Annotated in this window: 57 protein-coding genes and 4 tRNA genes (2 of these 61 cut by a window edge); 39 read left to right on the top strand and 22 right to left on the bottom strand. The window is 62.8% G+C overall.

The features are described from left to right. Positions 1–41, top strand: the end of a protein-coding gene (locus M2432_RS24185) for a hypothetical protein (protein WP_280829377.1). It extends 247 nt beyond the left edge of the window; the window shows 41 of its 288 coding nt (coding positions 248–288); the start codon falls outside the window, past its left edge; the stop codon is at positions 39–41. 10 nt (positions 42–51) lie between these two features. Continuing rightward, complete coding sequence (locus M2432_RS24180) at positions 52–690, top strand: hypothetical protein (protein ID WP_280829376.1); 639 nt, start codon at positions 52–54, stop codon at positions 688–690. Between the two features lie 998 nt (positions 691–1688). Here M2432_RS24180 and M2432_RS24175 read toward each other — a convergent pair. Next, a complete protein-coding gene (locus M2432_RS24175) occupies positions 1689–2105 on the bottom strand; it encodes a hypothetical protein (protein WP_280829375.1) in 417 nt (138 codons plus the stop codon). 507 nt (positions 2106–2612) lie between these two features. Between M2432_RS24175 and M2432_RS24170 the strand changes: the two genes are divergently transcribed. Together M2432_RS24170 and M2432_RS24165 are read left to right on the top strand one after the other, a co-directional pair. Further along, a complete protein-coding gene (locus M2432_RS24170) occupies positions 2613–2936 on the top strand; it encodes a hypothetical protein (RefSeq protein WP_280829374.1) in 324 nt (107 codons plus the stop codon). A 279-nt stretch (positions 2937–3215) separates the two neighbouring features. Next, entirely contained in the window at positions 3216–5417 is a 2202-nt protein-coding gene (locus tag M2432_RS24165; RefSeq protein WP_280829373.1) for a hypothetical protein, read from the top strand. A gap of 99 nt (positions 5418–5516) precedes the next feature. On the opposite strand, the gene M2432_RS24160 is transcribed toward M2432_RS24165, so the two are convergent. Then, positions 5517–5783, bottom strand: coding sequence for a hypothetical protein (locus tag M2432_RS24160; protein ID WP_280829372.1), 267 nt, complete (start codon positions 5781–5783; stop codon positions 5517–5519). Further along, the gene (locus M2432_RS24155) at positions 5780–6124 is read right to left on the bottom strand and encodes a hypothetical protein (protein WP_280829371.1); all 345 of its coding nucleotides are present in this window, start codon (positions 6122–6124) and stop codon (positions 5780–5782) included. The genes M2432_RS24160 and M2432_RS24155 overlap by 4 nt, the downstream gene beginning before the upstream one ends. A 271-nt stretch (positions 6125–6395) precedes the next feature. Between M2432_RS24155 and M2432_RS24150 the strand changes: the two genes are divergently transcribed. The 13 genes from M2432_RS24150 to M2432_RS24090 all read left to right on the top strand — a co-directional run bounded on the left by M2432_RS24150 (position 6396) and on the right by M2432_RS24090 (position 14357). Beyond that, complete coding sequence (locus M2432_RS24150; protein ID WP_280829370.1) at positions 6396–7565, top strand: site-specific integrase; 1170 nt, start codon at positions 6396–6398, stop codon at positions 7563–7565. A gap of 248 nt (positions 7566–7813) precedes the next feature. Then, positions 7814–8017, top strand: a complete 204-nt coding sequence (locus tag M2432_RS24145; protein WP_280829369.1) for an excisionase family DNA-binding protein — start codon at positions 7814–7816, stop codon at positions 8015–8017. Beyond that, positions 8014–8283: a DUF6011 domain-containing protein gene (locus tag M2432_RS24140; RefSeq protein WP_280829368.1), complete on the top strand. Its 270-nt coding sequence runs from the start codon at positions 8014–8016 to the stop codon at positions 8281–8283. Before M2432_RS24145 ends, M2432_RS24140 begins: the two co-directional genes overlap by 4 nt. Further along, positions 8283–8765: a hypothetical protein gene (locus M2432_RS24135; protein WP_280829367.1), complete on the top strand. Its 483-nt coding sequence runs from the start codon at positions 8283–8285 to the stop codon at positions 8763–8765. Before M2432_RS24140 ends, M2432_RS24135 begins: the two co-directional genes overlap by 1 nt. Further along, entirely contained in the window at positions 8762–10153 is a 1392-nt protein-coding gene (locus tag M2432_RS24130; RefSeq protein ID WP_280829366.1) for a phage/plasmid primase, P4 family, read from the top strand. The genes M2432_RS24135 and M2432_RS24130 overlap by 4 nt, the downstream gene beginning before the upstream one ends. Before the next feature lie 363 nt (positions 10154–10516). Continuing rightward, the gene (locus M2432_RS24125) at positions 10517–10825 is read left to right on the top strand and encodes a helix-turn-helix domain-containing protein (protein WP_280829365.1); all 309 of its coding nucleotides are present in this window, start codon (positions 10517–10519) and stop codon (positions 10823–10825) included. Beyond that, positions 10807–11046, top strand: a complete 240-nt coding sequence (locus tag M2432_RS24120) for a hypothetical protein (protein ID WP_280829364.1) — start codon at positions 10807–10809, stop codon at positions 11044–11046. The genes M2432_RS24125 and M2432_RS24120 overlap by 19 nt, the downstream gene beginning before the upstream one ends. A gap of 28 nt (positions 11047–11074) precedes the next feature. Further along, on the top strand, positions 11075–11251 hold the full coding sequence (locus M2432_RS24115; RefSeq protein WP_280829363.1) for a hypothetical protein: 177 nt from the start codon (positions 11075–11077) through the stop codon (positions 11249–11251). Positions 11252–11877: 626 nt separating this feature from the next. Next, positions 11878–12270: a hypothetical protein gene (locus tag M2432_RS24110; RefSeq protein WP_280829362.1), complete on the top strand. Its 393-nt coding sequence runs from the start codon at positions 11878–11880 to the stop codon at positions 12268–12270. A 29-nt stretch (positions 12271–12299) separates the two neighbouring features. Continuing rightward, entirely contained in the window at positions 12300–12560 is a 261-nt protein-coding gene (locus tag M2432_RS24105; RefSeq protein ID WP_280829361.1) for a hypothetical protein, read from the top strand. Between the two features lie 379 nt (positions 12561–12939). Next, positions 12940–13371: a hypothetical protein gene (locus tag M2432_RS24100; RefSeq protein ID WP_280829360.1), complete on the top strand. Its 432-nt coding sequence runs from the start codon at positions 12940–12942 to the stop codon at positions 13369–13371. A 155-nt stretch (positions 13372–13526) separates the two neighbouring features. After that, positions 13527–13943 (top strand): hypothetical protein, encoded by a 417-nt coding sequence (locus tag M2432_RS24095; protein ID WP_280829359.1) that lies wholly within the window; start codon positions 13527–13529, stop codon positions 13941–13943. 51 nt (positions 13944–13994) lie between these two features. Then, a complete protein-coding gene (locus M2432_RS24090) occupies positions 13995–14357 on the top strand; it encodes a hypothetical protein (protein ID WP_280829358.1) in 363 nt (120 codons plus the stop codon). A 230-nt stretch (positions 14358–14587) separates the two neighbouring features. Here M2432_RS24090 and M2432_RS24085 read toward each other — a convergent pair whose 3' ends face one another. The 6 genes from M2432_RS24085 to M2432_RS24060 all read right to left on the bottom strand — a co-directional run bounded on the left by M2432_RS24085 (position 14588) and on the right by M2432_RS24060 (position 17612). Beyond that, positions 14588–15112 carry a hypothetical protein gene (locus M2432_RS24085; RefSeq protein ID WP_280829357.1) on the bottom strand — a complete coding sequence of 175 codons (525 nt, stop codon included), beginning with the start codon at positions 15110–15112 and terminating at the stop codon, positions 14588–14590. 1222 nt (positions 15113–16334) lie between these two features. Then, positions 16335–16652, bottom strand: a complete 318-nt coding sequence (locus M2432_RS24080; RefSeq protein WP_280829356.1) for a hypothetical protein — start codon at positions 16650–16652, stop codon at positions 16335–16337. Positions 16653–16968: 316 nt separating this feature from the next. Next, the gene (locus M2432_RS24075) at positions 16969–17199 is read right to left on the bottom strand and encodes a hypothetical protein (protein ID WP_280829355.1); all 231 of its coding nucleotides are present in this window, start codon (positions 17197–17199) and stop codon (positions 16969–16971) included. Positions 17200–17348: 149 nt separating this feature from the next. After that, positions 17349–17423 (bottom strand) — tRNA-Val (locus M2432_RS24070). Between the two features lie 15 nt (positions 17424–17438). Next, a tRNA-Cys gene (locus M2432_RS24065) sits at positions 17439–17512 on the bottom strand. 27 nt (positions 17513–17539) lie between these two features. After that, positions 17540–17612, bottom strand: a tRNA-Gly gene (locus tag M2432_RS24060). A gap of 290 nt (positions 17613–17902) precedes the next feature. Here M2432_RS24060 and M2432_RS24055 point away from each other — a divergent pair. Both M2432_RS24055 and M2432_RS24050 read left to right on the top strand, forming a co-directional pair. After that, a tRNA-Val gene (locus tag M2432_RS24055) sits at positions 17903–17974 on the top strand. A gap of 295 nt (positions 17975–18269) precedes the next feature. Beyond that, on the top strand, positions 18270–19664 hold the full coding sequence (locus M2432_RS24050; protein WP_280829354.1) for a neutral zinc metallopeptidase: 1395 nt from the start codon (positions 18270–18272) through the stop codon (positions 19662–19664). An 89-nt stretch (positions 19665–19753) separates the two neighbouring features. On the opposite strand, the gene M2432_RS24045 is transcribed toward M2432_RS24050, so the two are convergent. The 3 genes from M2432_RS24045 to M2432_RS24035 all read right to left on the bottom strand — a co-directional run bounded on the left by M2432_RS24045 (position 19754) and on the right by M2432_RS24035 (position 24648). Further along, the gene (locus M2432_RS24045) at positions 19754–21097 is read right to left on the bottom strand and encodes an acyltransferase (RefSeq protein WP_280829353.1); all 1344 of its coding nucleotides are present in this window, start codon (positions 21095–21097) and stop codon (positions 19754–19756) included. A 121-nt stretch (positions 21098–21218) separates the two neighbouring features. Further along, complete coding sequence (locus M2432_RS24040; protein WP_280829352.1) at positions 21219–23945, bottom strand: HAD-IC family P-type ATPase; 2727 nt, start codon at positions 23943–23945, stop codon at positions 21219–21221. A gap of 115 nt (positions 23946–24060) precedes the next feature. Continuing rightward, a complete protein-coding gene (locus M2432_RS24035; RefSeq protein WP_280829351.1) occupies positions 24061–24648 on the bottom strand; it encodes a TetR/AcrR family transcriptional regulator in 588 nt (195 codons plus the stop codon). 162 nt (positions 24649–24810) lie between these two features. Here M2432_RS24035 and M2432_RS24030 point away from each other — a divergent pair, with 162 nt between their 5' ends. Both M2432_RS24030 and M2432_RS24025 read left to right on the top strand, forming a co-directional pair. Continuing rightward, positions 24811–25083 (top strand): hypothetical protein, encoded by a 273-nt coding sequence (locus tag M2432_RS24030; protein ID WP_280829350.1) that lies wholly within the window; start codon positions 24811–24813, stop codon positions 25081–25083. Positions 25084–25258: 175 nt separating this feature from the next. Beyond that, on the top strand, positions 25259–25942 hold the full coding sequence (locus tag M2432_RS24025) for a GAP family protein (RefSeq protein ID WP_280829349.1): 684 nt from the start codon (positions 25259–25261) through the stop codon (positions 25940–25942). A gap of 39 nt (positions 25943–25981) precedes the next feature. Here the strand turns inward: M2432_RS24025 and M2432_RS24020 are convergent, their stop codons facing one another. From M2432_RS24020 to M2432_RS24010, 3 genes are read right to left on the bottom strand one after another with little or no spacing between them, the layout of a single operon-like run. After that, the gene (locus M2432_RS24020) at positions 25982–26455 is read right to left on the bottom strand and encodes a DUF1772 domain-containing protein (RefSeq protein WP_280829348.1); all 474 of its coding nucleotides are present in this window, start codon (positions 26453–26455) and stop codon (positions 25982–25984) included. Between the two features lie 14 nt (positions 26456–26469). After that, positions 26470–26850 carry a DUF4267 domain-containing protein gene (locus M2432_RS24015; RefSeq protein WP_280829347.1) on the bottom strand — a complete coding sequence of 127 codons (381 nt, stop codon included), beginning with the start codon at positions 26848–26850 and terminating at the stop codon, positions 26470–26472. A gap of 21 nt (positions 26851–26871) precedes the next feature. Further along, positions 26872–27189, bottom strand: coding sequence for an NIPSNAP family protein (locus M2432_RS24010; protein ID WP_280829346.1), 318 nt, complete (start codon positions 27187–27189; stop codon positions 26872–26874). 176 nt (positions 27190–27365) lie between these two features. Here M2432_RS24010 and M2432_RS24005 point away from each other — a divergent pair, with 176 nt between their 5' ends. Together M2432_RS24005 and M2432_RS24000 are read left to right on the top strand one after the other, a co-directional pair. Next, positions 27366–27956 carry a TetR/AcrR family transcriptional regulator gene (locus M2432_RS24005; RefSeq protein WP_280829345.1) on the top strand — a complete coding sequence of 197 codons (591 nt, stop codon included), beginning with the start codon at positions 27366–27368 and terminating at the stop codon, positions 27954–27956. Between the two features lie 163 nt (positions 27957–28119). Further along, positions 28120–30297 carry a CocE/NonD family hydrolase gene (locus M2432_RS24000; RefSeq protein WP_280829344.1) on the top strand — a complete coding sequence of 726 codons (2178 nt, stop codon included), beginning with the start codon at positions 28120–28122 and terminating at the stop codon, positions 30295–30297. Between the two features lie 21 nt (positions 30298–30318). Here the strand turns inward: M2432_RS24000 and M2432_RS23995 are convergent, their stop codons facing one another. Continuing rightward, a complete protein-coding gene (locus tag M2432_RS23995) occupies positions 30319–30768 on the bottom strand; it encodes a hypothetical protein (protein ID WP_280829343.1) in 450 nt (149 codons plus the stop codon). Positions 30769–30835: 67 nt separating this feature from the next. On the opposite strand from M2432_RS23995, the gene M2432_RS23990 reads away from it, so the two are divergent. Continuing rightward, positions 30836–31642, top strand: coding sequence for a transporter substrate-binding domain-containing protein (locus M2432_RS23990; RefSeq protein ID WP_280829342.1), 807 nt, complete (start codon positions 30836–30838; stop codon positions 31640–31642). Between the two features lie 2 nt (positions 31643–31644). On the opposite strand, the gene M2432_RS23985 is transcribed toward M2432_RS23990, so the two are convergent. The 3 genes from M2432_RS23985 to M2432_RS23975 form a co-directional block, all read right to left on the bottom strand. Then, complete coding sequence (locus M2432_RS23985) at positions 31645–33396, bottom strand: bifunctional serine/threonine-protein kinase/transporter substrate-binding domain-containing protein (RefSeq protein WP_280829341.1); 1752 nt, start codon at positions 33394–33396, stop codon at positions 31645–31647. Between the two features lie 98 nt (positions 33397–33494). Next, positions 33495–33992, bottom strand: coding sequence for a DUF1990 domain-containing protein (locus M2432_RS23980; protein ID WP_280829340.1), 498 nt, complete (start codon positions 33990–33992; stop codon positions 33495–33497). Next, positions 33989–34903 (bottom strand): hypothetical protein, encoded by a 915-nt coding sequence (locus M2432_RS23975; protein WP_280829339.1) that lies wholly within the window; start codon positions 34901–34903, stop codon positions 33989–33991. The genes M2432_RS23980 and M2432_RS23975 overlap by 4 nt, the downstream gene beginning before the upstream one ends. Positions 34904–34960: 57 nt before the next feature. Between M2432_RS23975 and M2432_RS23970 the strand changes: the two genes are divergently transcribed. From M2432_RS23970 to M2432_RS23920, 11 genes are all read left to right on the top strand, one after another. Further along, on the top strand, positions 34961–35578 hold the full coding sequence (locus M2432_RS23970) for a PaaI family thioesterase (protein ID WP_280829338.1): 618 nt from the start codon (positions 34961–34963) through the stop codon (positions 35576–35578). 86 nt (positions 35579–35664) lie between these two features. Next, the gene (thrS, locus tag M2432_RS23965) at positions 35665–37719 is read left to right on the top strand and encodes a threonine--tRNA ligase (RefSeq protein ID WP_280829337.1); all 2055 of its coding nucleotides are present in this window, start codon (positions 35665–35667) and stop codon (positions 37717–37719) included. After that, positions 37716–38297 (top strand): HIT domain-containing protein, encoded by a 582-nt coding sequence (locus tag M2432_RS23960; RefSeq protein WP_280829384.1) that lies wholly within the window; start codon positions 37716–37718, stop codon positions 38295–38297. Before thrS ends, M2432_RS23960 begins: the two co-directional genes overlap by 4 nt. Continuing rightward, positions 38294–38956 carry a phosphatidylinositol phosphate synthase gene (gene pgsA / locus M2432_RS23955; RefSeq protein ID WP_280829336.1) on the top strand — a complete coding sequence of 221 codons (663 nt, stop codon included), beginning with the start codon at positions 38294–38296 and terminating at the stop codon, positions 38954–38956. Before M2432_RS23960 ends, pgsA begins: the two co-directional genes overlap by 4 nt. Beyond that, the gene (locus tag M2432_RS23950; protein ID WP_280829335.1) at positions 38953–39921 is read left to right on the top strand and encodes a phosphatidylinositol mannoside acyltransferase; all 969 of its coding nucleotides are present in this window, start codon (positions 38953–38955) and stop codon (positions 39919–39921) included. Before pgsA ends, M2432_RS23950 begins: the two co-directional genes overlap by 4 nt. Then, positions 39921–41051: a glycosyltransferase family 4 protein gene (locus tag M2432_RS23945; RefSeq protein WP_280829334.1), complete on the top strand. Its 1131-nt coding sequence runs from the start codon at positions 39921–39923 to the stop codon at positions 41049–41051. Before M2432_RS23950 ends, M2432_RS23945 begins: the two co-directional genes overlap by 1 nt. A gap of 63 nt (positions 41052–41114) precedes the next feature. Then, positions 41115–42143, top strand: coding sequence for an NUDIX domain-containing protein (locus M2432_RS23940; protein WP_280829333.1), 1029 nt, complete (start codon positions 41115–41117; stop codon positions 42141–42143). A 76-nt stretch (positions 42144–42219) separates the two neighbouring features. Continuing rightward, complete coding sequence (gene pdxS / locus M2432_RS23935; protein ID WP_280829332.1) at positions 42220–43125, top strand: pyridoxal 5'-phosphate synthase lyase subunit PdxS; 906 nt, start codon at positions 42220–42222, stop codon at positions 43123–43125. A 38-nt stretch (positions 43126–43163) separates the two neighbouring features. Then, positions 43164–44009, top strand: a complete 846-nt coding sequence (gene tesB / locus M2432_RS23930; RefSeq protein WP_280829331.1) for an acyl-CoA thioesterase II — start codon at positions 43164–43166, stop codon at positions 44007–44009. Further along, a complete protein-coding gene (gene pdxT, locus M2432_RS23925) occupies positions 44006–44587 on the top strand; it encodes a pyridoxal 5'-phosphate synthase glutaminase subunit PdxT (RefSeq protein ID WP_280829330.1) in 582 nt (193 codons plus the stop codon). The genes tesB and pdxT overlap by 4 nt, the downstream gene beginning before the upstream one ends. A 122-nt stretch (positions 44588–44709) precedes the next feature. Continuing rightward, a complete protein-coding gene (locus M2432_RS23920; RefSeq protein ID WP_280829329.1) occupies positions 44710–46659 on the top strand; it encodes a glycosyltransferase family 39 protein in 1950 nt (649 codons plus the stop codon). Between the two features lie 97 nt (positions 46660–46756). Here the strand turns inward: M2432_RS23920 and M2432_RS23915 are convergent, their stop codons facing one another. The 3 genes from M2432_RS23915 to M2432_RS23905 form a co-directional block, all read right to left on the bottom strand. Continuing rightward, a complete protein-coding gene (locus M2432_RS23915; RefSeq protein ID WP_280829328.1) occupies positions 46757–47044 on the bottom strand; it encodes a hypothetical protein in 288 nt (95 codons plus the stop codon). Positions 47045–47425: 381 nt separating this feature from the next. Further along, positions 47426–49591 carry a glycogen debranching protein GlgX gene (gene glgX, locus M2432_RS23910; protein ID WP_280829327.1) on the bottom strand — a complete coding sequence of 722 codons (2166 nt, stop codon included), beginning with the start codon at positions 49589–49591 and terminating at the stop codon, positions 47426–47428. Positions 49592–49617: 26 nt separating this feature from the next. Beyond that, on the bottom strand, positions 49618–52098 hold the full coding sequence (locus tag M2432_RS23905) for a glycogen/starch/alpha-glucan phosphorylase (protein WP_280829326.1): 2481 nt from the start codon (positions 52096–52098) through the stop codon (positions 49618–49620). A gap of 541 nt (positions 52099–52639) precedes the next feature. On the opposite strand from M2432_RS23905, the gene M2432_RS23900 reads away from it, so the two are divergent. The 4 genes in view from M2432_RS23900 to M2432_RS23885 are tightly spaced (at most 15 nt apart) and all read left to right on the top strand, a layout consistent with a single transcriptional unit that may run on beyond the window. Then, the gene (locus M2432_RS23900; protein ID WP_280829325.1) at positions 52640–54424 is read left to right on the top strand and encodes an NAD(P)H-dependent oxidoreductase subunit E; all 1785 of its coding nucleotides are present in this window, start codon (positions 52640–52642) and stop codon (positions 54422–54424) included. Then, a complete protein-coding gene (locus M2432_RS23895) occupies positions 54421–55125 on the top strand; it encodes a 2Fe-2S iron-sulfur cluster-binding protein (protein WP_280829324.1) in 705 nt (234 codons plus the stop codon). The genes M2432_RS23900 and M2432_RS23895 overlap by 4 nt, the downstream gene beginning before the upstream one ends. Continuing rightward, the gene (locus M2432_RS23890) at positions 55122–55751 is read left to right on the top strand and encodes an NADP oxidoreductase (RefSeq protein ID WP_280829323.1); all 630 of its coding nucleotides are present in this window, start codon (positions 55122–55124) and stop codon (positions 55749–55751) included. The genes M2432_RS23895 and M2432_RS23890 overlap by 4 nt, the downstream gene beginning before the upstream one ends. A gap of 15 nt (positions 55752–55766) precedes the next feature. Next, positions 55767–57170: the 5' portion of a Ni/Fe hydrogenase subunit alpha gene (locus M2432_RS23885; RefSeq protein ID WP_280829322.1), read on the top strand. Its footprint extends 63 nt past the window's final position; 1404 of the gene's 1467 nt are visible here — the first part of the coding sequence; it begins with the start codon at positions 55767–55769; its stop codon lies beyond the right edge, outside the window.

The raw sequence follows: 57170 nt of genomic DNA, 5'->3' as shown, positions 1-57170 counted from the left end.
GCTGGCAATGCCACACCGTCGAGACCATCAGCCATCCATAGAAGGGACACCATGGCCACCACCATCCGAAATCCGCTCGGTCTCGGCGTAGCGTGCACTGGCGCGGCGATCATGGCGTTGTCGACGTTCCTGCCGCTGTGCGAGCCAACCGGCCGATTCCGGTTCGTCGAACAAAACACCCTTGTTCAGCACGGTGGTTGGTGGCTGCTCGTCTGCGCCCTGGCGATCGGCATTGCCGGATATGTCACCAGCACGAGTACCGGGTCGGGAAAACGGTGGTCTAACCCGATCGGGGCATGTCTCCTCGGCGCGGCATACCTGGTCAGCGTTGTCTTCGACACGGAGTCGCGCACCCTCTACCCAGTTGGGCTCGACGGAACCGTGGACTCATCTAAAGGGGGCATCGAGGCTGCTCTCGGTATCGCGGTATACGTCGGTTTCGTCGGTGTGGTTGTCGCTTTCGTCGGCGCGATCTTACTGACCAAACCGACGGCGAGTCCGGCCGCTGACACGCCGCCACCAGCCGCTGACACGCCGCCACCAGCCGCCGACGGGACGCCACGTCGGTCCGCCAAATGCGGCCAGTGCGGATCGAAGCTCTACGTGAAGACCACGGCGTCCAAGTTCCGTTGCCCGGTGTGCCAACGGCTTAATACGGCGCGTGGAGCGGACCAAAATACCAGCCTGTAGATGGCCAATTCGGCTGCAGCGCGTAGCCGTAGGGCAGGCCGCGCACAATGCGCCCCATTTTCAGAACCGGGGTATCTGATCAGCGCGTCGCCTTTTTAGGGTTGCCCCGAAAAGGCCCGGCTGACACCAAGAGCCGACTGATCTCGCCAACGTGTCCGTATCGTACTAATTAATTAAGCTAATTGGACTGGCTAGGTGGGGGCTGAAATCCCGTAGGCCATGTTGTTGACTTGTCGTAGACGATGTTGCTGAGGTTTACCCCTGTGTCCAAATGTGCCTTGGAGAGGTCGGCGTGTTCGAGGTGCGCCCCGGTGAGATTGGAGCCTCTAGGCGTTCCGTCCCAAAGGGGCCAGTTTGTAGCCACCCAATCATGAAGCGGTGCGCGGCGACGCGTCGAAAAGCTCGAAAGTGACCTGGGTGTCGAACGCCCCACCGCCAGCGTCAGTGGAACTGATGCCACACCCAGAGAATGAACCCACCAATGCCCGATACTGCCGCTACGATTGCGCTGATCCGAAGCAAGTGCGCTTCAGCCCAGCGGGCTGTCCTTCCTGCACGTGATTTCGGAGTCTGAAGGGTATTAGGGAATAAGTTGGATACCACGACGGTCAAGTCCTCCGGATTGCGCTTGTCGATTACGTGCGCTAATTTAAATTCGCGTAGCCGACTTTCGACCAATTCGTGCTTTACGAATGCACTGTAAATCAAGACTGCCGTATGCGCGAATCCAGGCCTGCTTCGAAGAGTGCGCACGCACCGAAGTCCGTCAGCTAGCGCGTCATCTGCTAACTGCTCAGAACTCGACCACGGAAGCCGCAGGTCCAATACGACAAGATCGGGGAAATCCTTGCTACGTACAGACTCCTCGACCTTGCGGATGAATGCATCCTCTGCATGGAGGGCGACTACTTCAAAGCCAAGTTCATCCAGGGTGTTACTAGTTCGTTTGGAATCGACCAAGTTGTCATCAACTACCCACGCGTGCCAGACCCTGCTATTCATCGACGGTCCAGTACAGCTCGCTTGAACTTAGGCAGACCCAGATAGAATCCCTCGGGGTACCGATAAACATTCGAAGGCAAGTCAACGTTGCTCGGCAGCCAGCGATTGTGCGGATCGTCAAAAAAGATAGGAACGTTTTTGAAATCTTCACGGGCTAATAGGGCGGCAAAGTCACCCTCTGAGAGGTGTTCAACCACCAGTGCGACTGGCGGACCCTCACGATCTAGCGCCGCGAACATAACCCCAATATCGTAAAACAGGACAACTGGTCGCTCGAGTTCCTGTTCGGTCCAACCTTCCCGTGTTCCAATTGAGAGGTGACTAATAAGGTTCCATGGAAGTCCCCAAACAGGTCTCCAACCTACATACTTCCTACCGGGTGTGTAGCGGGGCTCATAATCGTCATCCGCCATGCGAGAAGTGTATAAGGCCTTCGCTCGCCCTGTTCCCTTTTGTGTACTAGGCCACGTGGCGTTTACCTTGCAGCCACGTCTGACGGCCGGGCAATGAAGTCCTCGACATCTTGCTGGGTCATCCGCCACGAGCGGCCAGCCTTGTACGCCGGTGCTCTACCCGAGCGAATCTGTTTACCGAGCCAACGAACGGCGTTGCCAATATCGGGCGGCAGGATCATTACCGCGACCTCTTCAAGGCTGTAGGTCTTGATCGGCGCGGGCTCCGCCTCGCCTATGCCCCTGACCCTAGGTGCACACGTCGGGTTCCGCCCTCCCGCCGGCAAGCGTTCAGGCGTTCATCGATCAGTCGGTCGGCCGTGGTGGTAGTCCCGACGGCGCCGAGTTGTCGCAGGGTGGCACGGGCTACCGACAACAGTCGTAGTTCGCGGTCGATGGTGTCGATGTCACGCAAAACTTCTTTGGGCGCCAGCGCCCGTTCGGTTCCATCGAACGTATGATCGAACAGTGGGTGACTTGCCGTCGATCGTCGACACCGGTCGGCAGTCGACTCAGGACTGCTTCCGTCGCGTCGACCCACCGCGCACCGTGCAAATCGACCTAGCTGCGCTGTTTCCCCGCCAGCCGTACCACCGCGACAATTATCAACCCGGCGGCCTACAGATGCACACGGTCGTCCAGGGTCAGCTCACCTGTTGGGGCCGCTGCGTCAAGGGCCAGTGGTGGGGACTCGTGACATATCCGATTGCCTTCGGCTTGCAACGCAGGACCGTGGCGCATTGGGTGCCGGCGTGGGTGCTGAAAATGGTCGACTGTCAGTTCTCAAACTAGGTGTCACATTCTCATTCTGAATTTCACGCAATGTCACAAATGAGATGATTTTGAGAATTTATGGGCGGGAGTAGTCGTAGCAAGCGCGACACGACGAGAGATGCTTCGGGCCGCCCATCGATGTGAGACAAAGAAATGAGTAGCGCGCTACTCGTGACGGTTGAGCCCATCTGCTGTGATCGTGGCGGGCATGAACCGCGCGGATACCGACGCTCGCTGGGGCGCCCGTGTGTTCAACCAGGCCACGCAGCGGCCGGGCCGGTGGAAGGCTGAAAGCTTGTGATCGGCGTTGAGCTGCTTCACAAGCTCGCAGCAGGTCTCGCCAAGCGGCTCTGGCGCGAGGCGCGGCCCGACATCTCAGAAACGGCGCTGAACGCCAATGCCGACAAGCTTGCGCTCGCGGTATGGGACCAGGAAACGGTCCTTAGTGAGCAGCTCGGCGGCGGCCGGAACATGGTTATCGACGATCTTGAATTTCGGGCCGAGGCCCGATCGTGGTTGGCAGCAAGCGACGAAGCCGGCACACTCGCCGACATCGGCCCGTATTACCGGCGACAAGATTCACGGCGGCTGGTCGTACAAGGGGAGCCGGGTGCCGGGAAGACCGTTACGCTTGTTCACTTCGTGCTCGACCAGTTGGATCACCGCAAAACGCTGACAGAATCTGTGCGCGCCAACGAACCGGTGCCGGTCCGCGTCAATGCGGCCGGCTGGGACGGCAGCGCCGATTTGACGAGGTGGCTGGCCAACCAATTGGCCATCAATTATGGGCTGAACCCGCGGGTAGCCCGCGCAATGGTCGACACCGACCGCATCCTTCCTGTCCTCGACGGCCTTGACGAAATGGACGCACCCGACACCAAACCAGTGCTGGCCGGCGCGGCATTAGAGCGCCTCAATAGATCGCCGTGGCGAAGCAGGGCGGTCGTGGTCGCCTGCCGCAGCAGGGTCTACGCAGCGATCTGCGAACTTCGCCCCGCTGCCGGTCTGCACTATGCGATAACTGTGACGCTGCAGCCTTTTTCGGCAGAGGACATCTACTTCCATCTTGAGCGATATCGCGAGGGGCTCGGCATCGCCGAGGCGGTCTGGGCTCCGGTCACTGATCAGCTTGATCAAGCACCCAGCGGGGTCCTGGCCACTGCCTTGCGTACACCGTGGCTGCTCAGCCTGGCCGCCACGGCCCTAGGGCGCGGCGGGTCCAAGACGGCCGTCGAGTTGGGGGCGTGCCGCGATACCGCCGACATCCGCGAACTACTCTTCGCGTCCCTGATCCCGGCTGCTGTTGACGCCACATCGGACACAGGGCGCACCCGCGATTACACCGAGGAACATGTCGAACGGTGGTTGCGCGCACTGGCCCAACAACTCGAACAGCGGCGCACTGAGCACTCCGGTGGCAGTCAGATCGCGCTCGACCAAATCTGGCAGCTAGCCGGAACGCGCACGTGCCGCGCCCTGCACGCCGTCCTCGGCGGGCTCACATGGTTGGCGACCGGAGTCGCGGTAGTGGTTTCGATGGTGGTCGCGCGACATACCGGGCATGTGATGCTCGCGATCTGGTTCGGCCTCGGGATTGGTGCTGTGGCCGGTGTCGTGACCGGCCTGTGGTACGGGCTCGCGGCCGTCCGAGCCGACATTGGGCTACAGCGTTCCAGAACTGCCAGACGCTTTGCTTGGCGCGGTAACGGAGTTCCAAGACGCTTTGCATGGCGCGTTCCCGGCCGATCGAGATGGCGCAGAGGCCTCAAGCGTGGGCTCACGGTCGGACTCCTGGCCGCCGTCGTGGCGTTGGCGTTGTGCTTTCGGGGGGACGGCAGCATCGACACAGCGGTGTTGGCGTGGTTTCTTGCGTTGTCGTTCGCGGTGGCGCTTGTATTCGGACTTGTACGCGGGCTCGAAACGACCTCGGAAGAGCGTCTTGCGCTCGGACAAGACGCAGACCGAGTAATCCACGACGACCTTGTGTCCGCGCTCATAGGCGGGCTCGTCTGGCTCGCGGTCTTTGCAACGTTCATGACGGCCTTCATGCTTTACAGGTATTTGAAGGACGACTACCTGTACCGCAGAGCAGTCCTTGAATATGGGCCTGACGGAAAGATTGTGGGCTTCCACTCCATAGACTTCCACCCGTCTGTAATCGCCCTGCTGAAGGACTGGCATCCCTGGCTTTCGGCGGCAATAGCTGGGCTCGCAATCGGGCTACTGCTGGCGCTCCTGTTCGCCTCGTTGTCGGCTGTCGCCAGCGGGCGGTACGCGATCGCCTCGCTCCTATTCGGCTTCACCGGCAAGTTCCCGCGCCGACCCGCCCGACTTCTGGAATGGGCCCGAGAGACCGGACTCCTGCGCGTGACTGGTATCGCATACCAATTCCGCCACGACACCTACCAGCAGTGGCTCTGCGGTCCACCGCCAGATCAGCGACCGCAAACAGATTCAATCGCAACACAGTCGCGCACCACGGCCGGATCGGCGAAATAACCTCGTTGGCCCACCCGCGCGGCCCGGCCGTGGTGCGCGATTCCCGTTTACGCCCGGTTCCCGGTTCCCAACCCACTGCCCGGGAACCGGGAACCGCGCTCAGCGGGCGAGGTGGAGACGTGCGGCTTCGACTGCCCGATCGACGTCGGTCAGGTCGTAATTGCCGACGATGTACTCGTCGCTGTCGGCCGTGTGCAGCACCCAACCGTCTGGGATTGGCCTCCCGTGCTGGTCTCGGGCTTTCGTCGTGCACCCGCTTCGGTAAGCCAAAATGGGAGTGCCGTTGTCATCGAACTGTATCCCTGAATGCTCGGGATTGAAGTCCACGTGAATCTGCGGGAGGTCTCCCGCGCCCTCGTTGGTCATGAGCCTGATTCTGCTTCCTCGCCATCGATCGCGCCCTGGCTCCAGGCATCCAGCAGCGGCGCCAACACCAGAAGGTGGGCGGCCAACTCTCGGCACTGCGCCGCGTTCAGCGAGTGGTCACCCAAGTTGATGCACATAGCCGCGTCGATCATGGCGCCGTCTTCTCGCTGAATGGCACTGACCAAGACGGTTACTGGGCTGTCGGTGATGCGCAGCTCTGGTGACGTGATATGGCGGATTTGGACGTCCGAGATACCGGGATCGTCGTGTTCCCAATCGCCGGCGAACTCAGCGCCGAGGGGTAGTGCGACTGCGGGTGTGGTGGGGGAGTCGGTGACCATGGCAGTTCCTCTCGTCACGCGAATCGCGATCGGAGGCGCCTACATCGTTTGGCACGTATCTGGCATGTGACCAGGTGTTCTAGCGAGAAACCGCAGGTCAAACGTGGTGCGCGATACTGGGATTGAACTATCTATCCCCACGGTCCGGCAGTTCAGGCGTTCACCTGGAAAAACTCTCATCTACCAGGCAACACAGCCGAAAGTACCACACGCGTTAAGCGGAGCCAAGCGGAACACAGGGTAGATTCATTCTGCAAATATTCCGCAAACGATGGGTACTGCAATGGCCGGCAAGGGTAAGCGCAGCTTCGGCAGCATTCGCCAATTGCCCACCAAGGTGCCCGGCCGCACAGGCCGATGGCAGGCCAACTACACCGGCCCCGACGGCGCCATCCACAAGGCCCCACGCACCTTCGCCTACAAGATCGACGCCGAAGCATGGCTGACCGACCGACGCCGCGAGATTGACCGCGGCCTATGGAGTCCGTACGCCGACAATGACAGCGAGCCGGTGCCGACATTCCGTGACTACTCAGCCGACTTTCTCGATACGCGCATGGTGCGCGGCAAGCCCATCCGCCCCCGCACCCGTGCCCATTACGCGATGATTCTGGATACCTACCTCGTGCCGCAGTTCGGCGATTCGCGCCTCGATGTCATCAGCGCGGAAGCTGTACGCATTTGGTACGCAAAGCTATTGCCCGGCAAGGATGCGATGCGAGCGCACTGCTATTCGCTGCTGCGGACCATCCTGAATGAAGCTGTGCGGCAAGACATCATCGCGGCCAACCCCTGCAAAATCACCGGCGCGAGCGTTGCACGCCGAGCGTCCAGAACGAAGCCCGCGAGCCTCGACGAGCTGCGGGTTCTGATCAGCGCGATGGAGCCGCCGCGGCTGCGGCCGATGATCGCTCTGGCGGCCTGGTGCGCGCTTCGGTTCGGTGAGCTGGTCGAGCTGCGCCGCCGCGACATCGAGTTCGCCGACGACGGTGGCGCGATTGTGCACATCACGCGGCAGGCTGTCCGTGTCGGCGGGACGTACCACGTCGGGTCGCCGAAATCCGATGCCGGCATCCGCGATGTTCACGTGCCGCCGCATTTAGTGCCGATGCTCGAGGAGCACCTGGGCCGGCATGTCGGCAAGGGCCGCGATGAGCTGTTGTTCCCGGCATTCACTGACGAGAACGCACACCTTCAACCGTCTGCATTCAACCGCCACTTCTACCAGGCGCGAGAAGTGGCTAAGCGCAAGGATTTACGGTTCCACGACCTTCGCCATTCGGGTGCTGTCCTGGCTGCGCAATCGGGTGCGACGCTGGCCGAGTTGATGGCGAGACTGGGGCACAGCTCCCCGGCCGCCGCGATGCGCTATCAGTGGGCCGCGCAAGGCCGAGACCGCGAAATTGCAAGGCAGTTAAGCAAGATGGCAGAGGACGGCTGACCCCGGCGACACGCCCAAAGTGAGCGAACCGACGTTTGACGGAAGCTTTGTCTATTCTGTGGTGGCTAGCCAAAGTAGGAGACCTGAGCCCAGGCGGTAAAGGCTCCCAAACGGCGAAAACGGCGGAGGCTCAGGTGGCCTCAGTCTTCCAGGCGGAGAGACGTCGAGCAGCATCGCGAAGCCCTGATTGCGGAGGGGCCAGCGAATTGCGCTCACGCTCTCCGCATCTTGCTTTCTGGGAGACTGTCTTGCCTGCTGTTCACGAATCACAAACCCGACGGCGCTACGTGAAGCTCGCCGAAGCGGCCAAGTATTTGGGCGTCACCGAACGAACCGTGCGCCAGATGATCGCCGACGGGCGCCTTACGGGATATCGCAACGGTCGCCGCCTCGTCCGGCTTGACCTCAACGAGATTGACGCCGCTATGCAGCCCTTCGGCGGTGCCGCATGACCCAACGAAAAAGCCCGGCACCGCCACAGCACCGGGCCTTCCGCAACAGCATCACCAGTGAGACTGATTCTACCGCTTACCGGCCCGAAGACGGCTACGCTGCACCGGCCGCCGACGAGCGTCACGAACAGCGGCTACTCAATGAGCTGTGGGCGCTCGGATACCGAATTACGGTGCCCTGCAACGTCTGCGGGCATGCGCTGTCTACTGAGAGGTCGGTCGGAGCCCACATCGGGCCGAAATGTGCGGCGAAGGCGGTGCGCTAATGACGCGTCCCGTTGGAGTTCAACCCGACACAGCTACCGCGTTTATCGGTGCCCTGTTATACGCTCCGGTGCCCGTTGTGACGGCGCTGGTCGAGCTGGTGACAGCGGACGATTTCGACGATGCGGGCGGCCCCGAGGCTGTTGTGTTCTCGGCGTGCTGCGACCTCGCTCGGCGCGACGTGGTAGCCGACCCGGTGCTGGTGGCCGGCGAGCTGCGGTACCTCGGCCGGTACGACCGTCGGCTGGCTACCTGGCTCAACAGTGCGGTCACGGCAGGATCGGCACCGGAGTCAGCCCGCTCGTATGCCACGGTGCTGGTCGCGGAATCGCTTCGGCGGCAATGCGAATCGTTCGGCGCCGCGCTCACGGCATCGGCAGCGACGAGCGCAGAGGCTGACCTGACCCACCTGGCGGCCACCGCCGCCGAGCGGGTGCGCGCAACCGCCGACCGGCTCGGCGTCCTGCGAGGTGGTGACGAATGAGCCTCGTTGATGAGCTGCACTATTCCGCCGACTCACCCGATTACCCCGAAACGGTGTGCGCCACTGTGGACACCCCGCAGCATTCCGGGCAACTGCGGATGGCCTACCGGCTCGCCGCGCAACATCGCGACCGCCTGTTGCACGTCCACGCGATTGGCTGGCACTACTGGGACGGCACTCGGTGGGTTTACGACGACATGGGCGCAGCTAAACGCGCGGTAGTCGATGTATTACGTGGTGCGCTCGCGGAATCGTTGGGCGACAAAGAATTACGCGCAGATGTCCGGCGATGTGAATCAGCGGCCGGGGTGGCCGGGGTTCTGGACCTGGCGTCCGCGCTAGAACCGTTCGCCGCGACCGCTCGTGACCTCGATGCCGACCCACACCTGTTGAACGTCGCCAACGGCACACTCGACCTGCGAACTATGGAGTTGTCGCGGCACGATCCGGCCGACCGGCTCACCAAGATATGCCGGGCTGCCTACGAGACGAACGTTAACCCTGGTCCGTGGCAGGAGTTCCTCGCCACGGTGCTGCCTGTCGATGAGGTGCGCGGCTACGTGCAACGGCACGCCGGGGTTGCGCTGCTGGGCAAGGTCGTCGAGCACGTGCTGTCAATCTGGACGGGCACGGGCGCAAATGGCAAGGGCACCGCCTACGGCGCATTCTGTTGGGCACTAGGCGATTACGCGTGCACCGCCGAACCGGAACTGTTCTTGCACCGGCAGGGCGGTCATCCGACTGGCGAGATGGACCTGATGGGTAGGCGCCTGGTCGTCGTGTCCGAGACAGATGAGGGGCGGCGGTTCGCCGAAGCCACGATGAAGCGGCTTACCGGTGGCGATACCATTCGCGCCCGCCGGATGCGGCAGGATTTCATCGAGTTCACGCCGTCCCACACGGCCGTTCTGGTGACCAACCATCTGCCGGCCGTATCGGGTGACGACCCGGCGGTGTGGCGCCGTATTCGCGTCGTGCCGTGGGACGTCGTGGTGCCCGAGGACCAGCGCGACGGCGAATTACCGGCACGGCTTGAACGGGCCGCCGAAGAAGTGTTGGCGTGGTGCATCGCAGGGTGGTCTGAGTATCGACGTATCGGTCTGGCCGAACCAGACGCGGTGCTGACCAGCACTGACGCTTACCGCGCTGATTCGGATGCGGTGGCCCGGTTCATCGCTGACGAATGTGTGACCAGCTCTCCGGCGCTGAAGGCCACCACGGGGCAATTGTTCGACGCCTGGCAAGCCTGGCGCGTCTCGGATGGCGCGCCCGAGATATCGCAGAAGAAGTTCGGGCAGCGGCTCGATATCAAGGGCTACCCGGTCACCGACAAGGCCCGTGATGGCCGATGGCGAGAAGGAATCGGCCTGAAGGTGGTCGAACCGTGACGCATGTGACGCATTTATTAGTTCCCCCTACGCGCGCGCACATTATCCGTCATACATTTCTTGCGTCACATGCGTCACCGGGCTGTGTCTCATGAGCCGCTCAAAGCACGCGAAAGTGCTTGCGACCAGGCAGCTCGCTGACGGCCGGCGCCTGGCGCAGGTCGTGTGCCCGGTCTGCGATGGACGCCACTGGCTGACGCACTCGGATACCGGTACCTGCCCGCGCAAGCCGGGACAGTTCGCGATCGGCACGACGCGATGAACGACAGGCCCACCGAGCCAACTAGAACACCTCCTCCCGTTCAGACGTTCGGCGGGTGCGTCATCATCACCGGGACGGCACTGCGAGCAGCCGCACAAGCGATGCTCATCGCCGTCCGCCACCGCCGGCTATCAGGACTGCCAGACTCCAGCACCTACCACGACCTCGCGCAAGTCTTCATCAACATGTCCGACACCGGACACACGGACGTCCCCGAACCCGTTGCCGCGCAATACTTACCAACAGTGCCGATCGACCAGGCAGCCCGCCAACTGGGGGTGTCGACGCGACAGGTACGACGCCTCGCATCACAACTTGGCGGCCGCAAGATCGGCAACCAATGGCTGCTCGACCAGACATCCATAGATGAGCACCTGGAAGGAAAACAACAATGGACAGAACAGAATTGACGCGAATCCTCGCGTCCCTCAGCGACTCCGAATTCGCCGAACTCACGTCGACAGCCCGCGGCGACGGCGAGCAACCAACCTTCACCACCACAGCCACAGACCCGGCTGACCGCAAACGCGACGTCATGGCATCGATCCATGACAAACAGCTACGTTTCAGCGCCAAGGTCGTAGGAGTCGACGCCAACGGCTACCGGAAACGCAAGCAAGACAACAACTAAACACCAAACCAGAACAAAGGACACAACAATGACACCCGAGGAACACCGCGCCGCCGCCGAGAAAATACTCGCCGAACGCGCCCAGTTCTCGCACATGCCGACCCTCGCCGAGCAACATCTCACGGCCGCCGTGGCTCACGCCATCCTCGCCGTCGCCGGGCAGACCCCAACGAAAGACACCGCACGCCGGCAACAGACGTCGTAGCGCGCCTCTCCTGGGCATCCGCTACGACCAACGCGGGGCCGGTGTGCGCCAGAGGTATTGGCTTGCCTCGCGAGCGCACCCGGCCCCGCAACCCACCACGAGAGGACGCGGACATGCCACACAACTGGGGAAACAGGCCGCGCTCAAGCATCCCTAAGCGCGTCAGGGATCAAGTCATGCGACGCGACAAGACATGTCGCTTGCGCTACGAAGGATGCACCGAGCGGATCGAGGAGATGGATCACGTAATCGGCCTTGCAGCCCAAGGCATCCCACGCACACCAGTGCTCAACGCTGACACCGTTCAAGGAGTTTGCAAGAGCTGCCACGCCATCAAATCCGAACAGCAGAGAATCGCCGGCATCAAACGCGCCCAAGACACACGCGGCGGACTCTCACGACGACTACGCGACGTCGAACCACACCCCCTGGCAGCGGCCACCAACCCACAGCAAACCTCAACACATACTCTGAACTGCAACGATACCCCTACCGCTAACCCCTCCCCGCCCCGGTCGTAGCGCGAGAGGCTATAGGGCTTCGGGTACAGCGAGCGAGGTGCTGAAAGGTCGAAATTTGGGGCCTGAATCGGATATCTGAGCTGAATGTGACGAGAGGAGGATTTTATGGCTGAACTGGGGAAACCTCGGCCGCCGGGTGGTTTCGGTGTGGCGGGTCGACGGCTCTGGAAAGCCGTTGTTTCGGACGCAGAAAGCCAAGGAATTGAGCTGGAATCGCTCGAAATCGCGTTTCTAGAGGATGCTTGTCGGCTGTCTGATCGGGTGGAGGCGTTGGAGGCTGCCCTTGCGGACGCTGGCACGTTCCTGGCTAGAGGTGTGGCCGGCCAGGTGGTGGCGCATCCACTGCTCGGGGAAATCAGGCAAACCCGTGCCCTGCGCGCGCAGACGTTGGCTCGTATCAAGGTCACTGCGCCCGAGGAGAAGCCGGCGGCCGGTGTGTTCACGGTTGGCGCGGCTCAGCAGCGCGCGGCTGCGAATAAGCGTTGGCGGAAGGGCTGATTCTGGTGGGTAGGCGTCGGACTCAGCGCGTGGATGACACGTTGCGCCAGGTGCTGCTGGCCGAGTGGCGCAGCAAGTTCGGGCCGAGCGGCCGCTGGCACATTCCTGGCAGGGTGTCGGCGTATGAGACGGCGTTGGCTGCTGGTGAGCCGGTCGTGGTGTCGTCGTCGGCTGTTATGTGCGCATTGATGCATGCGAACCTGCCGGCGGATGACTTCGTGTTCGGCGGCCGCCACTGGGGGAAGCAACTGCTGCTCGACGAGGACGGTGCGCTTTCCGAATGGCGGTGATGCTCCAGTCGCTGGATTCGATGATCGGTTTGTCGCGCATCGACACCATGGCCTTGGAGCACAGTGTCAGTCGAACGGATGATTCCACTTGTTCGTCTGTCAAAAGTGGCACATGCTCGTCCGGCGACCAGTGCCCAAAGTGCTACGTTCGCTCGGGCGTGAGGTCGTCCAATTCCCTTAGCGAGACGAGAAGTCGTTGAATCGTTCAGTTGGCAAAGCTACGTCGAGCCGCGTCGCCTGCGCAGCTGTCGCGTGCGCGGTTGGCCTCGCATTGGTTGCTTGCGGTAACAGCGCGGGCTCAAATTCAGGCTCAAGCGGTGGCGGCGGTAACAGCGATTGCGCAACTTTTAGCGGCCCTAACCCAACCGCGGATGAATTTATGGACATGATGAAAGACATCGGGGTGAGGCAGGACGCCATCTTTGGCCGTCCGCCGACGAAAATCGGTGAGACGGTTCTTCAAATGAATCTGGACCAACTAAATATGGTTCTTCCTCAGGCCCCCGCAGGCGCTGTCGCGCAATATAGCAGGCTTTGGTGCGAATCTGCGCATAGTTTAGGGCTGCTAGAAGATGATGCTGGCCTTAAAGACTCAACACAGGATACCCAAATCCGCGAGAAGTATAACGCACTGGCAAACGTGTACCCCGCATGGCACGCATTCGTGCCCCTCCTAAGTTGTGCGTCCTTTACCTTGAGTAATGGCGTCACTCCTGCGCAGCTCGAACAGCGTCTCCAAGGTCGCTCAGACAAGTACAAAGATTTTGCCGTGCAAGGCGTCCGCATTTTGTGTCCGCAGCTGCTCAAATGAGATTGGTTCTTGCAATGCCCACGTATCGGTTTGCTTCTTTCTTTCGGTGGTCAATGCGCTCACCTCGACCGGTTAGTGAGCAGTCGGTCTGAACCTGTCCCCGCCTCGGCACGGCTGGGGTCTGCTTGTGTCGTCCAATCTGAAGGAGCCTATTTATGACAACGATTCCGGGACGTACTGCTGCGATTTTCTTCGCGGTGACAGCAGCGGCCGGTGCGATCCTGGCGTGTGCGCCCATCGCAAGTGCAGACGATCCCAGCGCCGCCCCTTGCGTGCCACAACAACAGCCGAGCAGCGACGACCCGCAGCAGTGCCAACAGCAACCGCAGGGGCCGGGTATGCCTAAGCCACCGCAAAACTCGAACTCCAATAATCAAAATCCGCAACAGGCGCCTCAACCAAACCCGCAACCGAAGCTCCAACAGAAGCCCGAACAGGGTGTTGACCTCTCGAACAAAGACTGTTGGGTCATCAACGGTGTGCCGACCATCTATGTGCCTGGAACCATATCGACGCATCCCGGCGATGTGGTCCAGTGGTGCCCGACGGTGTATGGCCTGAAGCCGCACTAGCTCCGCCTCGGAGCTTGATCACGTACAGAACCCCGAAGGCAAGGAGTGGTTATGGGCACAGCACGAGGCCCGCACGGCGAGGACCACGGTAGCCCGCCAGCAGGCGCGAAGGACTTGGTCTGGAACCGCCCCGATGGACTGAGCCGCGGCGAGACCAAGACGAAACTCGGCCACTGGCTGGTGCCGATGTGGGCCGACGCACCCGACGGTGGTCGGTACTGGATTTTGCCGGAAGGCGAGTACGACAAGAAGAGCCCGCGGGGCGCGACGTGGACGGCCTGGGTGCTCTACGTCGATGGCCGGTGGCCGATGCAGTTGGTGCGAAACGCGAACGGACAGCGAGTCTACGACGCGGTGATCGAGCACAAGAACCACACCCTTTGGGAGCAACGCGGCTCGTCTGGAGGCGGCTAAGTCAGCCGACCGCTGAGCTGTTTCCGCTGGCGGCGTTAGTCGGCATGACCGTACTTTGAAATCCGCCTTTCGGCTCGTCTGGCCGGCTGGTGTTGATGGAGATCATGGCCAAACGCTGGACCCCCGAATAGCGAACCGCCCCAAGGCAGTAGTTACCTCGGCGTATCCGCAGGTCCTATTAACGAGAGCGAGTGGACTCGTTCACTTTGGGCTAACGGATTCCTGGGAATCTACGGGTGGTTTGTTGTCGGACGCCCTAGGACGGGGCCTTCTGGCGGCCGTATGCCTGGGATGTGTGCTGGCTGAAGCTTCCACCAGTCCGCCACCGGAATCTTTTGGTCGACCTCGTAACCCTCAGGTGTCAGCGGCACCGGCGGCGCCGGCGGCACCTCGTAAGTGTTTAGCGTGACGCCATCGAGGTCCGCCAAGATTACCTGAAAATGGACGTAGTTATAGTTTTCGCCAGGGATGGGCAAGAACGGTATACCTGCAAAGTACGCCGTTCTGTATGTTTCTCCGGTATTCAGCGTGACGTTAGCGGGCACGGTAACAGGTACTTGCGCCGTGGTGAACTGATAGTCGATGCCGGAGGGGAGCTCTCCGATGTATTCGCTGACAAAAGTAGCGCCGAGAGTGACATTGATCGGCCACCCGGTGAGCGGTAGTCCGGCATTGTAAATCAGGGCGGCGAAATCAAAAGCTTGCTTGTTTGGATGCCAATAAATTGTGAGACCCGTCGTTCTGATGTCCGGCATGATGGTCCTCCTTCTTCTAGTTCGGCCGGTGGAATGAAGTCTCCCGCGCTCGAACCAGGGGGGCACGCGTAGTTGACTACTCAAATCTTCCGCCGTCAGGACCATGTGGCCATGCACGCGCCGCGTCCGAGCATTACAGCAGCGGCAGTTAGGCGGCATGTGGACGATCATCTGGGCCGCGTTCGCCGTCAACCACATCCTCAAGTCGCGGCACTTCACCCGGTCCGCTCGATCCGTTCGTCGAGTAGCCGGTCCATCGCGGTCGTCGTGCCGACGGCACCCAACTGCCGGAGCGTCACGTGGATGAACGCCAGCAGCTATAACTCTCGGTCAATGGTGTCAAGATCGCGCATGCCCGTTTAGACGCATCTCGCCGCCGTTTGGTTCCACCCGATGCGATAATCGAATGCATGTTCGAGTCGTGGGAGAACATTGCCGGGTATCGAACCTTGATCCCCTGCGATCGCAGTGTCATGGTCAACACGAGTTGGTTGCCAACCTCCGGGACTCGCCGCGACGAACTACCACTCTGGGTCAAGGCCGGCGGCCTACAGATCGATTACGAGATGCCAGCCCGCCAATTGGCTTGGGTCCGACGGGCTGACGGCTCTTGGCTCGCAGTTGTTGAACTCACGGCCCGCAGTGGCAATCAGCAGTCGTCACTGACTGCGACGCTTTGGCTGCCGCCTAGTGCGATCAGGGCTTAGGGGCAGCGGCTCCCTAAAACCAGTAGTCAACTACTCGTGTGGAGCACTGTTGGCGCGGCTGATGATGGTGAGCATGATGCTAAATCGGCTCATTGCGGTGTTTGCCGCCGCGGCAGCGGTGATAGCCAGCCTCGCGTGCATTGCTGCATCCAGTCAGATGCACTCGTCACCTACCGTCTTGCTCGCCGACCCCGACCCCGGCCACAACCATTGCACGGAGAACCTATATGAATCGTATGAATGCGGGGAGGGATACAAGAAACCGTTGGAGGCTTATGAGCTCTGGAAAGAGCAGCACGGTCAAACAGGTCCCACGAACACCGGACCACGACTAGACGAGTGGTTCCGAGGTTTGCTCGATGTTGTTGAATGACGGCGGCGCTGGGGCATCCTGCGTTCGCGCGTGTATGAGCAGCTGATGAACGGCGCCGGCCTGCGCTCTAGTATGTACCGAATAGTGAACCGCCCCAAGGCATGCAGCCTTGGGGCGGTTGTCGTTGCTTACCGCTAGGCGCTCACTCCTCAGACACCTCGGCGCTCCAGGTGTCCAGCAGCGGCGCCAGCTCCAGCAGGTGGGCTGCGAGCTCTCGGCACTGGGCTGCGTTCACCGGGTGCTCAGCCAAGTCGATGTTCATGTCGGCGCACAAGAGGGTGCCGTCTTCTCGCTGCCAGGCGTCAACAGAGACGGTTGCAGGACTGCCGATGATGTGTCGCCTTGGTGACCGGACGACTCGGATTTTGGCTGTCGAGATTTCGGGCAGCTCGTCGTATTCCCAATCGCCAACGGAATCGGCGCCGGGTGGCAGTGCAACTGCGGGTGTAGTGGTGGTCATGTAACGGCTTGCTTCTTTCTCTCAGTGTTTGGTTCCGTCTACTGCGCGGACACCCTACGGGTGGCCCTGATCTTGATCCCCTCCCCAAAGCGGCCCCGAAACCATCGCCCGATATTCGTTCTCGGGCACGCCGAGTAGACCCTCCCGAAACCGAGTAGGGTCTGGCGTGCCGTGCCGCTGGGTTAGCTAGGCCGTGGCGGCACGGCCCACGGCGCAGGCGTGGGACTGAGCTACTGCGCGCAGGCTGGTTTACGTCGGGCTCTGCAAGAACGACGATCACCCCCGTAGACGTGTGTCTGCGGGGGTGTTGTCGTTGTTAGGCGGTGTCGAGCTGGTCGGCGGCCTTGTCGATGGCGACGGCGGCCAGGCGCAGGTGGTCGAGCGCGGTCACGAGGTCAATACACGCGAACAGCGCCGCGCTATCGGGCAGTACGGCGAGCACTCCCTGAAGCTCGTGGCGAGACTGGTCGACCAGCGTCACTATCCGGTCGAGCGCCGATGTCGACTCGTGTCGGTCGGTCAGAGTAGCGTCTGCGAGAAGGTTCACGGGTGCCTCCGTGGGCTAAGGCCCCGCAGGTGGTGCAAACACCGAGCGGGGCCGACTTATATCGGCCGCCCGTCGTGCCATTCCGCAATCATTCTGCAAACAACAGAAAAGGCCCGGTTCGAAAACCGGGCCTGAGCTGCTGTGTTACGTGGTGCGCGATACTGGGATTGAACCAGTGACCTCTTCCGTGTCAGGGAAGCGCTCTCCCGCTGAGCTAATCGCGCCGGGTTGAACATTTTTGGAGGTGGAGACGGGAATCGAACCCGTGTGCACGGCTTTGCAGGCCGTTGCCTCACCACTCGGCCACTCCACCACTGGGGTTGATGCCACTGCACCCTCGAGCGGATGACGGGATTCGAACCCGCGACCCTCACCTTGGCAAGGTGATGCGCTACCAACTGCGCTACATCCGCGCGCTACGGCCGAGATCGTCGTCCGTTGCGATGCAAGACATTAGTCCACGAATGGGACTACACACAAATCACGTGAAAACGCCTGGTAAATGGCGCGTCGCAGGAAAGGCGTTGTCCCCGTGCGCAGTCGGAGCGCCCGGACTGGCCCCGATACGGCGTGTGAATTCCGCCGGATCGGCCGGCCGACGTCTGGCTGGTGTGAGGGCCGGCTCCCGGGGGTGCGATTCTCGCTTGGCGTTCGGTTCGTGTTAATGTCTGACGTCCCACCGATCAAATCGGTGAGATTCCCCGGTCTCGTAGCTCAGGGGGAGAGCGTCCGCCTCACACGCGGAAGGTCACTGGTTCGATCCCAGTCGGGACCACAACAAACCACCGCCGAAGCCGCCCATGAGGGTTGACCTTGGCAAACGAAGCCGTTCGCCCGATTACCCTTTCTTGCAGTTGAGGCGAAGTGGGTTAAATGCTTGGCGGGCCATGCGCGTCGCGGCGATAATGGACACCATCGTGCGTCACGCCGTATTCATAGCCGCGAATCGCGCCGAGGACCGCAATCGAGACGGTCTTCGTTCAGTTTTGGCGGGGCTCGATCAGCACTCGGGCTGCAAACACAAAGGCGCCGTTGCCCGAAGACAGCCGCGGCGACTTGTCGGCGCATCGATGGCCGCAGTGGCGGTGGTGCTGGCCACGGCGTGCGGCGCGGTGACCTCCAAGCCCGACGACCCGTTCAAGGTGGCGGGCATGCGAGTGACGGATGGACCCTCCGGGTTGAGAGCGGGTGCGCCCAAGCCGTCTCGGACGGTGACCAACACCGACGGCGGCCCGATCGACACACTCGCGGTTCAGGCCGTCAGCGATGTCGAGGACTACTGGAAGGGCGCCTTCAACGACACTTTCGGGAAAGGATTCACCCCTGTCCGCCAGCTCGTATCCTGGGACGCCAAACGCCCGGGCGCCGCGCCATCATTCTGCCGCGAAACCACCTCGGGACTGGTCAACGCCGCATTCTGTCCGTTGGACGGTTCGATCGGCTGGGACCGCGGCACCCTGCTGCCATCCCTGAAGCAGTCCTACGGTGAGATGGCGGTCGCCGGGGTGTTGGCCCACGAATACGGGCATGCGGTGCAACACCAGGCCGAGCCGAACCGTGCGGACATCCCGACACTGGTGGCCGAGCAGCAGGCCGACTGCTTCGCAGGGGCATATATGCGTTGGGTCGCTTCAGGAGATTCACGCCGATTCATGCTTTCCACCGGCAACGGTCTCAACGCCCTCCTCGCCAGCGTGATTTCCTTTCGGGACCCGCCGATGAGAGCCAACAGGCCAGCCTCGGGCGGCGGCGAACACGGGTCGGCTTTCGAACGAGTCTCGGCGTTCCAGTTCGGATTCACCGACGGGCCGCGGACATGTAAGGGAATAGACGCGAAGGAGGTTACGCAGCGGCGCGGAGACCTGCCCGTGCAACTACAGCGCCACGAGACCGGAGACTGGCCGGTTTCGCAAGAATCCGTTAAGGCCGTGATCGCGGCGATGAAAATCCTGTTCCGACCTGCAAGACAACCAACGTTCACCATCGATGCGGCCGTGGCGGCCAAGTGCCCCAATGCCCGCCCCACAGCGCCTGCCTCGTTCTGCCCGGCAACCAACACCATCGCGGTGGACCTTCCCGCGTTGAAGAAGCTCGGTTCCCCCAGCACCAGTCCGACAGGTCTGACCGGTGACAACACGGCCTACTCGGTGCTGATATCGCGCTACATGCTGGCGGTGCAGTATGGGCTTGGAATGTCCGTGGACACCGCCCAGGCGGGTTTGCGAACGGCCTGTCTCACAGGCGTGGCGACCAGAAAGCTCGCACAGCAGGTGCGCACACCCGACGGAAACACCGTCGCGTTGACAGCAGGCGACCTTGACGAAGCCGTAGTCGGACTGCTCACAAATGGCCTGGCCGCCAGCGACATCAACGGGCAGTCGGCGCCCGCAAGCTTCGCTCGCATCGATGCGTTCCGCACCGGGGTACTGAGCGATCAGGAGCGCTGCTTCAAACGCTTCCCCTGATTTACGCTCGGCGAAGGCGGACGAGATACCTGAGCGCAGTCAGTGACCATGCTTCCGTAGCTCAGTTCAACGTTTAACCGGCCGCGAATTCATGCGGGCTGCGCGGTCGCGCGCGATTCAACGCGGGGTGTGAGGGCGACCAGGACCGCGCCGGCGACGAACAACAGCGTGGCGATCAGCGGGAAACGCCCATCGGGGGCAAAGCCCTCGATCGTGAAATTCAAGACGGCAACCGCCGACACCAACGCCCCTACAAGCAACGTCGCTAGGCCCCAACTGTCCGGAAGTGGCACCGTGAGCGTGGGCAGAGGCGCGGCCAGCCGAGCTCTCTGCCACCGCAACAATGCCATCAACACCACTGCCACAACGGAAATCGCCGCGACCCAGACGAGGCGAACAAGCCACCAGTCGCTCGAGCCCATCGGCGGCTGGGGCAACAATCCGGTCGGATAGCCGATCAGCGCCACGATGACGACTGGGACCATATGCCACAAATACAGACCCATCACCGCGCTGTTGGCCACCGCCAGCGGGCGGTGCAAGCGGGCGGCATTGAGTAGACGATTGACGACGGGTGCCGCCGCCATCAGCAGCCCGGCTTGGGCGGCCGCGAAGGCGACCAACGCAAGCGACGGCGGACCCGTGTTCTGAATTTCCGCACCCGGCACTCCGATCATGCTGATCGGGTATGGGCCCCACGTGACGAGCACCGCCAGAATGACGGCTGACACCAACGCCAGCACCATCGGCCGGTAGCCGGGCAATCTGCCGCTGCGCCAAGCGATTCCGAGCTGGTAAACCGCCCCCCAAGCCAGCACGTAGTTGACGTAGCCGATGTAGGGCACGTCGGCGCCGATATAGGCCGCATCGATGACTCCCACGGCAATCACCATGGCGGCCGGCGCGGCAAGCCCCCACCGCCTGTCCGCGGCCACCGCCACCGGCGTCGCCAGGACTAACAGCACGAAAGTGACCAGGAACCACAGGTGGTAGGCGACCGCCCACCCGCCGAACGCCAACTTCGAACCGTCCACCCCAACCAAGAGCAGAACCAAAACCACGGCCAGCACTATCGCTATGTACGCCCCGGTCGGACCCAGCGTCCTGGACAGCCGATAGCGCAGCCAGCTCTGCGCCGGCTCAGCGTCGGTTTCTCGCCGCCGAGTCCAGGACACTGCGCTGGCGTATCCGGCCATCAAGAAAAAAGCCGGAATCACCTGGAATGCCAACGTCAGCCACTGCGTCCACGGCATCTCGACGAGTACGTTCTGCAAGCCGAATTCGCCGTCGCGATAGGTAGCAGACGCCACCAGCCAATGTCCCACCACGACAAGGCCAATCGCTGAAACCCGGTAGAAGTCCACCGACAGGTCGCGGTTTGGCACTGCCGCTTGTGTGCCGTTCGTCCGCCGCCCATCCACCGAATCGGGCATGTCTACCCCCGGTCTGACCGGCTCGTTACGTCGCGTTGGTGGTTCAAGCATGTGGAAAAGCGAAGTATCGCAACGATACGCCGCACTTCTCCTCCGAGGTGAGTAGGCACGCGCGCCGCGCCTACCCAGAGATGCGTGGCCTGCTGATCCTGCGTTCCACCCATTTGGCCGCCTCGACGATCAGGAAGATCAGAACGGACAGCGCGACGGCGACCGACCACCCGCGGGCGGTGATCGGTGCGGTGTGGAACCACACTTGCATGAAGGGTGCATACGTGAAGACGAGTTGCAGCACGATCAGCGCACCGGCCATCCTCCACACCCACGGGTTACCTCGAAACGCCTCAGGTCGCAGACTCGACGAGGTAATGAATCGGCAGTTCAGTAGATAGGCGACCTGGCCAAGCGCCAGCAAGTTCACTGCGGCGGTCTGCGCCACGGCCAATGGATACCCGCCGGCGCGCGCGACGAAGAACTCCGTAATGGCTGCGCCCGCAACCAGTATCGAGACCAACGCGATCATGCCGAGGTCGGCTCGGTTCACCAACGCCTGGTTCGACGCGCGCGGCGGGCGCGTCATGAGGCCGTCTTCGGCTTTCTCGAACACCAGGGCGAGCGACAGGGTGACGCTCGTGACCATGTTCACCCACAGGATTTGCACCGGCTGCAATGGCAGCGCGAACCCAATCAGGATCGCAACGAGGATGATCAACGACTGAGCGCCGTTGGTGGGAAGCATGAACAGCACGGATTTGCGGATGTTGTCGTAGATGCGCCGGCCTTCTTCGACCGCCTTTTCAATGGTCGCGAAGTTGTCGTCGGCCAGGATGATGCCCGCGGCCTCCTTGGTTGCCTCGGTGCCCTTGATGCCCATTGCCACGCCTATGTCAGCCCGGGTCAGCGCCGGTGCGTCGTTGACGCCGTCCCCGGTCATCGCCACCACCTTGCCCTGGGCTTGTAGGGCGCTGACGATGCGCAGTTTGTGTTCCGGGCTCGTGCGTGCATACACATCGACTTCGTCGGCCACCTCCCGCAGCCGAGGCTGGCTCATCGCCTCCAAATCCGCCCCGGTGAGGACCCGCGGTTCTTCACCGGCCTTGATGATGCCCATCTCGCGCGCGATGGCACGCGCCGTACCGGCATGGTCACCGGTGATCATCGCGACCCGGATACCCGCGTCATGACAGGTCGCGATGGACGTGATGGCCTCGGGTCGGGGCGGGTCGACGATGCCGACTAGGCCCAGGAATTCCAGTCCGTCGTCGACGTCGCCGATGTCAACGGTGTCGGAACCGACTGCGGGTCGCTGTGCTGCCGCCAGCACCCGTAGTCCTTGGGCACTGAGTTCGTCGATGCGCGTTTCCCAGAACCGACGATCGAGAAGCTCTGTGGACGGCCCGCAGGCCTGGGTGATGGAGCGGTCGAGTAAACGATCCGGTGCACCCTTGATGTAGAGGCGGCGTTCGCCGCTGGGAGTGGTGTTGAGGGTCACCATGAACTTGTTCGCTGACTCGAATGGCACAACGCCTAGGCGGGCCCAGTCGGTGTCGTCGATACCAGCCTTGAGGGTCAACGTCCGCAGCGCACCCTCGGTCGGCTCGCCCACCACCCGCCATTGCCCGTCGGTCTCGAATAGCCGTGCGTTGTTGCAGACCGCCATCGTCGTCAACAACGCCGCCAAGTCGGGATGGTCGGCAAGTGCGATCGGTGTCTCGTCGAGTTTGATGTCTCCGTCGGGTCGGTACCCGGTGCCGGTGACGTCGAACTCGTGGCGTGTGGTGACTACGGTGCGAGCGGTCATCTCGTTCTGGGTGAGCGTGCCTGTCTTGTCCGAGCAGATAACGTTTACCGCGCCGAGCGCCTCAACGGCGGGCAGTTTCCGGGTGATCGCGTTTCGGCGTGCCATCTGTTGCACACCAAGTGCCAGCGTGACCGTCACGACTGCGGGCAGCCCCTCCGGTATCGCGGCCACGGCGAAACCTATTGCCGCCGTGATCAAATCACTCACCGAAAACTGGTGGATCAGTTTGCCGATCACCAGCATCAGTGCGGCCATGCCCAAGATGGCCAGCGACAGTTGGCGGCCGAAGCGGTCCAGTTTGCGAGTCAGCGGCGTGTCGATGGTTTCGACGTCGGCGATAAGCGATTGGATGCGGCCGATCTCAGTGCCGGCGCCGGTGGCGGTTACCACCCCGGTGCCGGCCCCCGCAGAGACGATCGTGCCCGAATAGACCATGGACATGCGGTCACCCAGAGCCGCGTCCGCGCCGACCTGCGCGACGTTCTTTTTGGTGGGCATGGACTCGCCGGTGAGCGCCGACTCCTCTACACGCAGATTCGAGACCTCCAGCAGACGCATATCGGCCGGGATGCGGTCCCCTGACGCGATGCGCACCACATCGCCAGGTACCAACGTCTGAGCGTCCAGCTTCTGCCAGTCGCCATCGCGGCGTACCTGCGCGGTGACTGACAACATTGACCGGATGCTGTCGAGGGCGCGCTGGGCCTTGCCTTCCTGCAGGAAGCCAACCGCGGCGTTTATCACCGCGACAGAAATGATCACGGCGAAATCCACCCACTCGCCAAGGATGGCTTTGAGCACCCCGGCGGCGATCAGGATGTAGATCAAGACGTCGTTGAAGTGTGCGAGAAACCTGAGGACAGCAGGACGGGATCTCTTCTCGGGTAGTTTGTTGGCGCCGCAGGTGGCCAACCGCTCGCGCGCGGTGTCGCTGTCGAGCCCGTCGGCCGAACTGCCCAATACCGCAAGAACTTCGGCGACGCTGCGGGAATGCGCCAGCGTGCTAGCTAATGCATCGTCTTTCATCGGGACCTGAATGTCCGACATACTCGGATAGTGCAGCCTTGCGCGACGCGGCGCAATTGTTATCCCTCTTCTGCTTTTCCGCCAGCTCGTCCGTCGCACGCTGTCCAGCAGCGCCCAGACCTGATGGAGATCCGATCTACCTTGGATTCGGAGTCAGGCGATTTTCGATCGCGACGCGGGCTCGTTGCAGTGCATCGGGTCGGTGCAGGAGCTGATTGTTGTGGTTGGCCTGCAGGATCATTGCATGCAGTTCGAAGGTGAGTTGTTCGGCATCGGTGTCCGGCGGTAATTCGCCGAGGCGGATGGCGAGGCTGATGTCCCGGGTGATCAGCGCGTCGCCGGCGTTGACCGCATCGACGAGCGCGTCACGTACCGGCCCGGGGTGGCCGTCGAGTTCGCAGGCGCCGGACGCGAGGATGCAGCCACCCTCGTACTCCTGCAGATAGTCAACCCACGCCGACATGAGTGCGCGCAGTCGTGGCAGACCCTCCGGGTGCTGTTCTGCGGGGACGAAGACTCTGCGGATAAAGACCTCGACTGCGGTCTTGATGATGGCGAGCTGAAGCTCTTCCTTGGTGCCGAAGAGCGTCTGCAGGGCGCTTTTGGGGACCAGCGTCTGTTCTGCGAGGCGTCCAAAACTGAGGCCTGCGAGCCCGTCGACGGACGCAACGTGTGTGGCCTGGTCCAACACTGCGGTGCGCCGGGCGTCGCCCAACTTCGTCATACGACCGATTGTATCTCCTCATACGTACGTATGTTGACGAACGTACGATCATATGTAAATCTGGTGGTGGTTATCGACGACGGGCGGCACATCCGCCGTCGATGGGCCGTAACGGCCCCAGCGCATAGACCGGCTTATCCGCACTATTCCCTTGGGGGAAAGATGGATTCAGCTTCAGCGGTACCGCCCACCGGACGTTCGTTCAGCGGTGCGATCAAGGGAGTGTGGTGGCACCTCAATGCATTGGTCATCGGGGTTGCTGCGCCACCGGTCAGCCTCAGACCTGTCAAGCCTTCGTCGGCTGGCTTTATCGACCCCGTCGATACAGCGAAGGGCGGCAGGAGTGCGCGAAAATCCCGGCGCGACAACCCGCCGCCGCGGCGCGCGGACTTCCTTGAGGACGCCGCCATGGCTCGCGAAATGTTCCGGCTCTAGGCCGCAGACGCCTGCCGCGAATCAGGCCTTCGCGAGGCGCTTGGCCCTGGTACGGGGGACACAGTCTCACCGCGTGGTTGTTTTTTGGTTCCGCGCCGTAGGGTCGACGGGGTATTCGTCTGCTGGCGTCGAGCCAACCTCGTCGACGCTCCGATGCGCCGGGGGTGCCACCTGGATGACTGCGCTTCTGCTGACCTTGGCGGGCCTGGCGTTCCTGGACTCCCTAAGTGTGCTGAATATCGGCGTTGTCTCAGTGGTGGTTTATGGCAGTCGGTTGAACCGTCAGTCCGCCTTGCCGGGTGGCGTCAGCTTCATCGCCGGCGTCTTTGCGGTGACCACCACCTTCGGTATGTGCGCGGTGCTGGGCCTGCACTTGCTCACCGATCTGACCAACTTCAATCTCACACCGGCAGTGCGGTATTGGGGCGAACTGTTACTGGGATTGGTGCTGATCGCGTTGGCATTCTTTCCGCTGGTCGCCCAGTCCACCGCTCCTGGATGGGCCATGGGGGCGATGCGCGAGCGCCCGTGGCTGCTGGGGTTCGTCGGCGCCGCGGTAGGACTCGGCCAAGCTTCCACCGCGGTGCCGTATTTGGCTGGGCTAGCTATGATCGCTGCGCTCCAGCCACGGCCGCCAGAGTGGCCGCTAATCGTGATTGCGTACTGCTTCATTGCGCTGCTGCCGTGCATGCTCGTTCTCGCGCTGTCCACCAGCCGAAGCAAGCGGGCCGACCGTGCCCAGCGGTGGTTGGTGCGAACCTTGACCCGATACGGGCCCATCGGGGTACGCGTCCTGTTCCTGATCGCCGGTGTTGCGTTGTGCGCGGATGCGATTGTTCACCGCAGTCGGTGGTGGTGACGTCGAATCGGCTGCGCGACAGCTGTTTCGCGCCGTGGTTCACACCGCGGCGAGGGCGACGCAGAGCGCGATGAGGGCGACGGTCTGCAGCGCGACGCGCCCGTTGATGACTGAGTCCCAGCGAGCCTGCAGTTGGCGGGCATCGCTCGGAACCCGGTCGGCGAGTGCTGCTGCGGTCAGCGTCTTGTTGACCGGCTTGCTGATTCGGGTGTAGATCGCCAGAAAGACGATCAGGGCGAGGGTGGCGAGCGCCCCGGCTGTGGCGCTGACCCAGTGCCCGCTCGTAGCAGCGACTGCGGTCATTGCCACGGCGGCCACCAGCCCGGCGGCGCCGATCACCGCGAATCGCCGATCTGCGATGCGGTGGATCTGGCCGAGAAGTTGAGTGAGGGTGCGATCGTCAACCGCGGCGATGGCGGGGCGCAGGATGATCGCGCCGAAGACGTCTGTGCCATAGATGACGGCGTTGGCGAGAATCGCTAGGACAGCGAAGATTTCGGTGAATGTGGACATCGGTACGAGGTCTCCTAGGAAATGAGCAAAAGCCCAGAGGTGATAAGCATGACGACGGCGGTGACGCCATGGACGCCCAGCGCGATTGACTTGGGGCCACCGCTGCCGAGCACGATGATTGCGTCGGCGATCGGGATGATCGTGGCGGCCAGTATCGCCCAGCCCAGCAGGTGCGCCGGGCCCGCAGCCATGATGATGAGTACGACTACTCCGGAAGCGATGTCCCGGACGCCTTTAACGCTCAGATAAGCGCGGGTGGATTGCTGGCTGAGATCTGGTTGTACGCCGTAGCCGGCGGCCGCGACGCGCGGCGCGACGATAAACCGTGCGCCGATGAATACGATGCCGACGGCGATGAGTCCGGAGAGTATGTAACCGATGGTCGTGGTGGTCATGTCAGGTGCTCCTGGGTCTTGTTACTGAATCGGTGAGAACGACGTCGGGTCGAGCAGCATCGACTGAACGCCGACGATGTCGTCGCCATCGAAACCGGCCATGTCGGCTGCGAATTCGGGGCTGGTCATGCACTGTCGCGTGATTTCGTCCGGGTCGGCGCCAAGTGGATAGCGGATGAGCGCGACGAGTCGATTGACGTCGCCTTTTCGCTCTGTCCACACACCGTGGGTGGTGACCCCGAATGTCTTGAAGGTGTCTATGTGGCGGGCCCAGTGCACCGTCGCATACTGCTGCAGGGCTGCTGGCGATCGCAGGGTGTAGATCCTGAGCTGCAACATCGAATACTCCTGTGCTGCTGATGATTTTGACTTGTCCGGGTTTGTTGTCACGGGCGCGGTGATGAAATTTGAGGCCGTATCGAGCTCTCTTCGCTCGCAACTGCTAGCAACGCTAACCCGCACTTCGGGCCGAGTCAATAGCGATGCTAGTTTTTCTAGCCGTGCTATCATCGGGTATGGCTATCGAGGATCGACGTGAGCGCGACCGTGCCGCCCGGCGGCAGCTGATCGTCACGACTGCCCGCAAGCTGGCCGAGGCCGAAGGCTGGGACGCCGTCACCACCCGTCGGCTGTCGACTGAGATCGAGTACAGCCAGCCAGTGTTGTACAAGCACTTCGCCGGCATGGAACAGATCGCTGATGCCGTGGCCGTTGAAGGCTTCGGAGAGCTCGCCGAGGCGACTCGGGCTGCCCAATCGGGCTCAGCGGGTCCTGGCGATGCCCTGACCCGGACGGCACACGCCTATCTCGACTTCGCCCGCGACAATCCGGCGGTTTACGACGCGATGTTCACCCGTTCGACCGCCTTGCACTTCGCCGCCACGGACACGCCCGCCCAGCTCGTCGAGGCTTTCGCCGAACTCCGTCAAGCGGTCGGTGCGATCGCTGACAGGCAGGATGTCGACACACTGACCGAGCTCTTCTGGGCCGCGCTGCACGGGCTGGTCACCCTTGCCCGTGCCGGCCGATTACGCCCTGGCTATGACTCGGACCGTCTCGAATTGCTGGTCAATGAGTTTGCCGGTAGACGAGAAACGACGCGCTAGGCAACCGCATCATAATGGTTTACTACCAACCTCTTTCGCGGTCAGTACGCCGGCCCCTGACGCTAAGGTCTGCGGCTTGCCACGTCGGGCTACGCGACGCAGATCTACCGGATAGTCCCCGAAAATTACAGGTAGGTTGTGTAATCTGCCGCTGGGTTCGGCGATGAAGCCGTACGCAGCAGGGGGACTCTTGCGAGTGTCGTTGGCCTACAAGCTCGTCGCCATGACGGCGGCGGTAACCGTCGTCATGGGTACTGGCGGTGTGCCTGTGCCTGTGGCGCATGCGACTGGCAGCGACGGTTACTACCAGCCGTACACCAACGATTTCACCGGCATGGAAGGTGCCTGGACCGCCGAGAAGGACGGCCCGCAGCCGCACCAGCAGGTCCACATTGACTGGGACGTGCCGATCACCATGAGTGACGGAACAGTGTTGAAAGCCAACATCTACCGGCCCATGGATGACGGGGTGGTCGTCACCGACCCATTGCCGACTGTGCTCAATGCAACGCCCTACACAAAGTGGATAATGGCGGTGGGAGCCAAGCTCATCAACGCCCCGGGCATCCAGGACGGCATTCTGCGCGCCATCGGCAGCCTGGAAAGTTCCGACCCGGCATTGAAGAACCTCATGCAGATGATGCAGACCCTCGATGGCGGCGGGACGCTGGTCGCGACGGCCGACAAACAACTGATCAAGAGCGGATACGTTTGGATCGATCTCGACGTCAGGGGCACCGGCTTCTCCGAGGGCACATGGCAGCTGGCGGGACCACGCGAACAACAGGACACCGTCGAGGTGATCGACTGGATCAGCAAGCAGGACTTCAGCGATGGAAAGGTGGGTGAGACAGGCGTGTCCTATGACGCGATCACTGCGCTGCAGGCCGCCTCACACCGGCCACCCGCGCTCAAAGCGGTGTTCGCCGTCGAACCGGGTACCGACCTCGCTCAGGACCTGGCCTTGCACGGCGGCGCCATCGACATCGGTTTCTTGCCGATTTGGCTGTGGTTGGTCAACGGGCTCAAGCGAATTCCCGACGCTCAGTCCATGGCGTTGGGCACTTGGCAGCAGGCGTACCAGAAGTGGATCGACGACCGCGCCGACGATCCAACGACCATGTCCGATGCCATGTACACGGCTCTCAACGCCCACACCGTGAATGAGCTGCTCGACTCGCCCCAGGCGATGATGCTCTACGACGCGCACGGCCCGTGGCGCACCGCGACTCACACCAACATGGCCAACATCGACGTGCCGACGATGATCACTGGCGGCTGGAGCGATCTGTTCCGCAACGCCGAGTTCCGGTCCTTCGCAGACTTGACAGGGCTCAAACCCGGTGAGAAACAACTGATCTTGGGACCGGGCTACCACCTCAACGCCACCGGCGGGTTCGGCAAGCGCGATGCCCCGCCACGGGTCGACGTCCTGCAGAAGGCGTGGTTCGACCACTGGATAAAGGGCATCGACAACGGCGTGCAGAACCTTGGTCCGATTCTGGAGCAGATGCCCGGCGCGCAAGGATGGCAGAGGATCAACGAGCTGCCGCGCCCCGGAATGAAAAACCAGCGGGTGTATCTGCGAAGCGAGGACAGTCACACCGCGGTCCGCACCCGGCACGACGGGTCGCTGTCGGCCCAACCACCAACGGCACCAGATCAATTGACCGTAAATGTCGGGTTGGCCGGCCTCTGCTCGGATATCACCAACACCCAGTACGTGGGCGGCACGGCGATTCTGATGGAATGCGCTCAAGATGAACGCACACACGAGATCGACGGCCTCACGTTCACCAGCGCACCGGTATCGGTACCGACGCTGATCTCGGGACCCGTTGCGGTACACCTGAATACGCAGCATGAAGGCACCGACGGTTTTTGGATGGCCACTGTCAGCGACGTCGATGACGCCTCGAACAATTCGCTGCCGCTGAGTACCGGTTGGGTGGTGTCCTCAATGCGTCAAGTGGACGAGGACCGAAGTAAGTGTGGCCCCAACGGCGATTACGTCGACCCGATCCAAACCCTGGATCTCAAACGTGGTTACGACCCCGTCGTCCCAGGCAAGCCGACGACCATCGACTTCGGCACCTACCCATTGGATGCGGTATTACAGCCGGGGCACCGGTTGCGGGTGAGCGTGTACAGCAGCAACTATCCGTCGGCGGTGCCGCCGATGCCGATGATGATCGCTGCGGGTCTGACCCCGCCGCCGTACGACGTTCGTGATGTCGTATTGCTTTTCGACCGAAGCAACACCTTTTACCCCGAGCACCTCAACATCGACCCCGTGGCACCCAGCTGGGTCAGCGTTCCCACCAGCGATCCGATCAACTGAAGGCACTGCCGGCTCCGGGAATCAGTGCCCGGGATCTGCGTCGATGTCAATACCCATCAGCTTCAAGGCTTTTCGCATGGACGCATCCCCGCGATCCATGGAAGCCTGCAGCTGATCGAACGATGCGCTTGCTGTCCCGGGCGTCATGGTCCGGCATACCCGGGCGAACGTGCGCCAGTTGTCAATGCCGTCCTGCAAGGCCGAGTTGACGTCTTGGTTTGGCGTCGGCAGTTGCTGCGAGAGCTGATCAAACTCGTTCTGTAGCTTGGTGCATGCGCGCGACACGGCGCCGTAGTCCTGAGCATCGAGGGCGCTGCCCACTGTGCCCAGCGTCCCGCCCAGCTTGGCCACCGCGGTGGTGATGTTCCGTTGCCACTTGAGGTCCGCCGGCGCGTTGGCCTGCCCCGCTACCGTTTGAGTGCATGCGCTGAGCATCACGATCAGGACTGCCAGTACTGCTGCGCGGCGCACACCCCCAAGCCTATGCGACACAGTGGCATCGGGCATGGATTGCCCGCATCCGTGAGAGTCTGGCCAGGTGAAGCCGAGACTGGCCCGGACGATTGCTGCCCTGGTTGCCGCCGCGATATGTGGGGCGTGCGGGGCGAAAAGCCCGCAGACCGATATCGATCGCATCGCCGCCGACGGAGTTCTGCGGGTGTGCAGCACCGGCGACTACCGCCCGTTCAGCTACCGCGATGCCCAGGGGCAATGGAGCGGAATGGACATCGATCTGGCCAACGCGCTGGCCCACAGCCTCGGTGTCACAGTTCAATGGGAGCACACCAGCTGGCCGACGCTGCTGGCCGATCTGGATACCCGTTGCGATATCGCCATGGGCGGCATCACCGTCACTGCAGACCGCGCGGAGCACGCGTTGTTCACTGACTCATATCTGCGCGATGGCAAGGCTGCGGTGGTGCGGTGTTCCGATGCCTCAAGGTTCCGTTCGCTGGCCGACATTGACCGTCCGGGTGTTCGAGTGGTGGTCAATCCGGGTGGTACCAACGAACAATTCGATCGGGCGCACCTGAGCCATGCCACCGTCGTCGAGTACCCGGACAACAACATGATCTTCGATCAGCTCACTGCCGGCCGGGCCGATGCGATGATCACCGATGTCAGTGAAATTCGCTGGCAGACAACACAGAATCACCAGCTGTGCCCGGTCTCCACCGATAATCCCTTCACCGTCGCGCAGAAGGCGTATCTGCTCCGCAGTTCCGCGACAGCGTTACGGGAACGGGTCAACAAATGGCTGGCCGACATTCGTGCCGACGGTAGCTACGCGCTGATCAGCCGCCGGTGGTTGGGTGTGGCGATCGGGCCCGACGGGCCCATGTGAGGTCAGTGAACGGCTCCGTTGATCACCGGCTTGTCGATCACGCCCATCTCCACTCCCCACTTGGTGGCGATCTTCCGATATTCGCCCGTCTCAATCAGGTGAATCAGGGTGTTCTGCAACAGTTTTGCCAGTGGTGATCCCTTGGCCACCGACCAGCCGTAGGGCTGCGCGTCTACAACGCTGCCAGCTGCTTCGAGTTTGCCCCCGCTCAGCTTGATCACGTACCCGATGACCGGTGAATCCGCTGTCACCGCATCAAGATCGCCCGCGAGCAGCGCGGCAGTGGCGTCGTCTTGACGGTCGAACCGCACGGTTTCCACCGGTGCCAGGCCCGCCGCCACACAGGCATCGCTCTTGGCCGGTAGTTCCTGGGTGTCCTCGATCGACTCCCGGTGGACGCCGACTTTCAATCCGCACGGCGCGGAAGGATCAACGGAGGTACCGGCGCGACGAGCCCATAGGATTCCGGCGTTGAAGTAGGTGACGAAATCTGCTGACTGCTCTCGGAGCTTGGTGTCGGTCGTCGACGACATCCCGACGTTCACGGCACCGGCTTGCACCGACGACACGATCTTGGACAGCGGGATTTCGTGATACTCGGGCTGCAGGCCCAGAGTTCTTGTCACCGCTGCCATCAGGTCGACATCGAAGCCTACGTACTTGCCTTCCGAGTTCTTGAATTCATTTGGTGCATAGGGAACGTTCACCCCGACAATCAGCCGACCCGAATTCCTGATGTCGGCGGGAACATCGGCGTTCGACGGCACCGACGCGGACGGTGCTGTGGCATGCCGTTGGGACCAGAGGTGCCAGCCTATGGCCGCACACACCGCCACCAGCAGCGCCGTTGCTGCGCCGATGATCATGGTGCGACGGGACTTTCGGCCGGTTGGACCGTCGGATGCCGAATGGCGGCCCGAGCGACCGGTGGTGCGTACCGGTGAGTTCAGCGCGGCGCGGGCCGCGACTGCCAGTTCGCCGGCCGACGCGTAGCGCTTGCTCGGTTTCTTGGCCATCCCTTTGGCGATCACCTCGTCGAAAGCCGCGAGCCGCGGGTCCGTCTGGGAGGGTTTCGGGATGGCTGCACCGATGTGACCGGCGATTTGATGTTCCAAGCTGTCTGCCGGGTACGGCCGATGGCCGGTGAGCGTCTCGTAAAGCACACATGTCAGCGCATAGATGTCCGAGCGTGAATCGGCATGGCCGCCTTCGAACCGTTCCGGCGCCATGTAGGCCAATGTGCCCAAAGTGCTTCCGGCGGTGGTCAATCCATCTTCGCCCGCGGTGCGGGCCAAGCCGAAGTCGATCAGGTAGGCGAAATTGTTCTTGGTCACCAGAATGTTCGAGGGCTTGACATCGCGGTGGATCAGCCCGCTTTCGTGCGCCGAATCCAGGGCTGCGGCGATCTGCTCGATGATTTCGACGGCGAACGCGGGACTGCGTTGTGCTGTGGGATCGGCCAGGATCTCCGATAGCGTGCGTCCGTCAATCAGCCGCATATCAAGGTACAGCTGGCCATCGATCTCACCGAAACCGTGGATGGGCACTACATGCGGCTCGGTGATGACTGCGGCAGCATGCGATTCGCGTCTGAACCGCTCCTGGAACCCAGCGTCCCTGGCCATGTGCGGGGGCAGCACCTTTAGCGCTACTGTGCGATTGGTGTTGGTGTCGTGGGCCACGTACACCTCGCCCATCCCGCCGCGGCCCAGCAGTTCGCGTAATTCGTAGTGCCCGAATTGCGTTGGCTCCACGCATTACTCCTCGACGGCGGTCAGTCTGCACTGAAACTACAACACCTCGGGGTGCCTCACAGGGGTAAACCGGTTTCTCCGGTGGGCTGCGGCCCGACTCAGACGGCCCGCAGATAGCGCGCGGTGGTCAGCTTTTGCGCGAGGAGCGCAACCGGTCTACCGGCGCGGCTCCACCACAGTGCCGGCCGGGAGAACGCCGTCGCCTGTGCGTAGACACCGTCGTCGGTCGGGTCGTAGCGCACCGAGAACAGTTCTTCACCGCTCTCCGGATGCCCCGGCAGAGTGCCGTAGGCAAACCCGCGACGCTCCGGCTCGTCCAGCACGTACACCACCCGGCACGGCACCCGGATGGGGCCGAGATGGGCCAGCACATCGGTGCCTGGTGCCGCCGCGACGGTGGTGGACTGCACCCGCAGGCCGGCACCGCGCTGCATGCCCCAATGCAGGATCGAGTCGGCGGCGGCCTCGAATCGTTCGCGACCGTCACCGATCCGCGCCTCGGCGAGCACATGGTGGTAGCCGGCGGGCAGGTCGCCGGCGGTTGCACCAACTTCCGGATAGGTGAACGTCAGCCCCGCAAGGTCGTTCAGTTTCACCCGTCCACCATGGCACCCGGGGCGGGCGGGCCGGTCGGATCGGTGGAGATGAACTCGCGGATGGCGGTCAGCCCGCCGCGGTGCAAAGCCTCGTAGGACCAGATCACCGCGATGACCGGCAATGGGCCGAACGCCACCCACCACCGAGCCGACGGCGGAACCAATTCGGCGATCACCTGGCCCTGCGGGACACCGTCGATGGTGGCCGGCAACCAGTCCTTGAGCAGGATGGTCAGCATCCTGGTCGCCTCGAATGGGCCGATGACGGTGGCCATCACCCAGCTCACACTGACAATCAGCAGCGCCCACGGCCATGCCAACAGTAGTGACTGGTCATCGACGATGTCGGCGGCTGTGCGAACCGATTCGGCGATGAACGCGAAACCCAGCGCGGCCAGCAGCACGCCGATCTGAGCTGCGAGCAGATCATCGAGCACCGAGTTGGCCTGTTCCTGGGCGGATCGGGCGGGTAGCCCGAACGCCAGCGACAACAGGCCAGCCAACAGGGCGAGCAGGGTCAGCGCCGACGTCGAGTCCTCGATGCGCTTGAACGAATCAGTCAAGAAGCGCAGCACCAGCCGCGATGACGTCGATGGGCGGGTGCGATACAAGATCATCACCACAAGTCCGGAGATCACGATCGACAGCAGCCAGCACACCACCGCCGCGCTGATGATCACCAAAGCCAGCGAGGCGACGATCGGTACCAGTTGGTCATTGGTCCTGTCGCCATTGCGCACCACCAGAAGTGGCACCGCGCCCAACGCCGCCACGCCCGCCGCGCGAACCAGGAGCGGCAGCGTGAACCCGGCTATGTCGCCGGCGTCCAGGTCGGGATCGCGGCGTCGGATCGCGTCGAGTTCGGCGCCCATCACCGATCGTGCGCGGCGAAGCGACAGTTTGCGCGCCACGGACTGAATGTAACGGCCCGCCGGGGTGTTCGCGGTGGACACGCTTACGGTATCGGGGTGTCAGCAGACCAATTGCACGCCGGAGGCGGCTTCAATCCGCCCGAACCGACCACCAGAGGTGGCCCCGACTACGGCCGGTTCGTCGAAGCCGTCCGCACCCTCGGTGACAATGCCCGCGGTGTCGACGCGCCCGACGACGTCATCACCCAGGCCGCGGCCCTAATCGAGCAGGTCAACGCACTACTGGAGCCGTACGAGGCTGACGAATGGCACTCGCCGTCGGGCCGGCGCCTGGACCTGCCCAACCGCGGTGGGGTGCTCAATGTGCCCTCGGACCTTAAGGTTGTTGACGGGAAGGTGGAGGGCCAGGTCCGGTTCCGCCGGTTCCACCTGGGTCGCAACGGGGCCGCGCATGGCGGCGCGATGGGCCTGCTGTTCGATTCGCTACTCGGTTATGCGGCATTCATGCTGACCGACAGCCCGTTCCAGCGCACCGCCTATCTGCACGTCAACTACCGCAAAATTGCCCCGATCGAGAAAGACCTGCAGGCCACGGCCACTGTGGAGCGGGTCGAAGGCCGCAAGATCTATGTCACCGGCGCGATCCTGGACGGCGACACCGTGCTTGCCGACGCCGAAGCGCTGTTCGTCAAGCTCAAACCAGGGCAGCCGTGATGCGGCGCTGCGCCCGGACGCAATGGGCGGTCCCGATAACATTGGTCGCGATTACCAGCTTTTAGAGACCAACGAGGAGCCTCCCGATGACCGCCGTCGCCAGCGCCGAACCAGCCGCCCCGATCAGGGTTGCTGCCGGCACCACCGCCGGCGCCGCGGTCCGTGAGGCCGGGCTGCCTCAGCGTGGTGAGGTCGACGCCATCGTGGTGGTGAAGGACGCGGACGGCCGGTTGCGGGACCTGTCCTGGATTCCCGAGGCCGACGTCGAGGTCACCCCGGTGGCGGCCAACACCGGCGATGGCCGCAGCGTGATCCGGCACTCCTGCGCGCACGTCCTTGCCCAGGCCGTGCAGGACCTGTTCCCGGAGGCCAAGCTGGGCATCGGCCCGCCGATCACCGATGGCTTCTACTACGACTTCGATGTCACGGAACCGTTCACCCCCGAGGACCTGGTCAAGCTGGAAAAGCGGATGGCCAAGATCGTCAAAGACGGTCAGCTGTTCGACCGCCGGGTTTATGGCTCCAAAGAAGAGGCACGTTTCGAGCTCGCCGGTGAGCCCTACAAGCTCGAACTGGTCGACGACAAGTCCGGCGATCCCGACGTCATGGAGGTTGGTGGCGACGAGCTGACCGCCTACGACAACCTCAATCCCCGTACCCGCGAACGGATTTGGGGTGACCTCTGCCGCGGCCCGCACATCCCGACCACCAAGCACATCCCGGCGTTCAAGCTGACCCGCAGCAGTGCCGCCTACTGGCGTGGTGACCAGAAGAACGCCAGCCTGCAGCGCGTCTACGGCACCGCCTGGGAGTCGCAGGAAGCGCTCGATGCGCACCTGGAGTTGGTGGAGGAAGCGCTGCGCCGCGACCACCGCAAGCTCGGGGCGGAGCTGGACCTGTTCAGCTTCCCCGACGAAATCGGTTCGGGTCTGGCGGTTTTTCACCCCAAGGGCGGGGTGGTGCGGCGCGAGCTGGAGGACTACTCACGGCAGAAGCATCTGCAGGCCGGCTACGAGTTCGTCAACACCCCGCACATCACCAAAGAGCAGCTGTACATCACCTCCGGGCACCTCGAGTGGTACTCGGAGGGGATGTACCCGGCGATGCACATCGACGCGGAGTACAACGAAGACGGCACGGTGCGCAAGCCGGGGCAGAACTACTACCTCAAGCCGATGAACTGCCCCATGCACCACCTGATCTACCGGGCTCGGGGACGGTCATATCGCGAACTTCCGTTGCGGCTCTTCGAGTTCGGCAGCGTTTATCGCAAAGAGATGTCCGGCGTCATCCACGGCCTGACCCGGGTCCGCGGTATGACCCAGGACGACGCGCACATCTACACCACCCGCGAGCAGATGCGCGAAGAGCTGACCTCGTTGCTGCAGTTCGTGCTGGATTTGTTGGCCGACTACGGCCTGAACGACTTCTATCTGGAGCTGTCCACCAAGGACCCGGAGAAGTACGTCGGCTCCGATGAGATGTGGGACGAGGCCACCGAGACGCTGCGGCAGGTCGCCGAGGCCTCCGGCCTGGAGCTGGTGCCCGACCCGGGCGGCGCGGCGTTCTACGGCCCGAAGATCTCGGTGCAGGTCAAGGATGCGCTGGGCCGGCATTGGCAGATGTCGACCATCCAGCTGGACTTCAACATGCCCGACCGCTTCGAGCTGGAGTACACCGCGGCCGACGGATCACGGCAGCGCCCGGTACTGATCCACCGCGCGCTCTTTGGCTCGATCGAGCGGTTCTTCGGGGTGCTCACCGAGCACTATGCCGGGGCGTTCCCGGCCTGGCTGGCGCCGGTGCAGGTGGTTGGTATCCCGGTCGCGGACGCCCATCTCGACTACCTGTATGACGTTGCCGCCCAACTGAAGTCGCACGGCGTGCGCGTCGAGGTGGACAGCAGCGACGACCGGATGGCCAAGAAGATCGTCAACCACACCAACCAGAAGGTGCCGTTCATGTTGCTCGCGGGCGACAAGGACGTCGAGGCAGGTGCGGTGTCCTTCCGGTTCGCTGACCGCACTCAGATCAACGGAGTGCCCCGCGAGCAGGTGGTGGCCACCATCGTCGACTGGATCGCCCGCCGCGAGAATGCTTTCCCCACAGCCGAATTGGTGCAACCGGGCCAGGGCGCATAGCCGTGAACGACGAGCGGAGCATCGTGGACGTCGGGGTCGGCGACCCCGACTACCTGCAGCGACTGTGGACCCCGCATCGGATGACCTACATCGTCGAGGGGCCGGTGAAACAAGCGGAGGAAGGTGGCGCCGGTATGTCAGCGAGCTCCAAGAACCCGTTCACCGACATCCCCACGATGGCCGACGAGGACGGTCTGATTGTGGCCCGCGGTGAGCAGGTCTACGCCGTGCTCAATCTGTACCCGTACAACCCGGGCCATCTGATGGTGGTGCCGTACCGGCAGGTGTCCGAATTGGAAGACCTGACCGAGGCCGAGAGCGTCGAGCTGATGTCCTTCACCCAGAAGGCAATTCGGGTGATCAAGGCCATCTCGCGGCCGCACGGCTTCAACGTCGGCTTGAACCTGGGCACCTCCGCCGGTGGTTCGTTGGCCGACCATCTGCACATGCACGTGGTGCCTCGCTGGGGTGGCGACGCCAACTTCATCACGGTCATCGGTGGCACCAAGGTCATTCCGCAGTTGTTGCGCGACACGCGCAAACTGCTTGCCGACCAGTGGGTGGTGCAGGAGTCGTGAGCGACTTCTACCTGCTGACCCGCGCTGCCTACACCAAGCTTTCCCGCCCGCTGGCTCGTGGTGCGTTGCGTATCGGTCTGACTCCGGACGCGGTCACCATCATCGGCACCACAGCCTCGGTGGCCGGCGCACTGACGCTATTTCCGACCGGACACCTCTGGTACGGCGCGTTGGTGGTGTCGTTCTTCGTGCTGGCCGACATGCTTGATGGGGCGATGGCCCGGGAACGCGGCCACGGCACCAGGTTCGGCGCGGTGCTCGATGCCACCTGTGACCGGATCAGTGACGGTGCGGTGTTCTGCGGTCTGCTGTGGTGGATCGCGTTCGGGATGCACGACCGGCCACTGGTGGTGGCGACGCTGATCTGCCTGGTGACCTCACAGGTCATCTCGTACATCAAGGCACGTGCTGAGGCCAGTGGTTTGTCTGCGGACGGCGGCCTGATCGAGCGCCCCGAACGGTTGATCATCGTGCTGGTCGGCGCAGGTTTTTCGGACCTGCCCATCCATCCGCTGCCGTTGGCCTTGCCCATCGCCATGTGGCTGCTGGCTGTGGCCAGCGTGATCACCCTCGGCCAGCGGGTGAACACCGTGCGGCGCTCGCCGGGCGCCCATGAGCCCTTGCCGTCGAGTACCCCGTCGCAGGAGGAGCAGCCGTGAGCGTTCCCACCAATGGCCTCCCGGCGTTCGGTGGGATCCGGGTACCGTTGGGTGAGCAGCTGATTGACTGGGGTTACGCCGCGGGCTGGCAACTGGTGCGGACCATGCCAGAGTTCGCTGCCCGCAACGTGTTTGACGCGGGTGCGTTGTACGCGGCGCGTGGCGGCGGGCCCGAACAGCTGCGCAAGAACCTGTCCCGGGTACTGGGTGTGTCACCGGCCGAGGTGCCGGGCAGCGTCATTCGTGCTTCGCTTGCCTCTTATGCCCGGTATTGGCGGGAGGCGTTTCGGTTGCCGTCGATGAATCAGCGCACGCTCGGAGAGCGGCTGAGGCACTGCCTGCTGGGCACGGAGCACATCCATGCGGGTCTGGAACGCGGCAACGGGGTCATCCTGGCGCTGCCGCACAGTGGCAACTGGGACATGGCCGGCGTCGCCGTGGTGCATCAATTCGGGAAGTTCACCACCGTCGCCGAGCGGCTCAAGCCCGAGTCGCTGTACCAGAGATTCGTGGAATACCGCGAGAGCCTGGGCTTCGAGATTCTGCCGCTGACCGGTGGGGCGCGCCCGCCGGTTGAGGTGCTGGCCGAGCGGTTGCGGGACAATCGCATCATCTGTCTGATGGCCGACCGCGATCTTTCCCGAAATGGCGTGCAGGTCAATCTCTTTGGTGAGGCAACCCGGATGCCTGCAGGTTCGGCCAAGCTGGCTATCGATACCGGGGCCACGCTGGTGACCGTGCACTGCTGGAACGAACCCGATGATTGGGTGTTCCAGATCTCGCCACCGGTGGACACCTCCGGTGCCGACGTCACGGTCATCACCCAGGACCTGGCCGACCTTTTCCAGGCCGGCATCGCGGCTCACCCTGCCGATTGGCACATGCTGCAGCCGCAGTGGCTGGCTGATCTGTCCGCCGAACGGCGGGCACATCTGGCCGGTGAGAAACGCGCCGAGGACACCTGATGCGCATCGGCATGGTGTGCCCGTACTCATTCGACGTACCGGGTGGGGTGCAGGCACACGTGCTGCAATTGGCTGAGGTGATGCGCGGGTACGGGCACGAGGTCAGCGTGCTGGCGCCGGCCTCGCCGGAGGCCCATGCGGCGCTACCTGACTACGTGGTTTCCGGTGGCAGGGCCGTGCCGATCCCGTACAACGGGTCGGTGGCCCGACTGCGCTTCGGACCGGCCACGCACCGGATGGTCAAGAGATGGCTCCTACAAGGCGAGTTTGATGTGCTGCACCTGCATGAGCCCAACGCGCCGAGCCTGTCCATGCTGGCGCTGATGATCGCCGAGGGCCCGATCGTCGCGACGTTTCACACCTCGACCACAAAGTCGTTGACGCTCAGCGTGTTTCAGGGCATTCTGCGGCCGTGGCACGAGAAGATCGTCGGCCGTATCGCGGTTTCGGACCTGGCCAGGCGATGGCAGATGGAGGCGCTGGGGTCTGACGCGGTGGAGATTCCCAACGGTGTCGACGTCGCGTCGTTCGCGAAGGCGGCACCCTTGGCGGGCTACCCGAGGGCAGGGCGCACCGTGCTGTTCCTGGGCCGGTTCGACGAACCACGCAAGGGCATGCAGGTGCTGCTCGGTGCGCTGCCCAAGCTGGTTGAGGCGTTCCCCGAAGTCGAGGTGCTGATCGTGGGCCGCGGTGACGAGGAAGAGCTGAGAGCCAAGGCCGGTGACCTGGCTGGGCACCTGCGGTTTCTCGGGTTGGTCGACGATGCCGAGAAAGCTTCAGCCATGCGGAGTGCCGATGTGTACTGCGCCCCCAACACCGGCGGAGAGAGCTTCGGCATAGTCCTGGTGGAGGCGATGGCGGCGGGCACCCCGGTGGTGGCCAGCGACCTGCACGCCTTCCGTCGGGTGCTGCAGGACGGTCAGGCCGGGCGACTGGTGCCGGTAGACGACTCCGCTGCGCTGGGCGATGCGCTCGTCGAGATGCTGTCCGATGAGGCGTCGCGGCGCGGCTACACCCAGAACGCGGCCCAGGCGGTGGAGCGCTACGACTGGGCGGTGGTGGCGCGCCAGATCCTGTTGGTTTATGAGACGGTGGCGGCTTCTGGTGCCAAGGTCCAGGTGGTGGGCTGATGAGCGCTTGCGCGAAGAAGAGACAATTTTGATGAGCGCTTGCGCGAAGAAGAGACAATCCTGATGCATCTCCTCTTGACCATCGTGTTCTTGGTGGTGGCCGCGGTGGTGCTGCTGACGGCAGCGTGGGCCTATCAGACCGCGCACCGCCTGGATCGCTTACACGTCCGCTACGACCTGTCCTGGCAGGCCCTTGACGGCGCGTTGGCTCGTCGCGCGGTGGTGGCGCGGGCAGTAGCGACCGACGCTTATGGTTCGCGGTCGGCAGGTCGCCGGCTGGTCGGCCTGGCCGATGCGGCCGAGGCGGCGCCCAGACCGGCGCGCGAAGCGGCGGAGAACGAGCTGTCTGCGGCGCTGGCACAGGTCGACCCGGCATCGATACCGGTGGCGTTGGTAGCCGAGCTCGCCGACGCCGAGGCCAGGGTGCTGCTGGCCCGGCGGTTCCACAACGACGCCGTGCGGGACACTTTGGCGTTGCGCGAACGGCGCCTGGTGCGCTGGTTGCACCTTGGCGGAACCGCTGCCATGCCAACGTATTTCGAGATCGTCGAGCGTGCTTCGCGACACGACGCCGGGGCGTTGGGCCGACGCACGTCAGCGCGGGTGGTGTTGCTCGACGAGCACGGGCACGTGCTGCTGTTCTGTGGTTCGGACCCCGCTCTCGAGGCGGCACCGCGCTGGTGGTTCACCGTCGGGGGAGCGGTCGAGCCTGGAGAGTCGCTACCCGATGCCGCGGCGCGTGAGGTGGCCGAGGAGACCGGTCTGCAGATTTCGCCGGCAGCGTTGGTCGGACCGGTGTGGCGGCGCGAGGCGGAATTCGAGTTCAACGGTTCTGTGATCCGGAGCGACGAATACTTCTTTGTGTACCGTGCCTCACACTTTGAGCCGGTGACCGGCGGTCACACCACCGTGGAACGGCAGGCGATCCACGGGCACCGCTGGTGCGATGCGACGGTCATCGACCAGTTGGCCGCTGCCGGTGAAACGGTGTATCCGTTGCAACTGGGCGAATTGCTTTCTGTGGCAGGTGAACTGGCAGACGCTAGCCACGCACCGGCCGCTCCGACGCCGGAGTTACAGCCCATCCGCTGAGAACGCCCTGCCTGCGGGCGTTATCGATTTGGCCTGGCCACTAGAATTGGTCTGTACCAATGTGGAGGAGATAGCAGTGGAAACCGCACCGGACAACAGCGGTCAGACGGGCACTGCCCGGGTCAAGCGCGGCATGGCCGAGATGCTCAAGGGCGGCGTCATCATGGACGTCGTCACGCCTGAGCAGGCTCGCATCGCCGAAGGCGCCGGCGCGGTAGCGGTCATGGCGCTCGAGCGGGTTCCCGCCGACATCCGCGCTCAGGGCGGCGTGTCACGCATGAGTGACCCCGACATGATCGAGGGCATCATCGACGCGGTCACCATCCCGGTCATGGCAAAGGCCCGGATCGGGCACTTCGTCGAGGCCCAGATTCTGCAGAGCCTGGGCGTGGACTACATCGACGAGTCCGAGGTGCTGACTCCCGCCGACTACGCCAACCACATTGACAAGTGGAAGTTCACTGTGCCGTTCGTCTGCGGTGCCACCAATCTGGGTGAAGCACTGCGCCGAATCACCGAGGGCGCGGCCATGATTCGCTCCAAAGGTGAAGCCGGCACCGGCGATGTCTCCAATGCCACCACGCACATGCGCAAGATCGGTGGCGAAATCCGTCGGCTGACGTCGCTCTCGGAAGACGAACTGTACGTTGCGGCAAAGGAATTGCAGGCTCCTTACGATCTGGTGGTTGAGGTGGCGCGGGCCGGCAAGTTGCCCGTGACGCTGTTCACCGCGGGTGGTATCGCAACCCCGGCCGACGCGGCGATGATGATGCAGCTCGGTGCCGAAGGCGTGTTCGTCGGCTCGGGCATCTTCAAATCAGGCGACCCGGCCGCCCGGGCCGCCGCGATCGTCAAGGCCACCACCTTCTACGACGACCCCGACACGTTGGCCAAGGTGTCGCGTGGGCTGGGCGAGGCGATGGTCGGCATCAACGTGGAGGATGTGCCCCAGCCGCACCGGCTGGCCGAACGCGGTTGGTAGCGATGAGCGCTTGCGCGAAGAGCCGGTGGCACTGACGGATGGCGATTGAACAGATCCTCGATCTGGAGCAGCTCGAGGTCAACATCTATCGCGGCGGCGTCTTCAGCCCCGATTCCGGTTTTCTGCAAAGGACTTTCGGCGGGCATGTGGCGGGTCAGTCGCTGGTGTCGGCGGTGCGCACGGTAGCCCCGGAGTTTCAGGTGCATTCGTTGCACGGTTACTTCCTGCGCCCCGGCGATGCGCGGGCACCGTCGGTGTACCTCGTCGAGCGGATCCGGGACGGGGGTTCGTTCTGCACGCGTCGCGTGAGTGCCATCCAGCACGGCGAGACAATTTTCTCGATGTCTGCCTCGTTCCAGACCGATCAGACCGGCATCGAGCATCAAGACGTCATGCCGGTGCCTCCGCCGCCGGATGATCTGCCCGGCTTCCGGTCCGGGGGAGCGTTCGACGATGCCGGGTTCGCCCAGTTCGACGAGTGGGACGTGCGGATCGTGCCGCGCAGTCAGGTGGCACGGGTGCCCGGAAAGGCCTCCCAGCAGCAGGTGTGGTTCCGGCACCGGGACCCGCTGCCCGACGACCACGTGCTGCACATCTGCGCGCTGGCCTACATGAGTGATCTGACGCTGCTGGGCTCGGCGCAGGTCAACCATCTCGACGTGCGTAAACACATGATGATCGCCTCACTGGACCACGCGATGTGGTTCATGCGGCCGTTCCGTGCCGACGAGTGGCTGCTCTACGACCAGTCCTCACCATCGGCGTCAGGGGGCCGGGCACTGACCCAGGGCACGCTGTTCAATCAATACGGCGAGATGGTCGCGTCCGTGATGCAGGAGGGGCTGACCCGCTACAGGCGCGGTTTCACCCCTGATGCCGAGTGAGCCCGCGCGTCGGTGTCCTTGCGTTGCAAGGGGACACCCGTGAGCACCTGGCCGCGCTGACGGAGGCCGGCGCGTCAGTTATCACCGTCCGGCGGTTGGCTGAGCTGAATTCCGTTGACGCCCTGGTGATTCCGGGCGGTGAGTCGACGGCCATGAGCCACCTGCTCCGCGAACTGGAATTGCTGGAGCCACTGCGGGCCAGGCTTGCCGACGGCATGCCCTGTTACGGATCGTGTGCTGGGATGATCCTGTTGGCCACCGAAATCATGGATGCCGGTGTACCGGGCCGGGAGGCACTACCGCTGTGCGGCATCGATATGACGGTGCGGCGTAATGCCTTTGGTCGTCAGGTGGACTCGTTTGAAGAGGACATCGCGTTCGACGGGCTGGACGAACCGATGCATGCGGTGTTCATCCGGGCGCCGTGGGTTGAGCGGGTCGGTTCGGGCGTAGAGGTTCTGGCTCGGGCTGGTGGACATCCAGTCGCGGTGCGGCAGGGGCAGATGCTGGCGACTGCATTTCATCCGGAAGTGACCGGAGACCGCCGGGTGCACAAGCTGTTCGTCAACTCGTTGTAGCGCTGTTTGGGTGTCGGTGGGCGATGTGTGCACCTGCACACTCCGAAATCACCAGTCATAGGCACGGCTGCAGAGCTACACAGCTAGCGCATAGCTCGCTCGGTCTTAATGATCGTGTGAGTATGACATCTGGCGCTGTCCTGGAGGCCCCCACCACGGTGTCCGCGACCGATTCATCGAGCCGGTTCTCCCTGCGGACCAAGCTCGGTGAGCGGGTGGCCTTCGCGGCGCTTCTGATCGTCACCGCGGTCATCTACCTGTGGAACATCACCATCAACGGCATGGGCAACCAGTTCTACGCTGCCGCCGTGTGGGCCGGCTCGCAGGACTGGGAGGCACTGCTGTTCGGGTCGATCGACCCGCACAATGTGATCACCGTCGACAAGCCCCCGCTGTCGCAGTGGGTGATGGCGCTGTCCGGTCAGATCTTCGGCTTCAGCAGCGCCAGCATGCTCATCCCCGAGGCACTGATGGCCGTGGCGTCGGTCGGCCTGCTCTACGGTGCGGTGCGACGGATCAGCGGCCCGGTTGCGGGCCTGCTGGCCGGCGGTGTCCTGGCACTGACCCCAGTGGCCGCCATGATGTTCCGGTTCAACAACCCCGACGCGGCCATGGTGCTGCTGATGACGTTGGCTGCGTACTTCACGATCCGGGCCCTGCAGGCCGAAGGTACCGGCCGCCGCAGCGCCGCCACCTGGATGGCGCTCGCGGGCGGGGCACTCGGGTTCGCGTTTCTGGCGAAGATGCTCGAAGGCCTCATGGTGATGCCGGCGCTGGGCCTGGTGTACCTGATTGCCGCGCCGGTCGCGCTGCGCAGCCGGATACGGCATTTGCTGGGAGCACTCGCGGCGATGCTGGCTTCGGCAGGTTGGTTCGTGCTGCTGACCATATTGTGGCCGGCGTCATCGCGGCCGTACATGGCGGGCTCAACCGACAACAGCTTCATGAATCTGGTGTTGGGCTACAACGGCTTTGGTCGGGTGCTCGGCAAGAACCACATGGATAAGGGCCCCTCCGACGGACCCGCGCAGGTGCACACAATCACCGGCGAGCACATCGGGCATGCCGCGGGAGAGGCGATCGACCCCTCACATGGTCATGGTGGCTTCGGCAACCAGGTTCAGGGTCTGCCGCGGCTGTTCACCGGTGAGTTCGGCTATGAGATCGGCTGGCTGATACCGGCGGCGCTGCTGGCCACCGTGTTGGTGCTGATCTCCCGCGGTCGTGCCCCGCGCACCGACCTGGTACGCGCCGGCGCCATCCTGTTCGGTACCTGGTTGGTGGTCGACGGCTTGGTGCTGAGCTTCATGAAGACCAACGTGCACCCCTACTACTGCCTGTCACTGGCTCCCGCGATGGCCGCCATGTTTGCCATCGGCGTCGTCGAGATGTGGCAGAAGCGGACATCTCGCTTCCACCGATTCGGGCTGGCGGCAATGCTTTTGGCCAGCGGGGTGTGGGGCTGCTTGATTCTGGCCCGTAACGCCGACTGGCTGCCCGCGCTGCGCTGGGTGATTCTGGCGGTCACCATCATCGGCACCGCCGGGCTGCTGTGGGCCGGCGATGGACGCCAACGCGTGGCGAAGGTCGCCTTGGGCTTGGCGCTGTTCGGTGCGGTTGGTGGTTCGGTGGCCTACTCGATTGCCACCTTCGGCCAGCCGCATACCGGCGGTGGTCCGTCGGTCGGCCCGGCCGACAAGGCCGACAACGGCTCGGGCAATTGGCACGACGCGTCCGACAACACCGAGCTGAACGCCATGCTGGAGGCCACCACGACCAAGTGGTCAGCGGCCATCAACAGGTCCTCGCCGGCAGCCGGATTGGAGCTCGCGACCTCGACACCCGTCATCGCGATCGGTGGATTCGGTGGCAGCGATCCTGCGCCCACCCTGCAGCAGTTCCAGTCCTACGTCGCCAACCACGAAGTGACTTACTACATCGTGGCTGACAACACCGGTCACTGGGGCAACAACGTGCACTCGGACATCGCAGACTGGGTGAGCGCGAACTTCAGCCCGTTGAAGGTGGGCTCGGACACCGTTTACGACCTGACCACTCCCGCGCAGAAGTAGTTTGCGGGCTGGGCACGGTACTGCGCCGGCGTAGAGTCAGGTCCGGGATGGAACCGCAGGTCGGCATCCCGCCCAAGATGTAGTGCGGCCGGCGTTGTCAATTGCCGGTGGGTCGATGCCGGGCGCCGGAGCGCTGGCCACCGATGGTGCTCAAAATGTGTTCGAGTACCGCGTTGTACGCGTCGCCGTCGTTGACGACGTGGACCATTCCGTGGTGCCGAAGGTATCCATCGATACGCCGATCGATGGACCAGTTGATGTAGGCGTCGCCGGCGAACTCCGACGCGAGGAAGCTCGAGGCCACAATCTCGAGATCCCGCGTGTTCAGGTCTGCGGCGGCCGGTTGCCGGTATTGCGTCGAAACGCGATTCAGTTGGTCGGACATACCGCTCCCGGTTTGATCGTTCGTGGGCTTGACCGATCGCGTTGTATCGCAAGACGAATCAATACGACATGGTCAATGGCTCAGCAGTGCACCTGCATGTGTCATTCGGGTGAAGTACTCAATAAGTGTATCGGTGTCGTCGAGGGTTATGGCGGAGAATCTGCGAATAACCGCAGGTAATGCACCACATGCCAAGTGGCAGCATCAGTTTCGATGTTTACCTCTCGACAGATGACCGGAGCAGGACCAGCAGGGGCTCCGGTCAGGTTCGCGATAAGGCCGGGCTCTGACCGGCCCAGCTGAGAAGTTAGCTCTGTGTCGAAGGCGCGACCGCCGAGTGCGCGTCCAGGTTGCAAAACGCTCATCGAGGCACACTCGCGCCTAGGATGAACGGGATTCAGCTTGAACAACCGATGGCCTGGACAGAAGCGCGATGAGGACAACCACTGAACGGGGTTGCACCGCGTAGCTCGGGGCCTCGACAGTTGGTGCACTTTCCCATGGCATGACGTCGTCGGGCGATGCGAGTGCGGTGTCGATCCAGCGCCGCCACGGTCTCGATTCACCCCCGAGGACCAGTGGTGATGGTAGCTCAAACGGCAGTGGCTCCCAATATGCATTGCTCATCGCGTAGAAGAGCATGTTGGTCCGCAAGCTCTGGAATGAGATCGCTAGCGAATGGGAGTCATCGCTCCAATCCGGCTGGTATGGCTTGACACCATGCCATTCGATGGCGGAGTGCTGGAGCTCTTTGTTGAGTGTCAGCGGAATTCCCTCGGCAAGGGGCCGAGTCCGATACGCAATGAGGCTTGAGGCAAATCGATGAATGTCGGAGTGCCGCTCGACCAGGTCCCAGTCGAACCAACTGATCTCGTTGTCCTGGCAGTACGCGTTGTTGTTGCCTCGCTGTGTTCGGCGGACCTCGTCGCCCATGACGAGCATCGGCATCCCTACCGCTAACAAGTTCAATGTGAGAAAGTTCTTGATCTGGCGGGTGCGCAGCGCTTCGATTTCCGGATCATCGGTAGGGCCCTCGATCCCGCAGTTCCAGCTGAGGTTGTCGGTCACGCCGTCGCGGTTGTTCTCGCCATTGGCCAGATTGTGCTTCTCGTTGTAGGAGACGAGGTCATTGAGCGTGAAACCGTCGTGCGACGTCACGAAGTTGACGCTCTGCTCGGCCTCGCGGTGGTCACGGCCGTAAATGTCTGGACTGCCCAATACGCGTGCGGCCAGCCCCTGGACGGCCCCGCGACCGCCCCTGACGAAGCGTCGCACGTCGTCGCGAAATCGGCCGTTCCATTCGGCCCAGGCGTCGCCCACGAAACTGCCGACTTGGTAGAGCCCTGCGGCATCCCACACCTCGGCGATAAGCTTTGTGCCCGCCAGCGCAGGATCGGATTCGACGTCCCACAACACGGGAGGGCTCGAACGTGGCCGGCCCGTCTCGTCGCGAGCCAAAATCGAGGCCAGGTCGAAACGGAACCCGTCGACATGCATCTCTGCGACCCAGTAGCGCAGGCTATCCAAAATCAGCCGTCGCACGACGGACTGGTTGGCATTGAGCGTATTTCCACACCCCGTGTAGTCGGCGTACTGCGACTTGTCATGCTGCAGGATGTAGTAGAAGTCGTTGGCCAGAGCGCGATAACAAAACGTGGGTCCATCGCTGGGACCTTCACTTGTGTGATTGAAGACGACGTCGAGGATGATTTCGATACCGGCACGGTGCAGCGATTTGACCATGTCGCGAAATTCATCGAGCACCGCCAGTGCCCCTTTGCCCGAAGCGTAGGCGTGATGCGGTGCGAAGAATGAGACCGGATCGTATCCCCAGTAATTCACCAGCTCCCTCGGGGCGTCCTGTGGGTCGAACTGAAATACCGGGAGCAACTCGACGGCGTTTACGCCCAACCGCTTCAGGTACGGGATCTTCTCGACCAACCCCGCGTAGGTCCCACGCTTTTCCGGTGCAATGCCGGAGTTCGGATGCCGGGTGAAGCCCCGCACGTGCAGCTCGTAGATGACGGTTTCGGCGGCGGCCCGTCGCAGTGGCGCATCACCTTCCCAGTCGTACGCGTCCGGCGCCCCCACCACACTCTTCATCGCTGTCGCGGCATTGTCTCCGGGACGCATCGCCGCGTGGCGGTCGTACTCCGCCGGCACGGCAACGGCCACGCCGTACGGATCGAGGAGCACCTTGTCGCCGTCGAATCGCAAACCCAGCTGCGGCGCCATCGGGCCGTGCGCCCGGTACGCATAGACCTGCCCCGGCTCGAGGCCTGGCACGAACGCATGCCAGTAGTGATACGTGCGGTGTCGGCGAGGATCGAGTGTTATCACTGTGGTCGGCTCGATCGACTGCTCGTCGAAGAACAGCAGAAGGTCTATCTGCGTGGCGTTCTTGGAGAACACACTGAAGTTGACCCCGCCGTCGCGCACCGACGCGCCGAGCGGCGCGCTCTCACCCGGGACGACCGCCGCGCACGGCTGATGGGTGCGCGCTTCGCGCCTTACCCTGAGCTGCTTGCCATCCTGAGCAGATTCCACGAATGCCCTCGCGTCGATGCCGTCGGCTAAACCTTGACAGTCACGGGCGGTACGTTCCAGATGTCATCACAGTATTCCGCGATGGCGCGGTCCGACGAAAACTTGCCGCTGCGCGCAGTATTCAGGATCGACATCCGTGTCCAGGCTTCCGTGTCTCGCCACGCAGCACTCACCGCTTCCTGGCAGTCCACGTAGGCGGCATAGTCGGCAAGAACGAGGAACGGGTCGTGGTGACCGAGCGAATGGACGAGCGGCCGGAACACTTCGGTATCACCTCCGGAGAATCGCCCGTCAGCAATCAGTCCCAGCACCGCACGCAACTCGTCGTTGCGCTCGATGTAATCCGTCGGCCGGTATCCCTCCCGCTTGACGCGCTCGACGTCTGCCGCCGTCAACCCGAACAAGAAGAAGTTCTCCGGGCCGACCTCGTCTCGAATCTCGACGTTGGCACCGTCCAGCGTGCCGATTGTCAGCGCGCCGTTGAGCATGAATTTCATGTTGCCCGTGCCGGACGCCTCCTTACCTGCCGTCGAGATCTGCTCGGACAGATCGGCCGCCGGGTAAACCAGATGTGCGCTTTGCACATTGAAGTTGGGCACGAACGCCACTTTCAGGTACCGGTTGACGTCCGGGTCCGCGTTCACCGTCTCGGCGACGGCGTTGATCAGCTTGATGGTGCGCTTGGCTATGAAATAGCCGGGTGCGGCTTTCCCGCCGAAGATGAATGCTCGAGGTGCAATCTCCAGGCGGGGGTTCTGCTTCAGCCGGTGGTACAGCGTGATGATGTGCAGGACGTTCAGAACCTGACGCTTGTACTCGTGAATGCGCTTGACCTGAATATCGAAAAGCCAGTCCGGTTCTAGCTCAACACCGGTCGTTGAGCGAGCGTAGTCGGTGAGGCGCGCCTTGCTGGCGCGCTTGACCACCCGCCACTCGCGACGGAACGCGGCGTCATCGGTATAGGACTCGAGCCCGCGAAGTATCCCCAAATCAACGAGCCACCCTTCCCCGATCGCGTCGTCGAGCAGCTGCCTCAGTCCCGGGTTGGCGACTGCCAGGAAACGCCGAGGTGTGACGCCGTTGGTCTTGTTGCTGAACCGCTCCGGCCACAACTCGTAGAAGTCCTTGAGCACACTGGATTTCAGCAACTCAGTATGCAACGCGGCGACGCCGTTGACTGCGTGGCTGCCGACGGTGGCGAGATGCGCCATGCGCACACTCTTGGCGCCCTCCTCACCGATCAGGGACATGCGCCTCACGCGGGCCTCGTCCCCCGGGAAGCGCGTGTGCACCTCATCCAGGAACCGGCGGTTGATCTCGTAGATGATCTCAAGGTGACGTGGCAAAAACTCGCCGAACATCGGCAACGGCCAGGTTTCCAGGGCCTCAGGCAGCAGGGTGTGGTTGGTGTACCCAAACGTCGCCACGGTGATCGCCCAGGCTTCGTCCCAATCGAGACGACCCTCGTCTATCAAGAGCCGCATCAACTCGGCTACGCCGATCGATGGATGCGTGTCGTTGAGCTGCAGTGCCCATTGTTCGGCGAGCGTTTGCACGGGCCGGCCCGCAATGTCCTGGTGCATGTGTAGCACGTCCTGCAAAGAACAGGAGACGAAGAAGTACTGCTGCAACAAGCGCAGCTGCTTGCCAACCTCGGGCTCGTCGTTCGGATAGAGCACCTTGGTTACCGTCTCCGAGACGACTTTGTCCTCGACCGCCCGGTAGTAGTCGCCGAGGTTGAAGGCCTCGAATTCAAACGACTCAACGGCTCTGGCGCTCCACAACCTCAGCGTGTTGCACGTGCTCACGCTATAACCCTGGATGGGAGTGTCGTAGGCAATGCCCTTGAGGACCCGCAGCGGCACCCAGCGCACGCGCTCGCTGCCCGCTTCGTCGACGTAGCGCTCCGTGTGCCCGCCCCAGTTGACTCGATAAGCGATGTCGGGCTTTGCGATCTCCCACGGGTTCCCGTGAATCAACCAGTTGTCGGTCGTTTCGACCTGCCACCCGTCGTGGATCTCCTGGTCGAAAATTCCGAATTCGTAGCGGATGCCGTAGCCGATCGCTGGACGCCGGAGGGTGGCCAGCGAGTCGAGATAGCAGGCCGCGAGCCGCCCCAAGCCGCCGTTTCCGAGCCCCGGCTCCTTTTCGCACGCGAGGACAGTGTCGAGATCCTGGCCCAGCTCGGCCAGTACGGTACGCGCCTCCTGCTCGATATGAAGATTCAGCAAATTGTTCGCGAGATGTGGCCCCATCAAGAACTCGGCCGACAGGTAACACGCCACCTTCGACGTTAGATCCCAGTACGTCTGAGTTGTGTTCGTCCAGCGCTGCTGCATGCGGTCCCGCACGGCCAGCGCGAGCGCTCGATAGTAGTGTTGCGGTGTTGCAACCGCGGGTAGGCGGCCAATGGAATAACGAAGATGGTCCGTTACGGCCTGCCGCAAAGCATCGGCCTGCAAGCCGCTGCGAACGTCCTGCACCGCATCGACGGTAGTGGGGGACATGCTCTGTAACGTGTTGGATTCTGGGACAGTTGTCCCCAATGCGTCGGTCTCCATTTTGACCCGCTGTATTCGGTCATCACCGCTGCCCCCTGGATCCTCCAGTGGACGTCCACCATTCTTGCACCGCCGTGCGTTCTCAGCGCCCGAATCGCAAGTCGACAAGGTGAACGCCTACCCACAATGGCCTCGGCCCAGGTCCTCATCAGTTCGAACGCACGGGCATAGCGCCGCATCGTCACATCGTTGGACAGCGTCCAGCAGCTCGCCAGGTGAACAATTCGTGCAGGGCTGTCGAAGGCTGCCGTTTCGGGCTTTGATGAAAGAGACCCGCTATCCAATGTCATGGGAGCGTGCGCGATGACTGTTGTAAAGGCCGCCCGGCACTCAGCCGATTTGAACCCATTGAGCATGAGACGCTCGCCCAACTGGAGGCGGGGTTTCGCGCCGCTAACCACCGGGCCACTACCACAACGGAGGCGACAATGATCAAGCGGTTGTGGCCGGGCTTTAAGTCGTTCAGCTAGCAGATGGTGCGAATGCCATGGTTGCAGAGATCGCCGCGATTCTCGATCGGCACCCGAGGGACCGAACGAGGCTGATCGACATACTTTGGGACGTCCAGCGCAGCTATGGCCATATTCCTGCCGAAGCGGCACAGACGATAGCAAGCTGGCTGGGGCTGACTCCCGAGGACGTCCTCGAGACGGCCACTTTCTACCATTTCTTCCACACCACGCCGTCGGGCCGATACCGGATTTATCTGAGCGACACCGTTATTGCCAAGATGCACGGTTATAAGCAGGTTTACGAAGCCCTCGAACGGGAGACCGGCACACGATTCGGCGGGCCTGGATCAGCCGATTTCGGGTTGTTCGAAACCGCGTGCATCGGTCTCAGCGACCACGAACCGGCGATGCTCATCGACGACATGGTTTTCACAGATCTGACGCCGACGTCGGTCACCGACATCATCTCGCGCTTGAAGCAGGGGCAGTCCCCAGCGGAAATCGCGAATCCCGCGCGATTGCCCCGCAACGAGATCGGATACATCGACGCGCTGACACATACCACGGTGTACAGGAAGGGGCCGGTCTTCTTCGGCGGCGACATTGACTACCGCGCGTTGCTGGACCGATGCCTGGCACAGACGCCCGCAGAAGTGATCACGACCATCACGGATTCTGGCCTTCGCGGCCTCGGTGGTGCCGGTTTTCCCACGGGCATCAAATGGCGGTCGTGTCGTGCGGCCGACGGCGATGAGAAGTACATCATCTGCAACGCCGACGAGGGCGAACCCGGCACGTTCAAGGACCGGGTGTTTCTGACCCGTGTACCCAAACAGGCGTTCGTGGGCATGATCATTGCGGCCCACGCGGTCGGGGCCGCGCACGGTATCGTCTACCTGCGCGCCGAGTACGCGTATCTCAGGGAGTACCTCGAACAGCAGCTGGCCGACCTTCGCGAAGAAGGGTTGCTGGGCAACGGATTCGACATCCGCATCCAATCCGGCGCTGGGTCGTACATCTGCGGCGATGAATCGGCCCTCATCGAGTCCTGCGAGGGCAAACGGGGAACCGCACGGCTGAAGCCGCCGTTCCCCGTCGAGCACGGATTCCTGGGCAAGCCAACCGTTGTCGACAACGTTGAGACCCTCGCCGCGGCGGCCCGGATCATGGACCGGGGCGCCGACTGGTTTGCGGCCATGGGTACGTCCAAATCGAAAGGCACTCGGTTGCTCAGCGTCTCCGGGGATTGCGCCGCGCCGGGGATCTACGAAATCGAGTGGGGCATTACCCTGCGTGAGGTCCTGGAGATGGTCGGCGCCGAACAACCCCGCGCCGTGCAGATCAGCGGTCCCTCGGGGGAGATGATTTCAGCCAGCGCCGACGCCGACCGCCGGCTCGCTTTCGAAGACATCTCTTGCGGCGGTTCGTTCATGATCTTCAATGCGCAACGCGACCTCCTTGCTGTCGTCAGGGACTTCATGCAGTTCTTCGTTGATGAGTCGTGTGGTATCTGCGTTCCGTGCCGGGCCGGCGGGGTGCTACTGCGCGAGAAGGTCGACCTGGTCGTCGACGGCCGGGCGGGCCAATCGGATCTCGACGACATGGTGCGGTGGGGCGGCATCATCGCGAAGACCAGCCGGTGTGGTCTGGGGACGACGGCGCCCAATCCGATTCTGACCACACTGAAAAAGTTTCCCGAGATCTATGCCGATCGTGTTCACGAACGGACGGGAGACCTACTGCCGTCCTTCGATATCGGCGCAGCGCTGGGCGACTATGCCAAGGCCATGGAGCAACTCGCTGTTGGGGAGTCGAGATGACCATTCAGATCGAGATCGACGGGGTCGCCGTAACCACCGAAGAAGGCAGAAACCTTGTCGATGTCGCCGCACAGGCGGGTGTCTACGTTCCTACCCTGTGCTACCTGGAGGGAAAGCCGGCACTGGGCACCTGCCGCGCATGTGCGGTGAAGGTCAACGGCCGAGTGATCCCCGCGTGCACGGTCAACGTTGCAGACGGCATGCGCATCGAGGTGAACGAACCCGAAACCGCCGATATGCGCAAGGCGTTGGTCGAAATGTTGTTCTCCGAGGGCAATCACAACTGCCCCAGCTGTGAGAAAAGCGGCCGCTGCACTCTGCAGGCTGTCGCCTATGAACTGGACATGCTGGTCTCCCGCTTCCCGTACCAGTTCCCCGAACGCGTCCAGGACCACGCCTCGGACAAAATCTGGCTGGAACGGGACCGGTGCATCTTCTGCCAGCGCTGCGTCGAGTTCATTCGAGATCGCAAGACCGGTAAGAAGATTTTCAGTATCCGCGGACGTGGCGCGAATGCACGCATTGAGATCGATGTCGAGCTGGCCAATGCGATGCCGCCCGAGCAGGTGAAAGAAGCCGTGGAAATTTGTCCGGTCGGCACCATCATCGAAAAGCAGGTGGGCTACGACGATCCGATCGGTCAGCGGTACTACGACGTCGAATCGGTACGTGATCGGGTTCTCGAAAGGCACGCCGAATGACCACGAAAGAGACGAAATCGATTGCATCACATGAGCTTCCGGCCACCCGTCTGGACCCGGAGGTGGCGGCCAGGCGCGCCGAGAAGATCAAGGTCTCCATGATCAGCCTGTGCGGCTGCTGGGGATGTACGTTGTCCTTCCTCGATGTCGATGAGCGGCTGCTGGCGTTGCTGGACAAGATCACGATTCTCCGTTGTTCGCTCACGGACGTGAAACGGATTCCTGAACGCTGCGCAATCGGATTCATCGAAGGCGGGGTCGCCAACGAGGAGAACATCGAGACGCTCCAGCACTTTCGGGAGAACTGCGACATCCTCATCTCCGTCGGTGCGTGCGCGATCTGGGGTGGGGTGCCGGCGATGCGCAATATGGTCGAACTGAAGGACTGCCTGTCGGAGGCCTACGTCGACTCTCCGACTGCGGTGGCCGGTGCCCGGCCCGTTGTGCCGTTCGACCGCAATATCCCTGTCTTGACCACAAAGGTGTATCCGTGTCATGAGGTGGTCAAAATGGACTATTTCATCCCCGGGTGCCCGCCGTCGGCGGACGCCATTTTCGCGGTATTCGACGATCTGATCAACGGGCGTCCCGTCGATTTACCCGTGTCGCTCAACCACTTTGACTGACCCTGAGGGACTCACATGGCTACGACATTCGTCATCGATCCCATCACCCGCATCGAGGGACATGGGAAGGTCACCGTCGAAGTCGACGACGATTACAACGTCGTCGACGCCAAACTGCACGTCGTCGAGTTCCGCGGATACGAGAAGTTCATTCAAGGGCATCCCTTCTGGGAGGCCCCGATACTCATGCAGCGGATCTGCGGCATCTGCTTCGTCAGCCACCATCTCGCGGGTGGCAAGGTGCTCGATGACATCGTCGGGGTCGGTCCGTACGCAGGGGTGGACTTGACTCCGACTGCCGTGAAGATGCGCCGCCTTGGGCATTACGCGCAAATGCTGCAATCTCATGTCACCGCCTACTTCTACCTCGCGCTTCCGGAGATGCTGTTCGGCATCGACGCCGCACCTGAACAGCGCAACGTTCTCGGACTGATCGAGGCGGATCCCGAGCTGGTCAAGCGAGTGGTGATGCTGCGCAAATGGGGTCAGGAGGTGCTCGTCGCGGTCTTTGGCAAACGGATGCACGGGATCTCGTCCATCCCTGGCGGCGTGAACAAGAGCCTGACCGCCTCCGACGTCGATCGGTTCTTGCATGGTGCTGAGGGACTTCCATCGGTCGATCGGGTTATCGAGGACGCTCGATTGGGTCTGGAACTCTTCTATGACTTTCACGAGAAGCACCGGTCGGAAGTAGACGGATTTGCCAACGTGCCCGCACTCAACATGTGTCTCGTAGACGACGACGGCAATGTGGACTACTACGACGGCAAGCTGAAGGTCGTCGACGACGACAAGAAGGTTGTCGACGAGTTCGACTATCACGATTACCTCGACCACTTCTCGGAGGGCGTCGAAAAGTGGAGTTACATGAAGTTTCCGTTCCTGACGGCCTTGGGCCGTGAGGCGGGCTCGGTACGGGTCGGCCCGCTCGCCCGGATGAACGTCACCCACACCCTTTCGACCCCGCTCGCCGCGCAGGCGCTGGAGAAGTTCCATGCCTATACCGGCGGCCGGGCGAACAACATGACGCTGCATACGAATTGGGCGCGAACGATCGAGATCATCCATGCCGCAGAGGTGGTCAGGGACCTGCTTCTGGACCCAGACATCCAGAAGGACGATTTGGTGGTCACTGGAAGCCCCGATGCCTGGACCGGTGAGGGAGTCGGGGTGGTGGAGGCGCCGCGCGGCAGCCTGCTGCACCACTATCGTGCCGATCGTGAAGGAAGTGTGACGTTTGCGAATCTCATCGTCGCCACGACACAGAACAACGAGGTGCTCAACCGCACGGTACGCAGCGTCGCAGAAGACTATCTGGGAGGCCAGGCGGAGATCACCGAAGGCATGATGAACGCCATCGAAGTGGGCATCCGCGCCTACGATCCCTGCTTGAGTTGTGCCACACATGCTTTGGGGCAG

The sequence above is a fragment of the Mycobacterium sp. OTB74 genome (genome assembly GCF_029892685.1).
Classification (GTDB): Bacteria; Actinomycetota; Actinomycetes; order Mycobacteriales; family Mycobacteriaceae; genus Mycobacterium.
The sequence above is the reverse complement of the archived record's forward strand: the minus strand, read 5'-3'. Positions and strand labels throughout refer to the sequence as shown.

What these genes read in the sequence shown, in the direction of transcription:
- M2432_RS24125 (WP_280829365.1), top strand. Translation starts at nt 10,517, where the DNA reads ATGCTCATCGCCGTCCGCCACCGCCGGCTATCAGGACTGCCAGACTCC.
- M2432_RS24050 (WP_280829354.1), top strand. Translation starts at nt 18,270, where the DNA reads ATGGCCGCAGTGGCGGTGGTGCTGGCCACGGCGTGCGGCGCGGTGACC.
- M2432_RS24040 (WP_280829352.1), bottom strand. Translation starts at nt 23,945, where the DNA reads ATGTCGGACATTCAGGTCCCGATGAAAGACGATGCATTAGCTAGCACG.
- M2432_RS23890 (WP_280829323.1), top strand. Translation starts at nt 55,122, where the DNA reads ATGACCACGAAAGAGACGAAATCGATTGCATCACATGAGCTTCCGGCC.
- M2432_RS24135 (WP_280829367.1), top strand. Translation starts at nt 8,283, where the DNA reads ATGACGCGTCCCGTTGGAGTTCAACCCGACACAGCTACCGCGTTTATC.
- M2432_RS24015 (WP_280829347.1), bottom strand. Translation starts at nt 26,850, where the DNA reads ATGACCACCACGACCATCGGTTACATACTCTCCGGACTCATCGCCGTC.
- M2432_RS23900 (WP_280829325.1), top strand. Translation starts at nt 52,640, where the DNA reads ATGGTTGCAGAGATCGCCGCGATTCTCGATCGGCACCCGAGGGACCGA.
- M2432_RS24035 (WP_280829351.1), bottom strand. Translation starts at nt 24,648, where the DNA reads ATGACGAAGTTGGGCGACGCCCGGCGCACCGCAGTGTTGGACCAGGCC.
- M2432_RS24110 (WP_280829362.1), top strand. Translation starts at nt 11,878, where the DNA reads ATGGCTGAACTGGGGAAACCTCGGCCGCCGGGTGGTTTCGGTGTGGCG.
- M2432_RS24080 (WP_280829356.1), bottom strand. Translation starts at nt 16,652, where the DNA reads ATGACCACCACTACACCCGCAGTTGCACTGCCACCCGGCGCCGATTCC.
- M2432_RS24130 (WP_280829366.1), top strand. Translation starts at nt 8,762, where the DNA reads ATGAGCCTCGTTGATGAGCTGCACTATTCCGCCGACTCACCCGATTAC.
- M2432_RS24025 (WP_280829349.1), top strand. Translation starts at nt 25,259, where the DNA reads ATGACTGCGCTTCTGCTGACCTTGGCGGGCCTGGCGTTCCTGGACTCC.
- M2432_RS24045 (WP_280829353.1), bottom strand. Translation starts at nt 21,097, where the DNA reads ATGCCCGATTCGGTGGATGGGCGGCGGACGAACGGCACACAAGCGGCA.
- M2432_RS23895 (WP_280829324.1), top strand. Translation starts at nt 54,421, where the DNA reads ATGACCATTCAGATCGAGATCGACGGGGTCGCCGTAACCACCGAAGAA.
- M2432_RS24030 (WP_280829350.1), top strand. Translation starts at nt 24,811, where the DNA reads ATGGATTCAGCTTCAGCGGTACCGCCCACCGGACGTTCGTTCAGCGGT.
- M2432_RS24120 (WP_280829364.1), top strand. Translation starts at nt 10,807, where the DNA reads ATGGACAGAACAGAATTGACGCGAATCCTCGCGTCCCTCAGCGACTCC.
- M2432_RS24085 (WP_280829357.1), bottom strand. Translation starts at nt 15,112, where the DNA reads ATGCCGGACATCAGAACGACGGGTCTCACAATTTATTGGCATCCAAAC.
- M2432_RS24150 (WP_280829370.1), top strand. Translation starts at nt 6,396, where the DNA reads ATGGGTACTGCAATGGCCGGCAAGGGTAAGCGCAGCTTCGGCAGCATT.
- M2432_RS23915 (WP_280829328.1), bottom strand. Translation starts at nt 47,044, where the DNA reads ATGTCCGACCAACTGAATCGCGTTTCGACGCAATACCGGCAACCGGCC.
- M2432_RS24160 (WP_280829372.1), bottom strand. Translation starts at nt 5,783, where the DNA reads ATGACCAACGAGGGCGCGGGAGACCTCCCGCAGATTCACGTGGACTTC.
- M2432_RS24155 (WP_280829371.1), bottom strand. Translation starts at nt 6,124, where the DNA reads ATGGTCACCGACTCCCCCACCACACCCGCAGTCGCACTACCCCTCGGC.
- M2432_RS23905 (WP_280829326.1), bottom strand. Translation starts at nt 52,098, where the DNA reads ATGTCCCCCACTACCGTCGATGCGGTGCAGGACGTTCGCAGCGGCTTG.
- M2432_RS24115 (WP_280829363.1), top strand. Translation starts at nt 11,075, where the DNA reads ATGACACCCGAGGAACACCGCGCCGCCGCCGAGAAAATACTCGCCGAA.
- M2432_RS24020 (WP_280829348.1), bottom strand. Translation starts at nt 26,455, where the DNA reads ATGTCCACATTCACCGAAATCTTCGCTGTCCTAGCGATTCTCGCCAAC.
- M2432_RS24095 (WP_280829359.1), top strand. Translation starts at nt 13,527, where the DNA reads ATGACAACGATTCCGGGACGTACTGCTGCGATTTTCTTCGCGGTGACA.
- thrS (WP_280829337.1), top strand. Translation starts at nt 35,665, where the DNA reads ATGACCGCCGTCGCCAGCGCCGAACCAGCCGCCCCGATCAGGGTTGCT.
- M2432_RS23945 (WP_280829334.1), top strand. Translation starts at nt 39,921, where the DNA reads ATGCGCATCGGCATGGTGTGCCCGTACTCATTCGACGTACCGGGTGGG.
- M2432_RS24090 (WP_280829358.1), top strand. Translation starts at nt 13,995, where the DNA reads ATGGGCACAGCACGAGGCCCGCACGGCGAGGACCACGGTAGCCCGCCA.
- M2432_RS24140 (WP_280829368.1), top strand. Translation starts at nt 8,014, where the DNA reads ATGACCCAACGAAAAAGCCCGGCACCGCCACAGCACCGGGCCTTCCGC.
- M2432_RS24100 (WP_280829360.1), top strand. Translation starts at nt 12,940, where the DNA reads ATGGACATGATGAAAGACATCGGGGTGAGGCAGGACGCCATCTTTGGC.
- M2432_RS23920 (WP_280829329.1), top strand. Translation starts at nt 44,710, where the DNA reads ATGACATCTGGCGCTGTCCTGGAGGCCCCCACCACGGTGTCCGCGACC.
- M2432_RS24175 (WP_280829375.1), bottom strand. Translation starts at nt 2,105, where the DNA reads ATGGCGGATGACGATTATGAGCCCCGCTACACACCCGGTAGGAAGTAT.
- M2432_RS24005 (WP_280829345.1), top strand. Translation starts at nt 27,366, where the DNA reads ATGGCTATCGAGGATCGACGTGAGCGCGACCGTGCCGCCCGGCGGCAG.
- M2432_RS24180 (WP_280829376.1), top strand. Translation starts at nt 52, where the DNA reads ATGGCCACCACCATCCGAAATCCGCTCGGTCTCGGCGTAGCGTGCACT.
- M2432_RS24010 (WP_280829346.1), bottom strand. Translation starts at nt 27,189, where the DNA reads ATGTTGCAGCTCAGGATCTACACCCTGCGATCGCCAGCAGCCCTGCAG.
- M2432_RS24000 (WP_280829344.1), top strand. Translation starts at nt 28,120, where the DNA reads ATGAAGCCGTACGCAGCAGGGGGACTCTTGCGAGTGTCGTTGGCCTAC.
- tesB (WP_280829331.1), top strand. Translation starts at nt 43,164, where the DNA reads ATGGCGATTGAACAGATCCTCGATCTGGAGCAGCTCGAGGTCAACATC.
- M2432_RS23940 (WP_280829333.1), top strand. Translation starts at nt 41,115, where the DNA reads ATGCATCTCCTCTTGACCATCGTGTTCTTGGTGGTGGCCGCGGTGGTG.